We start from the raw sequence: 57,671 nt of genomic DNA on the forward strand, positions 1-57,671 counted from the left end.
ATGCCTTTTAAGCTGGAGGAGAACGTGGAGCGGGAGGTTTCGCTGTTTTATATCGGGATGACGAGGGCGATGGATTGGTTGTTTTTGAGTTATTGTAGGGTGGAGGGGTTTGCGGGGGGATTGAGTAAAAATATTGCTGAAAGAATATTTTACAAAAAAATAAAATGAGTTTTTATATAGAGTTCGGGAGGAAGGAAGGGCATGTTATTGAAAGATAGTGTTGATGTTTTTTATAAGTTAATACTAGTAGGTGCTCCAATAGCTCTGCTTATAGGAGTATTAAGACCATCGATTACAAAAGAAGAAATACTGTTTATGAGCTTTTCGGCTAAAGTTATACGTAATATTGTATTCTATTTACTTTATATCTCTGGGGTGTCTTTTTACTTTTTATTCTTTACATCCTTTAGCGCAAAACTACGTCCTTTAGAGCTAGAATCTAATGTGTTTCTTGGAGAAATTCTGAGTAATCCTGTATTCATATCACTAGTCGTTATTTTAGCCATTTATGTTTTTATGTTATCTACTAACTCTAAAGTGCATAAATTTATCATCAAAAAGAGAAATAATGATTATAAAAATCCGAAAGATATCATTATTATTATGTTGTTTTTATTTATTTTTCCGCTTATTTCATTTTTGATGATCGGTTTCACTTTTGGTTATCTATCAAATGCGGTTTTAGCTGAAGCAGCAATGAATCAAAAGATTAATGTGGAAAATTCATTATATGTATTAGCTTATTTTAAAAGAATTCCTCACATTTATTATGTGGTATTAGGGAGCAATCTTTTTTGGTTCTCTCTTTTATTATATATGTTTAAGAAGTATGTTTCTTTGTTTGAGCAAGCTAGTGTTTATGTATCGATCATATTAAAGGATGGCAACGTGTTGAAAAATATTGAGTTACTGAATCATAATATGAGCGGATTCTTATTTGTAGCTAATTCCGATAAAACTATAAAAAAAGCTATTCCTAAAGAAAATATCTATTCCATTGAATTTCATAAGCAATATGAATCCTTTGGTCATGCATTTTATCGTAGTAAAATAAAGATGCCTAGCGAGTTAAGCATTGAAGAACAAGTAGAAATGAAGAAAGAAATGAAAAAAATTCATTTTTAAATTTTGTTTTAGGGTGATTTTATATACTTATTTGGTGGCATAATATTATATAGAATGTTAAATATCATATGGATATAAAAATGTAAGATGAAAATGTAAACTGGGAGGCAAACTAGTGACTTCGTCCCAAGCTAATCACCTCATCAACATCCTAAAACGCTGCAAACAATCATCCAAAGAAGCCGTCGAAAACCTCGAAAGCTTCAGTGATTTCAAACAATATATGCACATTCAGCGCCCGGTAGAGGTAGAACTTGAGCAGCACATCAACGAAGCTCATTCTTCTGCCGAAGCTCGCTTGATCTTGGTCTGTGGCGGGGTAGGTGACGGTAAGTCGCACATCTTGTCATATCTCAAAAACAAGTATTCCTTCTTGAACGACGAGTCGCTCTTCTATCTACATAACGATGCGACAGAAAGTTTTTCTCCCAAAAAGACTTCGATCGAAACGCTGGCGAAGGTGCTACAACCGTTCTCAGATGAAGGTTTGCAATCCGGAGGCACGCAAAATATTGTACTGGCGATCAATCTCGGTGCCTTGAACAACTTTATCGATTCGGAAGAAGGCAAGGTTTTTTCGAGATTGAGGGCTTACGTATACCAAAAGAAAATCTTGGAGTCCGTTATCGCTGACGAGAGCAGTCCTGATGATCATATCTTCCAATACGTCAACTTCAGCGATTATCATATGTACCAACTGACGGCTGACGGACCGAAATCGAATTATATCAAAGGCATCTTCCGAAAAGTTACGCAACAAACCGAAGACAATCCTTTTTACCAAGCCTACTTAAGAGATCGGGAAGAAGACTCGGAGATTGCGGCGAAGAATCCGATTATGCAAAACTACGAGCTGCTTCAGAATGAAGACGTCCAGGACAAGATTATTACGCTGCTCATTCAAGTCATGGTCAAGGAGAAGCTGATTATCTCAACGCGGGCTTTGCTGGACTTTGTCTATAATCTGCTTGTTCCTTCCGTTATGGAAAATATGAGTCATAAGCGAATCGTGGACTACGTGCGCGAACAGGATTTTCAAGATTACATCGCTTGTCTGCTGCCGTTCCAAATCTTCGAAAAGGTTGATGCGTCGGCGATCCACCAAGCGATCGATCGGATCAATCCGACTCGCATGCGTACGGAGCAATTGGACAAGTTCTTGATCGAATTCAAATCTAATCGAGAAGGCGCAGGCCTTTTTGCGAATCATATCAGCATTACTCGGTTGCCGTGTTTTTCAAGGTCTTTATTCCAACAGTCGCCTTGGCGTAACGGAGGTAACAAAGAGCAGGCTTATAAGCAACGTTTGATCAAACTTTTCGTGTATCTGTATTACTTCATTCCCAAAGAGCCGCATCAATCGTTTGAAGACAAGACGTACGAACAATTTATGCGCTACCTGTTTTATTGGAACAAACACGAATTAAGAATGCTTGCGCGTCTCTATCAGGAAGATATTCGAGATGCGATATATAAATGGAATGGCGAAGCCAATAATGATTTGGTCTATGTGCAAGTCGGACAACCACAAACCCAATACTACGCGCTGCAAAAGTTGGAGATCGAGCCGCATATCGAACGTGCCAACGCGCTGCCGGAAACGGAACTTTTTAAGTTTCTTACGATGATGAAAATTCAGTTCAGAACCAAAGGAGCGAGCTATGCGGACGGTTCGGAAGTTCCGACGATCGACATCGATTATTCGTTGTATTCGTTGCTGAATCGGATCAAGCAAGGTTATCGTCCGAATAAGAAAGATAAGTTCCAATATATCAAGTTTGTCGAGTTTATCGATAAATTGAATAATGCCGGAACGCAAAAGAACGAAATGGTGTTTGAGAGCAAACAATTCGGAAAGTCGACTCGTTACCGTTTGCAGTACGATGAGACATTCGATCAATATTCGTTTATGGAGACGTGAATCTAATGAGTTATCACTTGAATCTTGAAGAAGTTCGCAAGCAATTCAAGTTCGATTCTTCGATCAAGCATAATCCGAAGATCGATCTTGAATTCTTGCCTTATACCACAAAGTTCAAAGAGACCCAGTATAATTTCCGAGAAGTGACGGGAGAGTTTATGCGGCTGATCGGACAGAAAAAGTTGCCGGAAGCCGTCGACGCCGAAAAGTTGCTGAATACAGCGTTAGATGCAATCAACTTCAACCAACCGAATCAGCGCGGCGAATTTAGACAAATGATGAAGACGCTTTTTCTGGACGAAAATGAACAGTTGTATTTGTTCCATCCGCAGACGCTGTACTACATCAACACCGTGGAAAACGACAATAAGAGATTGGCGCTCTTTTTGTACAATGTGCTCTGGAACCGGCAAGAAGCTTGGTCTGTCGACACTTCGGATCAAACAGACGCGGATTTAATGAGCAAGCTATTGTTCCGTTCTTTGCCTGCCTTGATGGACGCGAAAGTGGGCAGCAAAAATTACGCGGTGATGTTGCCTGAAATCTCCGAATTGTTTATTCAAGATTTCAAGTGGTTGGCTACCAAGAATGAACTTTTTACGCAGCAAGTTGAGAAAGTGATTTCTTATTATTATTTCTTCTACGTCACTCAATTCGCGATCCGCAATGAAGCCTTATTCCAATCGAACGATAACAAGATCCTTCCTGTCTACTTTACTTTTGAAGAAGAAGAACGCTTGTCAAAAACAAGAGTGAGTTACGAGTACGGTTGGAGAAGCTTGGAGAAATCGGTCGGTCGGATCTTCTCTCATGTCAACCTACTGAAGATGTTGAACTTCGCGAATGTTTCGCAAGAAGAGGAAGCTTTGCAAGTCCCGCTCTCTTATGAAGAAATCGCGAATCATATTCAGCAGATGAGTCAAGAAGAACAACAAGTGTTGGAGAAGCAGTTAGATCAACTGATCGAAGATTATGGGCAGAAGCTGTCCGGCGATAGCCGTTGGGCCTTGATGGGGACGGTGCCGAACCGTTACGAGTTGCCGGCTTTGAATAAGATTTATCATTTGTATCGTATGATCGATCATCAATTCAATCAAAGTGGTCGCTCAGGACCTTATAAAGAATATACGAAATGGTTTTTACATTTCTGCCAAAAGACGTTTCTAAAGTCACGCGGCCGCTCAGGTAAAATGTTGATCTTGGATACCGATTATTTGCTTTTCCTGACCAAACTGATTATCAAAGACGAAGACAAAATCCGCCTGAAGCGATTGGTCGACGAGTTTGAGATTCGAGGAATCAAGTTTGACCGGGACACGCTAGCTGCGATCGTTGATTACTTTGAAAAGCTGAATTTATTGGAGAAAAAAAGCGATAGTGGGGATGCTATATATGTCAAAGCATTTTTATAATTACCTGGCTGAACGCATTAAGCGTTTCTTTAACGACACTAATATTCAACCCGGCGAAAAATACCATATTCAATTCGAACGAACCGAGCAAGTCGAAAATCTGGTCGCGGAAGTCAAAGCATTAGATGAGGCCGAGCCTTTTTACATGCAGACCGAAGAAGACTTATATCAATCGGTTTGTTTGGTCGCTCCTGAAGCTAAAATTCTGGTGGCTGCTAACTCCGACGAAGTGACGCCGGACTTTTTGACGACACTGCGAAATAAAGTCGGCACGCAAGAAAATCCTTTTATGGACAAAGCGATGCTGCTTATTCATAACTCCAACTTGGATAGCCTTGTGCAAGGAATGACTTCTTTCGGCAAAGAAGGTATGCCTTTTCATATCAATTCGATCGAAGAGAACTTGCAAGAGATGATGAGCAGCTCCGAGTTGTCGCAAGCGGAAAAGCAGATTTTAAAATTCAGCATGGCTGCTAATAAAGCTCAACAAGGGATTCATGAGCAGATCACTTTGTTTGATTATGAGAAAATTCTGACCGTTCTTAACAATCAGAAACTCGAAGACAAAGATTACAAAGATTTCGCTCTCTTCCGGGATACGGATATCTTCAACACGCCTATGACGGATAAGCAGATTCAAGCGCGTCTGAGCGAAAATCAGGTGTTGTTCAGTCATGTCGAGATGGCTCACCAATACGGCCCGATCGATATTAGCTTAGAGCGTCACTTCGACGAGCAAGGGGTCAAAGAGCTCTCGGCGATGGATTGGCAGTCTACCGATTTCGGAAAAGTCATGCGTTCCAACCAAAAGAAGCTTGAAGGCAAAGGCTTGGAATACATCGAGCCGATCAAAAAGCTCACTCTCGAAGGATTAACCTATTGGGAACGGCCGGACGGAGAAACCAAAAGCAAACAACGTAAGCGCAACCTGATCATTTTCAATCCGGAGCAGCATAGAAGGATTACTCTGGAGTTGCCGTTCAGCGATTTTATCAAAAACCAATTTATCTCGAATACGACGATCAAATACAACATCAATTCCGAAGCGTCGGGCAAAAAGATCAAAGTCGAATTGACTCACTCGCCGGGACAAACCAACTTTTACGGCGTGAAGTATAAAACGGACGTTTCGCAAACGTACGATTTCAAAATTGCGATCATCGAGACAGAAGAGAAGCTGCTTCAAGCCATCCAGACTTCTTACACCGTGAATCTGGTTAAGTCGAGATCCAAACATTCCAGCATTCTCATCAATTCGGACGATGAACAATGGATCTTCAACAAAGACCAACCCGATGTCATAAAAGTCGAATTGATGGAAGAGTTTGAGCAGAATCAGTTCGAAATCGCGGAGACGGATGAGCTTGTTGTAACCAAAAATCCCGATATGGCAAGCGAAGAAGAACTGATCCATTTTACGATCAAACTGGTCAAAACGGAGATTCCGCTGTCTATTCAGGATGTAGTGGATCGGCCGGTTCCGATCGGCGGTTTCAACGTGTGGAAGATGAAGCGCGAGAAACAAGAACACTTCATCTATCGACTCGAAAACGACAAGATGAAGATCATTCAAGGGACAAGAGAGACTTACGCACAAGGCGAATTCAAAAAGAATCTGGAACGTGAGCTTAAATTAATTGAAGCCAATCATCTGCATTTCACTGAAGAAGTCGGCATTTTGAATCCTGAGCCGATTAACGTGCCCGAGCCTGTGAAAGAAGCTTATATCGATCTGCTTCGTTACTTCCGCGATAATCAGTTGTTACCGAGTTTGGCTTACTTCGACGAAGATTATGCAACGCTCGCCAAACGTTATGTACAGGCTTATTTGCAAGAACTGGAACAACTGCAAAACGGCCAGTCTTTGCTTCCGTCTCATCGAGAAATGGTACTGCTCGGCACGATTCGGAAAGGACTAAAAGATCCCGAATGGTTGTATACGCCGCTGCATCCGCTTAACCTTGCGTATCAGTTACAGTTGAACGACCTGATCGGCAAAGAAGCGATTAACGACGAATTACTACGTTCGCTTCGACCTACCCATCTATTGCCTTACGTTCATTACAATAATGCGCTATACAAAGCGATTGAACCGAGCGATTCTTACGAATGGACGACTTATATCGATCAGGGCTTGCCGCGATTCGAGTCGTCGAAGATGTTCGTAAACAAGCTCGTTCAAGAAAAAATCGAAGAGTTCACCGAACATTTCTCTTATCTGTTTGAGCTGGATTACCGGGCTCCTTTGAAGATCAACACGATCAATATGGGGGACTGCCAAGAAATTCTTCAAGGTCTGTTCGAGTATTACAAGCGCCAATTGAAGCGGGAGATCGAGAAAAGCGATCTGCTTCCGATCGAGCTGCACATTTATGCGGAAAAAGGTATCAACAATGTGTTTGAAGAGATGTCACAGTATAGCGATGCCGAAGAAATCGCAAAGAACTTTAACCTGAAGCTTGAGCTGGAAGGCTATCACTCGGAAGAACTGCTGAACATTTTCCGAGATCAAGTGAAGTTCTATTCTCGCGATGTAGAGGCCAACCAATACGAATACAGTCATGTCACCTTCTATCAAATGAGCAAGATCGAGCAAGAGGCGACGAGCAATGCTGCCGAAATGATTACCGGCGTATCGCTGTTCGGACTGGTTTCGGGCATTCCGTCCGTCTTCATCAACGAAGACTATAAGACCGGTTTCGGAACGAAATACTATAGAACATCGGATGCGCCTTTGCTTGCTTTGGTTCCGAAACTCAATTCGCTGCTGCGTGTAGCACGCACTTTGGATAACTATCAAGAAGATATGAATATCGTCACCGCGATTTCGGCCGAACATAAGCAGAAGCTGGATGCCGTGTACGATTCGGCGCACTGGGTAACTTTCATCGAACCGAAAGTAGATTTGAGCTTCTTCAAGAACAATGATGCGCAGAAAGATTTGCTGGTCATTCATTATAGCGATCAATATACATCTTCGAGCGGCTTCGATGCGATTACCGTAACCAGACGTTCGCAGCAATACCAGAAGCTCATCAAAGAGTTCTTGCACTCGCACGAGATCAAAGCTACAGATGAAGTCTTGCCACCGATCATCAATTTCTTTAACGCGATTAACGGTAATTGGCTGCTTCGTTTGTTGGCACAGAAAAATCAATTCCCTAGAGAAAAGATCAGCATCTTGTCTGCGGTGAAATTAGCGTTGGCTGCTTTCGCGCACAAAGATATCATATGGATTCCGATCTCCATGGAAGAAATTCTGCGGATCTCCGGCGGTACAGGACTTCGTCAATCCGAAGGACTGTTCTCGGCGCGTAATCTGGGAAGATTCGGCTCTTACAGCGATGACCTCTTGTTAATCGGAATCGAGCAGCAAGAACAAGACGTCAAAGTCCATTTCTATCCGATCGAAGTGAAGATTGGTCATAACTCGCCTGCGGTCTACGAGAAAGCGATGGCGCAAGTCAAAGAGACTCGGCAACTGCTGTTCGACTTCTTGACGGAAAGCGAAGAAGATCCTTTCAAAGCCAAGCTATATCGTAATTTCTTCATGCAACTCGCGATTGCCAGCGCGGAGAAAATGGACCTCTATTCGATCTGGCCGGAGCAGTATTGGCAGAACGTAACGGACAGCAGCTTGAGAGAAAAGCTATTGAACGATGATTATACAATCTCGAATAATTTGCAAGAATACATCGGCGATGGAGCCGTCATTTCGTTCAAGAAAGAGTTGGTCTTTACGGAGATCAAACGAACAGAAGATGTGCTTGTGTTCGATTATCCGGAGAAGAGTGGATACGATTTCATTATCAAAGACATCGAAGAAATCAAAAATCATATCCAGAGCGAATATGGTGATATTCCGGCGGATCAGTTGCTTTCGAAGCTTTATATTGGTGGAGAAGAGGAAGTCGTGGCTTTGCCAAACCCCGTAGAATCAAGCATACAGAGCTTTGATCGCATCGATGTCCCCCAACTTGTCGCAGAGAACTCTACAGGCTACGAACCTGATCAGAGGGAGCAGGTAAACATTGCGATATCCGGCAATTCTGAGGACTCGATGCATGAAGTACAACAAGAGAAACAGGAGCAGCCTGTAGCAGCAGAACCACGTAAGCCTTTGGAGATCCTGTTCGGGCATAATGCTCAAAATCAAGAAGAGATTAAATGGTATCCGACTTCGACAGATAAAGTCATGCATACCAATACAGGTATCATCGGCACGATGGGAACAGGGAAAACGCAGTTCACAAAGTCTTTGATTACGCAGCTTAGCCGCAGCAGCCAAGATAACGTGAACGGTACGAAGATCGGCATTCTGATTTTCGACTATAAAGGCGATTACATCAAGCCGGACTTTACAGAGAAGACTGGGGCGAAAGTATACGATCTCTACCACTTGCCTTATAACCCGTTGTCGCTCTATGTGACGAAACCGATCCGTCCGTTGCTGCCTGTGCATACAAGCGGCTCATTGACGGATACGATTGCGAAGTCCTTTAACTTGGGGCAAGTTCAAGTAAATACTCTTAAGGGCGTTATCATGGATGCTTATAACCAACAAGGCATTCTGAAAAACGATCCGACAACGTGGGAGCAGCCAGCACCGACGCTCAGCGATGTGTACGATATCTATGCAGGAAGAGAAGATGCGAAAGTCGACAGCTTGTATGCGGCCTTACAAGAACTCTATGAGATGGAAGTCTTCGAACCAGATGCGAATAAAACGATTCCTTTGTTTGATATGATTGATGGCATTACGGTCATTAATTTGTCGGGGTTTAACGCGAGCATTCAGAATCTGGTCGTATCGATTACGCTCGATGTTTTCTATAACCAGATGCAGATGCAGGGTCATAGTGCGATTAACGTAAACTACCGTGAAATCACGAAGATGATCTTAGTCGATGAGGCGGATAACTTCTTGAGTAAGGATTTTACTTCGATCAAGAAAATCCTCAAAGAAGGACGAGAGTATGGAGTCGGAACGATTCTGTCTACCCAGTTCCTCAGCCACTTCTCGACTTCGGATAATGATTATGCAAATTACATCCTTACGTGGATTGTGCATAATGTTTCGGAGATGTCCGCGAAAGAGATTCGGATGGTGTTCAGTACGCAGAGTAAAGCGGAAGAAGATAACGTCATGAATCGGATTAAGTCGTTAAAGAAGCATTACAGTATTGTGAAGGCTGGGGCAGGACAACCGGTTTGGATGCGAGATCGGGCTTTTTGGGAACTTAATATTTAAATAAGCCTTTTCTATAATATATAAAATAATGATTTGCGGAGGATCTTATGGGATTCAAAAACTTAAATATTTCTTATCAATATAGATCGGATCAAGAATCAGGAGATATTATTAAGGACTTTTATATCCCAGTTTTATCACAAACCAAAATATACAAGAGAGCTGTGGGTTATTTCTCTAGCGGTTCCTTGATGCTTGCTGCAAAAGGAATTTCTGAACTCATTGATAAGGGCGGCAAAATGCAATTGATAGCTTCACCTCGACTCAATGAAAAAGATATTGAAGCTATTGAGCTAGGCTATCGGTTAAGAGAAGATGTGATTGAAGATTCTATAATAAGATCTATTACCAAGCCTAGTACGCTTTTGATGAAGGAGAGGTTTAACTACTTGGCATGGCTTATTGCCAATGAACAATTGGATATAAAAATTGCTATGACTAGGAACGTTCTGAGCTATGGTCTTTACCACGAAAAAATTGGGATAATGGAGGACTGGGAAAATAACAAAATTGCTTTTTCTGGATCATCTAATGAAACAGAGGGTGGTCTATACAATAATTTTGAATCAATTGATGTATTTTGTAATTGGCAGGATGGTGACGATATTCGAGTCCAAAGAAAAGAATTAGACTTTGAAAAACTCTGGAGAAATTCTACAAGCCAATTAGAGATCATTGAATTTCCACAAGTAGCTAAAGAAAAGTTATTAAGTTATAGAACATCTCAATATGCTGAAAGAGATCCGGAAATAGAAGTCACCCCTATAGACATAAATAAATCAAACTTAAATACTCCTTGCATGCCAGAGAACTTAGAAATTAGAGATTATCAGAAGGAAGCTATCAAAAGTTGGTTTAGAAATGACTGTAAGGGCTTGCTTGAGATGGCAACTGGAACAGGGAAGACGATTACCGCTATCACAGCAGTAACTAAGCTATGGGAAGTAACACAGAGGCTTGCTGTAATTGTAGTTTGTCCATATACACATCTCGTTGATCAGTGGGTAAAAGATTTAAAAAAATATAATATGAGTCCGTTGGTTGCTTATAATTCTAGGAATCTGTGGGAAGAAGATGTGAATAATCATATTACGGCTTTTCAGTCAGGAGCAATAAATCACTTTTGTTTGATAACAACAAACGCTACTTTTTCACTGCCTCATATGCAAGTGATCCTTAGAAAGTTAAATAAAAATGTAGTCTTCATTGCTGACGAAGCTCACCACCTGGGTGCTGAAAGTAGTAGAAAGCTTCTTGTTGAAGAATTTCCTTATAGGTTAGCTTTGTCTGCTACGCCTAATCGTTGGTATGATGAAGATGGAACTGATTCCTTATTGTCTTACTTTGGCAATCAAGTTGTATTTCAGTTTGGTTTAGAAAAGGCTATTGGCAAGTACCTTACAGAATATTATTATCATCCGCATATTATTTACCTTGATGAAGATGAAAGTGAAAAGTATTATGAAGTTACTCGGAAAATTGTAAAGTTGTTCCCGAAAGATGGGAACTTTAAAAATGATGACTCAAAAGGACTCACAAGCCTTCTTATCGAAAGAGCTAGAATTTTGAGTAGAGCAAGGAATAAATTAATTAAACTAAAAGAACTTTTAAGTATTAGAAAGGATTCCTTGTACAATATCGTTTATTGTGGTGATAGTTCTGTTGATGGAGAAAGGCAGATAGATGTAGTTAGTAAGTTGTTGGGAAATGATTTAGACATGAAGATACATTCGTTTACTTCTCGAGAAGATGCAATTCAACGAAAAGAATTGCTAGAACGCTTTGAAATAGGTGACCTACAAGCACTGATTGCGATTAAATGTCTTGATGAGGGGGTGGATGTTCCAGCAACACAGAATGCATATATATTGGCAAGTAGTACAAATCCGCGAGAATTCATTCAGAGACGTGGTAGAGTTTTAAGAAAACATCCAAAAAAAAAATATTCTTATATTCACGATTTTATTGTCCTTCCTCGTGAATTAGATCAAATTGAATTAATCGAACCAACATTATTTAATATGGAGAGAAACATCGTAAAACGTGAATTAACACGACTCTCTGAATTTGCTGATTTGGCTCGTAACGGACCTTTAGCGCACGAAGAAATTTCTAAAGTAAAGCATGCCTATAATCTATTGAATTTTTAGGAGGATTTAAACATAGTGGAAGAGAAAGAAGAGATCCAAGCAATTTTAGCAGAACTTCCAGAGGCACATGCGTGGATATTTAAAGAAATTTTGCAGCAGGAAAAGGAATTATTAAATAGGAAGAATCTTCAAGGCAGTAATATTGTTAATCAGATTATGGATATTGTTAAAGAAAGGGTGGAAGATTAGTGTTATTAGAATCCATAAAACTTTTTAATTTTAGACAATATTATCAAGAACAATGTATCGAATTTTCTCAATCATCTACTCGAAATGTAACCGTTATTCACGGCGAGAATGGTGCCGGGAAAACGGCATTGTTAAATGCATTTATATGGTGTTTGTACGGGACACTCAATCTCCCAAATGGGAAGAATATTATAAATGAGCATGCCATTTCTACTACTTCAGAAAACAGTGAAGTAGAAGGTTCTGTTACGTTGAAGTTTACAAGTAATGGGAAAAAGTATACGCTTATTCGTAAAGTTACGGCAAAGAAAAGCCCAAAAGATATTTTTTACTACGATCCTGAAGTGGTTCTAGAATATCGAGAAGATGGTCAATCAGAGATCATTAAAAATCCTACAGTAGAAATTGGAAGGATTTTACCTGAGGATCTTAGAAGTTACTTCTTTTTTGATGGAGAGCGTATTGATAATTTGTCAAAAGAAAGTGGTTCTGAAGATATTAAAAGAGCTATCAAAAATATTATGGGTCTGGAAATTTTAGAAAGAGCTATTTCGCATACTGAAAGTGCTAGAAAAAAATTTCGCAGTGATCTAAAAAATGTAGGGGATTCTAAGACAGCAAATCTAATAGAAGAGATGGAAAAGTTAGATCAACAAATGATTGATTTTCAAGACCAAGAAGAATTACAAAAAGAGAATTTAAGAGCTACAAATAAACAAATTAAAGAAGTGGAAGATCGTTTGAAGCAGATCGAAGGAGCAAAACAATTACAAGAGCTGCGAGATCAGAAAATCAACCAGCTAGAAGAAATAAGAGGAGTTATAAAAGATGTTCGTAAAAAGTTAACCTTATTAATAAGTAAAAATGGTTATCTTGCATTTAGTCATTTGGTAGCACAAAAAGCAGAAAAATTTATTAGAAGCAATAAAAGTCAGAAGCCGATTACAGGAATTAAAAGGCACTTTATAGAATCTCTTGTGGAAAATAGAACCTGTATTTGTGGAGCAGAATTAACAGAGGGATCTTCACACTGGCATCATATTAATAATCTAATGAGTAAAATTAGTAATGATCAGGTCGAAAATAAAACATTTGATTTTATGGGTGATTTGAAAATAATTACTGAGAAGAAAAAAAACCTTTTTTCTGAAATGAAACAATTAAAGGCAGAAGAATTAAGCAACCTACAGGAAGAAAAAAAACTAAATGAAGAAATTGAGGAGATTAGCCTTCAGCTAGCAGGCAAAGATTCGGAGGAAATAGCAGAATTAGAAAATCGAAGAATTCAATTGATTGAAGGTAAGAGTGAAATAGATAGAAAGATTGGCGGTATAACATCTAAAATCGAGGAGATAACAAAGCAGAATAAAGAAAAAAAAGATGAACAATCAAAAGTAGATAAAATAGAAATTAAAGCCAAGTTGACGCAGAAAAGAATGGATACTTGCGAACAGTTAGAAAAAGCGATGCTAAAGATTTTAAGCATTCGTGAGAAGCAAGTAAGGATACAATTACAAGATAAAATTTCGAGTGTATATTCTCAATTTTTGCGTAAAGATTATACTTTAAAACTCTCAGCTTCATATGAGCTGAATGTATTGAATAGTATAGGAAACATTGTGGGAATGTCACAAGGAGAACGTCAAATCACCAGCTTATCTTTTATCGGAGCGATTGTAGATATTGCGCGCGAACAGTTTAAAAAGGAAAATAAGCAAGGTTTTGACGAAGGAGGAATTTATCCATTAGTCATGGATTCACCTTTTGGTGCTTTAGACTCTGATCATCGAGAACGCATAGCTAAAGGCATACACAAACTGGCAGATCAAGTCATCGTAATCGTTTCAACTTCACAATGGAAAGGTGAAGTTGAAAATCAGATGCATACATTAATTGGTAAAGAATATAAATTATCTTATAATGATCCACGTACAAGTGAGCAGCAATACGAATTCACAAAAGTCGAGGAAGTGAAATGGTCATGAAAAGGAGAATTAGGAGACCTAAGGAACAGGAATTACTTTATAAAAAGCTCGTAGACGAAGAGGAATTCGGTGTATTTTCGACTTATAAAGATGTATTCATGCTTGCGGGCGCTGTTGGGTTTATGGAAAAAAAGCGTATCGAGTTCACGTCACAGGCAGAGGGGATGCCTTGGAGTGTATTTAATTTAGAAACTGATGAATCTTTTATCGATGCTATTGCGCTTATCGAGACAGAAGATCTTAGTTTATTTAATGAAGATGATGAAGTGTTTGATAAAAAAATGAAAATATTTGAAGAATATGCTGCAGGTGGGATTGAAGTTGTTTATGAAAAGATTATGGAAAATCCCAAACAATCATTAAATAACTTTTTTGAATATATCATTAGTATGGAAGATGATTTAACTGATAAAGAAAGAAACCTTAAAGGAATAGCAGATATACTTTTTTGAAACTATTTTATATTTAAGAGGTAGAAGCCTCTCGGTTTGTGAAAGAAGTAAAATATATTTCTTATCTCAACAATTGTAATGAGTGATTTGAAGTGGAGGCACATCATGGATATCTTAGGGATAATAGATGATTTTTTGGACGGTGATAGATTAACAGATAGACAAGTTAAAGATGCCATCACTGAACTCAATGATGGGATGCTTTTAGAAGAAGTTGCTAAGAGATTAGGTGTTAGCGTTAAAAGCTTGAGAGAGAGACTTCTAAAAGAAGATTATGAGATTGATTCAGACAATATTGTTATTAACAATAGAGAAAACAGAAATTCTAATACAAAGGTGGGAAAAGAAAAGATCGATCCAGACTTACTCTTACGAATTGCTGTAGAAACACAATATAATTCAACTGATTCCGTAGCTAAGGCATTTAACATCAATTTGGATTATCTTGTATCTCAACTAAAAGAAAACGGCTATAAATTACGATGGCTTGTTCATTGTAAAGGTGGAGTTCTAAAAGATACTTCGCTTTTAAAAGTTCTTGCTGAACTCAATCTAAATAATAAAACTTTAAATGAGGTTTCTCTTGAACAAAATACTAGCTCAAGTCAGATGTTAAGGCAATTTAGAAAAGAAGACATTAAGGAAAATTGGGTGTATGAAACTAGTAAAGATGGTTCTACAAGTATTGCAGACATCGATGGGCTTAGTATTTTAACTGATATAGTAACTGGAAAATTGCTCTGTATAAATTATAACAATCAAAAGATTATAGATAATTATCAGATTGATAGTATAGTTGGTAGGGGGTTTATAACAAACGTACAAAAAAAATTAGTTGAAAATCAACATTATATTATCTTAGATAAGACTCTTATAAGAAAGATAAAAAATTACTTGCCTCAATTATCTTATCTCTCTGAATCTACTTTTTATACAATTGAAGGTGTTAAATTTTTATTCGGAAATAATGGATCGATGGGAGAATATACGACAACTTATCATAATAGTAAAGAACTTGAAGAAAAGCTGCCGTTATTTTTTGAACCAGCTTTTTTGAAGTTGGGTGAAAAAGTCTTACAAGAAGAAAAGATTGATCTCAAACAACAAAAGTCAGAAGAATATAAAAATATTTCTTTGAATGATTCGACTTTTGAAAACTTATTAAAAGAGTTGAACGAATTAGTTTCATTCGAAGCTTTTGAAAAGAAATTTGGAATTTCTTCAGTTGAAATGAGACATTACTTAAAAATTAAAGGTTATTATTATAATCGTAGTAAACAAAAATGGTTGATCACAGCAAAGCAAGCGTTGCGTAAGAAAGCAGAAAAGGAGAATCGGCCAGTAACTGAGCAGGCGTTTCTAAGGTTAGAGAATATTTTTACAGAAGAAGATATAAAAGTTCTTCATGAGATGATTTCAGAACGAAAACTTGAGTCTATAGAGCAATCTAAGTCTTCTGAGCCAGTTAAATCTCTAAGTCAAATGTACACCATACATTTAAATGATAAGATCAATGATGAATTAATAAATTTTAGCGAAAGAAACAAGTTGTCGATTTCTAGAGTAATTGAAATAGCTTTGCGTAACCTTTTTCAAAAATAAATACAAGTTCAAATTAGATAGTTTTATTAATTTAAGAGGTTGTGAATTTAAACGTGATGATTTGATCTAAAGAACCATGTAGCATTCTAATTTAACTATTATATAATTTTGTTCTGCCTAGATTTATTCTATGAGCCCTTATTTTTTTATTTAACTACGCCCGACATTGGAGAAAAGAATTTTAAAATAGTTTTTATGTTATTGAATTTTTTTGAATATAAATAAGTCTTTTTCGGAAACTTCTGTTCCCAGACTTATTCGTATAGTTTGGCGTACTTCCTCTAACGACTTATCAGCAGCACTCAATACATGACTAGGCTTACTAGAACTGCAGGCTGATCCTGAAGACAATGCAACATAATCGGCCAATTTCTTAAGCAGCAGCTCATTGTTCACTCCAATGAACTGCAAGCTAATCAACCCAGGAATCTTGTCTTGCTCATCGCTGTTGAACTTGATCTTCCCGGATAGATTGGTTTTGAAAATGTCAGTCAAGTATCGCTCAAGCTCAGTCAACCGCTGAATGTTTTGTTCAAGATTAGCAGCGGCCAATTCAGCAGCTTTGCCTAAACCTACAATATTATGAACAGCAAGTGTACCACTACGATAGTTGTTCTCTTGCCCGCCTCCGTGCATAAGAGGAGTTAATCGAGTATAAATCTCTTTCGACTGTTTCCGAATGATCGCAGCGCCGATTCCTTTCGGGCCGCCGATCTTATGCCCGGACATTGAGAGGAAGCGAATGCCTCTCAGTTTCTTCAGGTCAACAGGAACTTTTCCGATTACTTGTGTAGCATCCGTATGGAAGAAGACACCGTTCTCCTCAAACGACGCGGATAGCTCAGCAATTGGGTTAAGCGAACCAATCTCGTTATTTCCCCACATGATTGAGGTAAGAAGTGGCTGCTCTTGTGCAGCCGCTTCTTTTACTTGTTCTACCGTTACTCGTGCGTATTGATCCACATCTAAGAAAGAAACCTCATAGCCACGCTCTCCTAGGAAGTTGAACGTCTCGATCACGGAAGGGTGTTCTACTTTCGTTGTCATGAGCCGCTTATTTGCTTTGTCCTCGCGTCCGTAATAATCCGCAATTCCTTTGATGATCATATTATTGCTTTCCGTTGCGCCGCTGGTAAAAACGACTTCGTCCGCATCGCAGCCGAGCAGCGCGGCGACTTGCTCGCGTGCTTTGGCTACGGCTTTTTTGGCGTTTTCTGCTAAGGAATAAAACTTGCTGGACGGATTGCCGTACTCCTCTTGAAGATAGGGCATCATGGCTTCTAATACTTCGGGATGGATCTTGGTTGTTGCGCTATTGTCCAAGTAAAGCATGTAGATCCCTACTTTCCATTAGAGTATTAAGGCACGAATAAAGCGTTCGGAATTACCAGCGCTCTTATATTCGGCTGCAAGTGAGCGAATACCTCGCTCCAAGTGAGCATTGAAATAACCGGGAAAGTATTCTTCGTCCGTCAATTCTTTGCCTGCTACTTGAGTGATGAGAGCTTTGAATACATAGTCATATTCGCCTGTTACTGTATTACGATTCAGTACTAAGCCATCTGTGAAGTCTTTCGTTACCGGCTCAACCTGTCCGTCAAGAACGCTATTTCTCAAAGAGAGGCTAACTGCATAACGGATTAAGATGTTTGGCGTGATGCTTGTAGCTGAGCTTAACTGAGTCAGATTGTCTTTGGCATATTTCGATGTTCGTAAAGTGAAGTTCATAGCTGGCTGCTCTCCTCACTGATGGTAAAGTAGCGACCCTTCACGATTTTGGCGCTATCCATAACTTGATCGAATTCAAGTGTGTAGCATCTGGCCGTAATATCCTTAAGTAATTCGTACTGCTCTGTTGAAACTTCGGAGTCTGTCGTAAACATCAAGACTTGATCGCCGCATCGTGGAATAAAGTGCTGAATCAGCGCTCTCTTATGATCTTGATCCAGACGCCCCATCAAGGTATCAAAGACAAACGGAAGCTTCCAACCTGAGACTTTGAACATCGCCCAAATCACGGTCAGCATCAGCATTTCTTTCTCGCCCGCGGAAAGCCGTTCTTTGGTGATTAAGTGCTGCTGACGATTATAAAGATGCAGTTCGAAAGTTGAGTGATCGATATGAATTCGGTCAATGTATTCTTTTTTGCGGAAAAGGATATTAACCATCTTAGTCGCTTCATTCGCTACGTCATCCAACTTTTTGCGCCACTGTCGATCTCTAAATCGTTGACTGACCAGAAGTAATTTCTCGGTCATCGAAAACGAGTTTTCGGCTTTATGGTATTCACGAATTTTATCCGTAATCTTATTGGATGCAGCAGTATGCAAGCGAATTGTTTCCGTAGCTTCATGGATATCTTTGTTGTATTGCTCAATCAATAGACGTAGCTGTTCAACGCGTTTAGTCTTCGTTTCGATTTGTGCAAGAATTTCTTTGAACTCGCTAGACTGATCATTGACTTCGATCGCCTTCCGTAACTTTTGAGCTTCTGTAAGCAATTCGGCGTTTCGGTCATAGAGTTGAATATACTGCTTAGGGTCGATTTGCTCGATCTGTTTGAATAAGTTATGAATCTCGCTTCGTTGCGCAAACGAAGCTCTATGAATGAGTTGAATGTTCTCTGGCTGCATAATCTCTAAGATGCCCTTATGTAACTGATCAATGTTCAATCGTACATCTGATTGGGCGGTTGATTGTTGAAGCTTTCGTACTAGTTCATTTAGTTTGTTCTTTTCCAGAGCAGAAGAGACATACTCGAACGACTCGTTTTCTTTCTCCAAGTCCAGTTGCTTCACAACTTTGATTAGCAAGTCTTTAGCAATATAGAAGGGAAGAAGAGAGGAAGTGAACGTACGGATCTGTTCAGTATTTGCTTTTCTCTCGTTCTCGATTGCGTTAACTTGGCTTGCCAGTTTCTGGCGTTCTTCGCGTTGCAAACCGCCATGTTCGTCGAAGTCCTTTTTGTGCTGCTTGATCTCATCATTTAAGTTAGTGATTTCATCTTCGCTGAAAACAATTAGAGAAGCTTTTTCTTCGACGATGGTTTGTAACTCCACAATTTTATTCATTAATTCTTGTTGGTCATTAATCTCTTTGGCAGCACTGGCATTTTTCTGAGCATACTGCATACGGTAAGTTTGTAGATCTTTTTCTAAGTTCATGAATAAGTCTAAGTTAAATAGAATTTTTCCCGACTCGCTTAAGTACTCCGGAATTTTCTCGTCCGAAACAATCCTTGAAATATCCTCCCCGTCAAAAAGACAAAGCTCAAAAAGACGAGGAGGCATTTCTTCGCGTAAGCGATTTTGGAAGTCGGATTTCTTTTGGGTATCTAGAGGTTGCCCATCTTTATGCACATCGAAGCTTTCTTTTATTTTCTCTTTTTTCAAATGCCAACGACGTGTAAGGACATATTTGATCGGTTCGAATTCTTCAGTTGCCGTATATTCAAGTGTAATCTGAAATTCATTTTCATGATTTTGAATAGCGGCACGATTTAGAAGGGAGTGGATCTTTTTGAAATAGGGCTCATTATCGTTCATAAAACCATAGGCTAGTGAGCCGAATAGTACGATACGTAAAGATTCTAGAATCGTTGTTTTACCTGCACCATTTTTACCGCCCAGAAGAATAACATTCTTATCTGAGCTTGTTCTAAAATCGAAGCTATGATGCGGTCCATGATAAGCACCTATATTGCGAAGCAACAACTTAGTAATCTGCATGAACAGCTAATCCACCTTTACAAATGCAAGAAGTCTTGCTTAAGAGTTTTATCAAATGCCTGGAACAACCCACGTCTGACTTTTACGCCAGAGAAGTCTTTTTCTACCGAGATCAATTGTTTGAGCACGCTCAAGTTTACGCCTTCTTCTTGGCAAAGAGTCTCCAGGTCGGTCAACTGATCGTCTTTAAACACAGGCCGATCGTTATGATCCCAATCGTAAACTTCGCCCGTTTCTTCTTCGACGATGAGTGGCAAGCGATCTTCCCATTGTAGGTCATCGTGCCAGTATTTACGGATCGCTTTGAGCTCTTCGATGCTAATCAATTCCATAGTAGGATCATGCAACTCACGAATTTGTTTTTGGGTACGCAGCAATTCTCTCAGAATTTCTTCGCGAGCTTTCAATGTGAACGGACCTACGCCTAAGCGCTTGAATTCTTCTCCGTCTTGAATGACAATATCCAATTCTTCTACTGTTGCAAGGTTGATATTGTTTTCATCCAAGTATTGCTTCAAGTTTTCTTTAAGAATGATTTCCCGATCTTCAAGTTCGTCGCTAAAAGGAAGCAGATAGACTTCGCCATTCATCCGTTGTTTCTGTCTCTTGGATTGATCTTCTCTAATTTGTACAAGGAAGTTTCTAAATTCATACAGTGGGCGAAGCCAATCAACGCCGTTATTAATGAAGCCGCTGAGCGCCTTATCTTCATTTACAACTGTACAAGTCCAGCAACCGAAACGGCTATTTCCGCAAGAGCCTGCGCTCTCCTTAACTTCTTTATCTACAATTAACGGGCACTCGCTATTGGAGCTTTGATAGAGTTCCAACAGCTCGTTATTGTCGTCTCCCCACGGTGATTCATATTGAAGCAAGAACTCCCATACATCATCTACATCAAAAGTACGAATTGGCGCAAAAACAAAAGCGTTTCTCAAAGTGGAGTGACGCATAAGCTTTTTGCCTTCAATCGTATGGGACTGCATAACGGCTGCGCGTGTCGCACTCTCAGAGTCACGAACGCCTAGTAGCATTAGGACTTCGCCAAATTGATCGACTTTTTCCAAAATGAAACGGTTTGCCGGCTCGATTTTTAAACGGTCTGTGCACCATCTAAACTTTTGACGCGGTGTCGGATAACCTTTACCGATAATCGAAGCCCAGAACGTTTGCTCGACTTTCGGCCATACCTTTTGCGTTTCAAAGGGAAGGCCGAGCTCTAAAGCTTTTGTCTGAATGCGTCCAAGCGTACGCGTAATCTTATCAATAATAAGTGGTGTCTCGACTTGGGTATCCGATGAGATCACGTAAACCTTTTTATGCAGTTTAGAAGGCTCCATTTCCTGAAGAGCCTGGAAGACAAGCTGAACAACAGCTGTAGAGTCTTTGCCGCCACTGAAACCGACGACCCACGGCCGTTCGTCCATCAAATAAACTTCTTTTACGAGTTCTTTGGCTTCTGTAAATTTAGTGCCTGTATTGAATATGTTAAGTCCGAAATCAACCATTTTGAGAAGCCTCCTTAAACTTGTTCTCCACTTTTTGTTCTTGTTCGGTGAGTGGGAGACCAACTTTCATTTTAATGAGATTAGCGGTTAGCTGGATCGTTTCGCCGTTTTTATTGATTCGACCTGTATGGCTATAAGCACGGCCTTGCCAATCGGTTTTGTTTTCACGAGTCCAGTCAATGTTCTTCAATTGCTTAATGTAAGATTGCCATTCGTCCGGATGATTGAGGTACAGATAGTAGCCTACAATTCCGAGAGCTTCCAAAAAGATCCCGTGTGCAACGACTGAATGAACTCTTAATTCGCGCGGAGAAATTTTTTTCTTCAATACTTCTTGCCACTCGGGAATCGAATTACAGAGTAGCTGCCAGAACTCCGATACAAACTCTTTTTCCTGCTCTGAAATCATATCGCCTTTTCGCTTATTGATAAGCTTAGAAGTGGCATTGAAGATATGGTTAAGAGCAAAGAGCTTAGGAGAGTTCTTGGACAGCGATACTTTTTCCCGATCTGTGTAACGTTCCAATAAAGGGATATCAGCGATCAAACTTTTGGTAATAAGCGAAAGCTGATCCCGATGATCGTATAAGATTCCGATCGAAGACGTAGTGTTTACTGCGTGTCGATTCAAATCCGAGAACATTTGCTGAGAGCGGGTCAAACCTAAGTCATGAAAAAAGACCACCGAGATCGTTTCGTCGCCAAGTTCGGGAGAAATTTTCAGGGCTTCTTCGATTGCGGCTCTACGGTGTTGACCGTCGTTGATTAAGAATTTAGAATCTAAAGAGATTGTTAGATATCCCACGTCTTTGAGTTCTTTCGAACCCTCTTTAAACTTCATATCCCCATCTACAGATGCGGTTAGGGAAGAGAAGATGTAGTCTTTTGGATTCTCTAAAATATAGTTGGTGATGTCGGGAATTCGTGCTTTGTTCATCAAACGTTGCGCTCGATGTTCAGCCGGAATTTCTTCTTCATCAAATAAAAATATTTTAGGAATCAGACGTAAAGGACACATCACTGTATAAAATTCTCTACCAGCTTGTATCCCTCGCAGAGCAGGAAAAGTGTAACTGAAGTTCATCAGCATTCTCCTTTATTACGTGCGTAATATCGTGTTTTGTTCTTATATTTTAACGTAATACGAACGGATGTTCAATAAGAAAAGTGAGATATTATATTTTGTGAAAATGCTCAGCTATTAAAGTCGAATCGAATTAGGAATCAATAAATATATTGAATATAAATCGCTTATATAGTATTCTCATCTCTAAGATAGCACAATATATAGGGAAGAGGTGGGTTGTTTGCAGATCTATGAAGCGATTTATAGAAACGAAGAATTTGAAGAAGTAGTATCTATTTTATCAATCGAAGCACACCCTGAGTTTCATGAAGTGAGAAAAAACCTTTACTGTACGTATGAAAATTGTAAGGCTAAGTTAGAATATGTTCCTAAAGGTAAGAGAAAGGCACATTTTAAAACTTGGCCTAAGCAAAATCACGTTAAAGAGTGTATAGATTACTTTGAAAGGGAAAAGAAAGCTAGAAGTGAACGCGGGTCTGCAACTGCAACTATGCTGATCTCGGATAAGCACATTTCGGATATTTTAAATGACATTAAAAGAAATCGTAATAAGAAAGAACAGATAACAACCACAGGCCCTAGAACGAAAAAAGAAAAAAAGAATGTAGTAATTGATCCTTCTCAGTCTCCAGAAGGTGGAGTTAGAGTTGTCCCTACCACAGGAAGTGATGCAGATGACATCGTCCTTGAAGGAAAGGGGAAAGAACCTTCTGTTAAAAGGAAAACTTTGTCTTTACTAAGTGAAGAGGATATTGGAATGACTCGAGCTTTATATAATGTTTCTGTCGATTCTGTTGACGTTTCCAATGACAGGGTAGTTGTAACAGTTAGCGATAACAAAAAAACTTGTAGTGTTTATTTTGAAGAATTCTTCTTCTCTTCAGCGCCCGTAGGGTTTTTGAATCGTTTTAAAAGACTGAAAGAAATTGCCGAACTAGATAAGAGTCTTGAGTTTACTTGTGTAGGTAGTGTTATAGGAAGAAATGATAGCGTTAACATTTTGGTGAATAAGCATAATGCCTTTAGGATAGAAGATAAATATTTAACAGTATTTTTGGATGTTTATAAAACAAAATAGATTTAAAAAAGTCTAGCATGAAAAAACACCGCGAACTCTTCGCCCCGGACGACTTCGACCTGATCGTCGTAGACGAGTTTCACCATGCGGCGGCGCGGTCGTACCGGGCGGTGCTGGACTATTTTACGCCAAAGTTTCTGCTGGGGATCACGGCGACGCCGGATCGGATGGACGGGCAGGACGTGTATGCGCTGTGCGGCGGGAATGTGGCGTACCGGATGCATTTTATCGAGGCGATCCGGCGGGAGTGGCTGACGCCTTTTCAATATTACGGAGTGTTCGACGAGACGGACTATTCCGCGATTCGCTGGCTCGGCACGCGCTACGACGAGGAGCAGCTGCTGGCGGCGCAGCTTCAAGAGTCGCAGGGCGAGCGGATTTACGAAGCTTGGATCAAGCACCGGCAGTCGCGCACGATCGTGTTCTGCTCGTCGATCCGGCAGGCGGATTTTCTGGACGAAGTATTTCGGGCACACGGGCACCGCACGCTCAGCCTGCACTCGCGCACCGGCGGCATTTCGCGCGAAGAAGCGATCGCTCGTTTGGACGGCGGGGAGCTGGAAGTCATTTTTACCGTCGATCTGTTCAACGAAGGCACGGATATTCCGAGCGTGGATACGCTGCTGTTCGTACGGCCGACAGAGTCGCTGACGGTGTTCACGCAGCAGGTGGGGCGCGGGCTGCGGCTGGCGGAAGGGAAATCCCACTGCGTCATCATTGACCTGATCGGCAACTACCGGAACGCGGATGTGAAGCTGGCGCTGTTTCGGGAACGTGAAGACGTAGAGAGCGGCGGCAAAAAGATCAAAGACCGTGGGATCGCCGAGCCGGCGCTGCCGGACAGCTGCGCGCTGACGCTCGATACTCGGGTGGTCAATCTGCTGGACGAGCTGAGCCGCAAACGGCTGCCGCGCCGCGAGAAGCTGCACCGGGACTTCCTGGAGCTGAAAGCCGAGCTGGGCCGCGTGCCGACGTATCCGGAGCTGCATTTGCAGGGACGCTCGGAGAGCCGGGCTTACCGGGATGAGTTCGGGTCTTACGCGGGTTTTCTGGACTGGGCGGGGATGCTCGGCGAGCGGGAGCAGGAAGTATTCCGGCGGTACGAAGATTGGCTGCGGGACGCGGAGAAGACGGCAATGGCAAAAAGTTACAAGATGATCGTGCTGCTGTATATGCTGGAACGCGGCGCGGATCGCTGGAGCGAGCCGGTGACGGCGGAGGAGCTGGCGGGCTTTTTCCACGGGTATCTGACGGAGAAAGAGTACCGCAAGCGCATCGACTTCTCGGATAAGGAATCGCGCGGGCTGTGGGAGTGGAACGAGCGCACGCGGGGCAAAGTCGTGAAGCTGATCGAGGAGATGCCGATGAGCAAATGGGCCGGAGCAAAGGGAAGCCGGGTGACGTTTGCGGATGGGGCGTTTGGGTTGGACTTTGAGGTGGCGGAAGCGGATCGGGAGATACTGTATCGGTGGACGCGGGAAGTTTGCGAGGTGCGGCTGCAGGGGCATTTTGAGCGGAGAGGAAGCCTTTTCTAAAACCTTATTTAATGCAAAGGGGCCCCTTTAAAAAGGTCTTCTTTGCATTAACGATCAATTACATCGACCATGCCGGTTTAGGAAAGCGATATTTGAAATAAGTTCCATCCTTTTTGTTTACGAACACATAAGGAGGATTTTCGGGAGTGTTTACGAGCTTGTATACGATAATATCCGGCTGATTTTCTGTCTTTTTATAAAATACAAGATCGCTTTTTGGGATAGAATCGGTTTCGACATAGGCTAATGTTTGACCATGCAATTGAATCTTTGGAGCATCTGCTATCGTTCGTCGAATCCTATTAAATGTACCGACATGGCCGCTTACAAAAATCGTCAGCTCGACAGCCGTATAAATAAAAAGGATCAAAAAAAGCAAAACCACTGTTTTTTTCGATTTTGTCATAGTTCCCCCTGAGATTTAGGAATATAGGTGGCTACTATCAATACTATTATATCCTGTTTCCTATATTGCAGGACCGACATTTGTAAAATCGATGGCGGAGGACGCGATTTAATGAAGTATCTTATTTAATCATACACATTTCGTTTATCATGATTAGATCCATAGTGAAAACCATAAATAAAAAAGCGCCCGCCTCCCAAATCCCCGGAGCGAACGCTGTATCGTCTTTTTTCAAACTAACCCGCTTGAATCCGCGAATCCGTCCTCTACTCGATCTCTTCCTCGTCGTCCGCGTAATCCGCAAACAATTCCATCGCTTCGAGCAAAGTGGTTACGTCGCCCGATACTTTCAGCAGTACGGTCGCTTCGTCTTGAACGCCGGCGCGTTCGTACTGGATATCGGTCAGCAGGTCGCTGTCCACAAGCTTCAACGAGAGCAGGTCGGTCAGTTCGTCGGGCGAGAGGTTCGAGACTTCGTCCAATCCGATCGGAAGAACGGCCGTGATGCGATTGTCCTGCTGAAGTTCCTGGATCTGTTCGAGGGTGAGCGGTTGAGTGAGGATGTCCTGCGTAGAACGGGATCTTGTTGGCATGTGAGAGCTCTCCTTTAGATAGAGGGTAAAAGACCTGCTGCTGTATAGCGCTTAAGACCGAAGCCGTACTGCGCCCCTGTCCCGGCAAATATGTAAAGAGAACAAATTGAATAAATTTATCTTAGGGCTAGATACCTAATTTTTGTATTTCGAAATATGATATCTTTGAAAAAAGCACTGAATCATGTACAAATACCTAATTTTGTTGGTTGCTTGTTGCGAGTGGAACACTGCGAATTGTTTGCATTTGAATCTTATGTACCGACGGAATATCCGCAGGCGCCCAGTCCAGCGTGGATAATTCGCCGGCCGGCAGCCATCGGATCGCCGCGTGCTCGGTCAGCGTAGGCGTTCCTTCAATCCGTGTACAGTAGAAAGTCGACAGATGCACAAAGCCGAAGTCGTATTCGTATACGGTCGTTTCGATCCATTCCCCGACCTCCACGGTGCAGTTCATTTCTTCCCGGATCTCGCGCTTAAGCGCCTCTTGCGGCGTTTCGCCTTCTTCGATCTTGCCGCCGGGGAACTCCCATTGATAAGCTTGCGCTTTGGCACCGCCGCGCTGCGCGCAAAGAATCCTGCCATTTTCGACGATGACTGCTCCGACGACGTGGATGTGTTTTTTCATAATGGAAGACCTCCGGTGTGGGGAAGTAGTGGGAAAGTATCGCTGCACGAATAAGGATATACTACGGCGCGCTTAAAGGATAGTCGGCCGGGGTGCTTACGGTCCTCCAAACCATACAGCCAACGGACTGGCGACAGCTGCATACAGAATCAGCGGCAGAAAGCCGATCCATTTATAAATCGAGCTGTAAACACCGCCGCGATTTCTCTTGCGTTTCTCGTTATCCGTAAATTGGAAACTTTCGCATAGGGCGGCCGTTCGCTCTCTTAAGATCGTCATATCGCTTGGCGAAAGCTGCGGCAGTCCGGAGTTTGGGGCGTTTCCCGATGCGATTTTCAGTACCGGTTCCTCGTAATTGAATTCCCGGTAGAATTGTACTTCACTGCCGTTTACGATTCGTGTCAGCCAATTGTTCGGACCGCCCCAGTTCATCACGGGATTGTTGCCGCCGCTGTAAATCTGCCAATCGTCGCGGTATTTCGAATGTGTTCGCAGTTCGCGGTTCAAAAGGAGTTCCCGCGCCGAGCGAGGATTAGTTTTATAGTCTATTTCATATAACGTTTGAGCTGCTCGTAAAAGTTCTCTCTTGATCCCGCCAAAATAACCACGATCAATTCGCCTTCTTCGTTCTCTTCTACACGATAAGCAATCTCGTAATTTGTCCCCTGATAGAAAATGTCGTATCCCCGAATCCCGCTTAGATCGCCGGTCTTGGCTTCACCAAGCTCAGGATTGTTACGAATAGCTATGATCGCTTCTAAATAAGCTTTTTTCAAAGGAGCTTCGACTAATTTTTTGAAGTATTTTGCAGCAGGACGTAAATACGTGACAGGCAGCATAGAATTATTGCTCATCTACATCGCCGAACAATTCAGCTGTTTCGTCCGTCCCCGCTTTATAGTGTTGAGCCGCTTCCCGAGATTCGGCAATGAGATAACCTACAGCACCGCGCAGCATAGTCTGGCGTTCCCTGAACTTGCGCAGTAGATCTTCTTTATCCGTATAACCTTCGTCCAAAAGATCCGCAAGAATCAGATCGGCATAGTCGTCTCCGTCTCTTCTTTCACGCATAGGCCGAAGCACCAGCATTTGATCTTTGACGCCAATTTCGACCTCGTCCTGGATCTTTAACTGTTCGTAGAATTTTTGCGGAATCGTAATCTGGCGTTTTGACGATACGCGGGCGCGCTTCCACTCGATTGGTTCTAACTTCGACAATTTAATCTTCTCCTTTTGCTTGGTTTCTTTGAAAATTTGATTTTATACTTATTATGACGAATTATGCGTTGAAGTACAATTTTTTTGTCTGCTTCACGAACGCCGCCGAATCTGGGATAATTCAGAGCATCTTGTTAAACACAGAAAGGAACCCTCATTCCTATGAAAAAAATCATCGTGGTCGGCGCGGGGATTCTCGGAGCTTCGGCGGCTTATCATCTGGCGAAGCTCGGGGCGGAAGTGACCGTGGTCGACCGCAAACATCAAGGACAGGCGACCGATGCGGCGGCGGGCATTATTTGTCCCTGGCTGTCGCAGCGGCGCAATCAGGCGTGGTATCGGCTGGCCCGGGCGGGCGCGCGGTATTACGGCGACCTGACGCAAGAACTGCACACCCTGGGCGAGCGCGATACCGGTTACGCCCGCGTGGGCGCTCTCAGCCTGCATCCCGATCCGGTCAAGATTGCCGGGATGCGCGAGCGGGCCGGGAAACGAAGAGAGGACGCGCCGGAGATCGGGGACATCGAGGTTCTGGACGAAAGCCGGGTACGCGAGCTGTTTCCTCTATTGAGCGGAGGCTATCAGGCGGTGCGGGTCAGCGGAGCGGCTCGTGTGGACGGGCGCGCGCTGCGCGACGCTTTGCTGAGCGGCGCACGGAAGCATGGAGCGGTGTTGGCGGAAGGCGAGGCGGCGCTGAATACGGATAAAAGCCGCACAACCGGCGTAACCGTGGACGGGAAAACGCTGGAAGCGGACGAAGTGGTCGTCTGCGCGGGAGCGTGGGCGAACAGTTTATTACGGCCGCTCGGGCTGGACTTTCGCGTGACGTACCAGAAAGGCCAGATCCTGCATCTGCAAATGCCCGATCGTCCCGGCAGCGGCGCATGGCCGGTCGTGATTCCGCCGACGGATCAATATCTGCTGGCGTTCGACGATGGCCGAATCGTCGCCGGCGCCACGCACGAGAACGAAGCGGAACTTGGCGATATTCGCGTCACGGCGGGCGGCATGCAGGAGGTGCTGAACAAAGGCGTCGAGCTGGCCCCGGGTCTGGCGGACGCCGAGGTAGAGGAAGTACGGGTGGGCTTTCGCCCGTTCACGCCCGGCTTTCTGCCGGTAATCGGGCGCGTTCCCGGCTGGGAAGGACTGATTACGGCCAACGGACTGGGCGCGTCCGGATTGACCGTCGGCCCGTTTCTCGGCAGCCAGCTGGCGAAGCTTGCACTCGGCCTCGAACCGGATATCGGGCTGGAGGATTACGGAGTGGAGAAAGCGCTGGGTACGCTGCGGCAGGGGGAATAAGGCGCAGTAGTGCGATGGATAAGCGAATTAGGATAAGCCGGAGCAGTGTGAGGCAGATCGAAACGAAATAACGTCCTCAGTACCTCTATTTTCTTTGAAAATACGCTTTTCGAACAAATAACGGCACAGGTACACTTATTTTGTCTTCAAAGCGCGCCAATGAGCCGTTTGTGGACAAATAGTTGTACCTGTGCCGTTATTTCGAATCGGGGCCGTATATTTCTCGAAATAGTGGTATATAAGACGTTATTTCATATTTCGATACTTATTTCTGTCCAAACAAGCCATGCTCTCGGCGCGGCGGCCCGGAAGCCGGCCGTCGTTCGCTCTCTACGACTTATTATTTTACGACTCCGTCTGCTCCTCGTCCGAGTCCTGTCCCAAAGGCATCTGTTCGACGGATTCGTAGCGATACAGGGGATGACGCAGCGGTTCGCCCGGCGGGGCTTCGCTTTCTTGGACGCCGGAGACGTCGATCTGGATGCCGTTCTGCCCGTCCGGCAGCCGCTCGTCGCGGGGCTCGTCTGCCTTGGGCCGCAGCACGGCGCCGCCGGCTTGCGGCTGCGGCGAAACCGCCTCGGTTTCGGCCGAGGTAACGCCGGCGCCGGCGGCTCCGCCAGCCGGATTAACCGGCGCAGCCTGGCGCGGCTCGCCTGCGCGCGGAGCGCCGCCGTGCAGAGCGGCGATCGAACCGGCCGCCGCCGATACGGCCAACAAGCCGAGCGCGGCCGGCCATATGCCGAACTTCTTTCCTTTTGTCATCGCGATAAACTCCTCTCGTCGTGCGATATCCCGTTCGGCCGATCCGGCCTCGCGGCTTCTTCCCGCTTGGTAGACGACTTCTTTACCGCTTCTTCACTTCTTCGCTACTTCAACTCCGCGTCCACATTGGCCGCGGCTTTCGATGCCAGACGGATCAGTTCGCTGCGTTCTGCGTCTGTCAGACCCCGCGTTGTAATCTCTTCCATCCGCTGCCACACCCCGGTAATGCGTTCGTTGATGGCCCGGCCTTCGTCGGTCAGCGAGACGAGCGTCACCCGGCCGTCTTCCTGCGAGCGGGAGCGGTTGACCAGCCCGGATTCTTCCAGCCGTTTGACGGACTTGGCGATAGTCGAATGATCCAGCCTCAGCGCCTGGCCCAGGCTGTTCTGCGATTGGCCGTCGCGGTCCCAGAGCTGGAATAGGATAATCTCCTGCCCCGCGAACAGCCCGATCTCGCGCAGCATCTGGGCGGCCAGAGCGCGGTGGGAGCGCCCCAGCGCGAAGACGGCGAAGCTGACCGGGGAACGGTCGCCCGCGCTGAATTCGGAAATGGCCGATGGAGAGGGTAAACCGGAGTCCGGCGGATGTTCGGGAATTTTACGGTTCATTGGACACATTTCCTTTCTGATCGGCGGATAGGCGAATACGGGAAGCTTTCAGCGGCTTGTCTCGAGCGACCGGAGGCTTCCCATATTTCTGCGTATCCGTTATTGATTTTATTTTAACGGTTATCCATGTCGTGCGCCAGAACATTCAACGCTTATCCCCGGGGAGACAGCAGAATCCGGCCGCGTCCGCTGCGGGTTTCGCTGCGGCGATGCGCTTCTTGGACTTCGCCGATCGGGTAAATGCTGTCGATCTGAGTCTTGAGCGTGCCGTTTGCGATCAGGTCCACGATTTGCAGCAGATCGTCCCGCGTCGAGAATTTGGTATTGAATTTGCCGGTCGCGCCGTGCGCCGCCGCCTGCTCCGCGTCCGGTTCTTCGAACAGGGAGACGAGCATACCGCCTTGTTTCAGCACTTTCCACGAACGTTCCTGCGTTTCGCCGCCTACCGTATCGACAACCAGATCGACGTCCTGCACCAGCTGGTCGAACTTTTCGCTGCGATAATCGATCACCCGATCCGCTCCGAGCGACTTCACAAACTCCAGGTTGGAGGCCGAAGCGGTCCCGATCACGGTCGCGCCTTTCCACTTGGCGAGCTGAACCGCAAATTGTCCGACTCCGCCCGCGGCGGCGTGGATCAGCACCGTCTGGCCGCTTTGCAGTTCGCCTTCCGTAAACAGCGCTTTCCAGGCCGAATCCGCTCCGCCGCGAACCGCCGCGGCTTCGTCGAGCGATAATGAGTCCGGCACTTTGACCAGTTCCTGCTTTTTGGCAACCGCGAATTCCGCATAAGCGCCTGTGAACTGGCCGAGCACCCGGTCTCCGGCTTGGAATTCCGTTACGCCTTCGCCGGCCGCTTCGACCGTGCCCGACGCATAGAAGCCGGGAATATAAGGGAAAGTGATCGGGAACACTTGTTTAAGCCAGCCGCGGCGAATCTTCCAGTCGAGCGGGATCACGGCGGTGTATTCGAGCCGGACCAGGACTTCGCCGGCCTGCGGCTGCGGGCGCTCCGTTTGACGCAGTTCCAGTACGTCGGCTTCTCCGTAACGATCGACAAGAACGGCTTGCATGGTTGGGGTTTGCATAAGTAATCTCTCCTTTTGGGTTGGGGTTTCAAGCGGGAAAGCAGGATGAATACGATTTACGTTGCCGGCCACACAAATATACATCCGAATTATGTGGTTGGCAACATATAATTTTAAGTTTTTTGAAATTAAATGAAAACTGCGTAAAAATCCGTCGGCAATAAAATCGAATACCTGACATGGGATTTAGAGTCTTTTTTGCGAATGTCCGCTTGGAGGAGACAACGTACTGGATGAAAAGGATACGATGCCCGGCGGCCGGAAGATAAAAAGTGTGATTAAAAGATAATTTACCGAGGTTATATTAGATTTTTATTCCTTATAATGGTCCTGTGTTAAGGGGTATAAAAGGCTTTTGAAAAGGAAAGATTTAACGAACGCAGCGGTAAAAACCGAGAAACGGAGCCGACCGGCGGTAAAATATTTGAAAAAAGAATAGAAACGTTTCGATTCATCTCTCTTTTAATGAAGGAAAAAAATTTTACGGAATAACCATTGGAGTCATAATACATTACATAAAGAAGGCGAATTGCAAAAAACGATTGCCAAGTGGAGGCTCTTTGTGTAAGTTATATTCACCCGGTTCGAAGCCATCCGTTAACCGATACTCCAATATACATAATATTTATAAAATGTTGGGCGGATTGAATGGAGCAGAGCGGGCAGAATGCGATCTTGAGGGGAGCGGACTGTTCATGAGAAAAAGATTGTCCCTGTTGTTCACTCTGGTATTATCGCTTGTTCTGATACTGGCGGGCTGCGGAGGCGGCGGAAAAGAAGCGGCCGAAACGGGCTCGACGGATACCGGAAGCGAAGCGGCAACGACGACTCCCGAAGCGGGAGGCAGCGGCGGAACGCTGGTTGTCGGACGCGGCGGGGATTCCGCGGCGCTCGATCCGGCAATCGTCACCGACGGCGAATCGATCAAGATCGCGCAGCAGGTATTCGATCCGCTGCTGGCGTATAAATCCGGCACGACGGAAGTCGAAGGCGCGCTTGCGGAAAGCTGGGAAATCTCCGACGATGCGCTGACGTATACGTTCAAACTGCGCCAGGGCGTCAAGTTCCACGACGGAACCGATTTTAACGCCGATGCGGTCGTATTCAACTTCAACCGCTGGAGCGATCCGAACAGCAAATTCAAATTCGAAGGCGATTCGTTCGATTACTACGATTCGATGTTCGGCCCGGACGGCAGCCGCGTCATCAAGAGCGTCGAAGCGAAAGACGAATCGACCGTGGTTATTACGCTGAATCAGCCGCAGGCTCCGTTCCTGCAGAACCTGGCGATGCCGGCGTTCTCGATCGCAAGTCCGGCCGCCGTCGAGAAATCGGGCGCCGACTTCAAGTCGAATCCGGTCGGAACCGGACCGTTCGTATTCAAGGAATGGAAACGCAGCGATTCGATTACCCTGGATAAGAACCCGGACTACTGGCAGGAAGGCCTGCCCAAGCTCGATAAAGTCATCGTCCGCTCGATCCCGGACAACACCGCGCGCTTCAACGCGCTGCAAAACGGCGAGATCGACCTGATGGAAGATCTCAGCCCGGACGATCTGGCGACGCTGGAAAGCAATCCGGATCTGCAAAAGTTCAACCGTCCTCCGTTCAACGTCGGCTATCTCGGCTTCAATGTCGAGAAGAAACCGTTCGACGATCCGAAGGTGCGCATCGCGCTGAGCCACGCGGTGGACAAGCAGGGCATTATCGACGCATTCTTCGCGGGACAGGCCGAACCGGCCAAGAACCCGATGCCGCCGTCGCTGTGGGGCTACAACGACAGCATCGAAGACTACGATTACAACCTGGACGAAGCCAAGAAGCTGCTGGCCGACGCCGGTTATCCGAACGGAATCGACCAGGCGCTGACGTTCTACGCGATGCCGGTGCCTCGTCCGTATATGCCGGACGGCCGCAAAGTCGCCGAAGTGATCCAGGCCAGCTTCGAGCAGATCGGCGTCAAGGTCAATATCGAATCGCCGGAGTGGGCGACTTACCTGGACGATCTGAAGAACGGCAAGAAAGCCGATCTGTTCATGCTCGGCTGGACGGGCGACAACGGCGACCCGGACAACTTCCTGTACACGCTGCTCGACAAAGATTCGATCGGCAGCAACAACTACAGCCGCTACGTCAGCGAGCCGCTGCACGAGCTGCTGGTCAAAGCGCAGCAGGAAACGGACCAGGACGCGCGCGCCAAGCTGTATGAAGAAGCGCAGGTCATTATTCACGACGACGCGCCGTGGGTGCCGCTGGTGCATTCCACGCCGCTGCTGGCCGGAAGCGCGAAAGTGCAGGGTTACGTGCCTTCGCCGACAGGCTCCGAGCCTTACGCGGACATCTCGATTGGGCAGTAAACGCAAGCAAACGGTAAGCGAATAGTTTCAATTCGGGTCCGGAAGGAGCCTCGCGAACGGCGAAGCTCCCTTCGGACTTTCCTGAATGGATGGTGGACTAGTGGGTTCTTACATTGCCAAACGACTTCTGATTCTTATTCCGGTCCTGCTGGGCATGACCATGATCGTTTTCTCGATCATCCATGCGATTCCCGGCGATCCGGCCGATACCATCCTCGGCGAGAAAGCGACCGAGGCGTCCAAGCAGGCGCTGCGCGACCAGCTCGGGCTGGACCGGCCGTGGCTGGAGCAGTACGGCAAATACCTGGGCGACCTGCTGACCGGCGATCTGGGCAATTCGATCCGCACGCGCGCGCCGATCTCGCAGGAGATCGGGCCTTATCTCGCGGCGACGTTCGAATTGACGGCGGCGAGCATGCTGTTCGCGGTATTTTTCGGCGTCAACGCCGGGATTGTCAGCGCCTGGAAGCATAATTCGTGGTTCGACTACATCTGCATGCTGATCGCGCTGATCGGCGTCTCGCTGCCGATCTTCTGGCTGGGGCTGATGGAGCAGTGGATCTTCGCCAACGAACTGCACTGGCTGCCTTCGAGCGGACGCCTCAACGTCCGGGACCCGCTCGAAGCCGTGACCGGCTTCTACGTGATCGACGCGATTATCCAGGGGCAGTTCGGGCAGCTGTGGACCGTCATTAAGCACCTGGTGCTGCCGGCCGTCGCGCTGGGCACGATTCCGATGGCGGTGATCGCGCGTATGACGCGCTCCAGCATGCTGGAAGTCATGCAGCTCGATTATGTGCGCACGGCGCGGGCGAAAGGGCTGTCGCAGTTCACGGTCGTGTACCGGCACGCGCTCAAGAATTCGTTTATTCCCGTGCTGACGGTTATCGGCATCCAGACCGGCGCGCTGCTCGGCGGCGCCGTGCTGACCGAGACCATTTTCGCCTGGCCGGGCATCGGGCGCTATATCTTCGAAGCGATCAGCAACCGGGATTATCCGGTGATCCAGTCCGGCATCCTGATCGTCGCGATCATCTTCGTACTGATAAATCTGCTGGTGGATCTGCTGTACGTCGTGTTCGATCCGCGCATCCAGTACAAATAGGAGGGACACCATGAGCGACGCATTTCTGAAGGCCGGACCGCGGCCCGTCGATAAATCGGCGAACAAAGCTCAGCCGGGCCCCTGGAAAGATGCGGCCAGATCGTTCGCACGCAACAAGCTCGCCGTAATCGGTCTCGGACTCGTGATCTTTTTCGTTCTTCTGGCGCTGGTCGCCCCGCTGATTATGCCTTACGACTACAAAGCCCAGGTGCTGGCGGACCGGCTGAAAGCGCCGTCCGGCGACCACTGGTTCGGCACCGACGATCTCGGGCGCGACATTTTCAGCCGGGCCATCTACGGGGCGAGGCTTTCGCTCTGGGTCGGCTTTATGTCCGTGATCGGCTCGATCGTGATCGGGACGCTGCTGGGCATTATAGCCGGCTTCTACGGCAAATGGGTGGATATGATCATTTCGCGTCTGTTCGATATCCTGCTTGCGTTTCCGGGCATCCTGCTGGCGATCGCCATCGTCGCCATTCTCGGCCCGTCGCTGCAAAACGCGCTGTATGCGATCGCGATCGTCAATATCCCGACTTACGGACGTCTCGTCCGTTCGCGGGTGCTGTCGCTGCGGCAGGAAGAGTTTATCACGGCGGCCCGGGCGCTCGGCGCGAACAACGGTCGCATCCTGTTCAGGCATATCCTGCCGAACAGCCTGACGCCGATTATCGTGCAGGGCACGCTCGGCGTCGCCACGGCGATTATCGAAGCGGCCGGCCTGGGCTTTCTCGGCCTCGGCGCGCAGCCGCCGGAACCGGAATGGGGCAAGATGCTGTCCGACTCGCGCCAGTTTATCCAGACCGCGCCGTGGACCGTTATTTTCCCGGGATTGTGTATTCTGCTGACCTCGCTCGGCTTCAACCTGATGGGCGACGGACTGCGTGATACATTCGATCCGAAGATGAAAGGGCGTTAAGGCTTAGGGAAGACCTGCCGACAAAAAAAGCGCTGCAAGCAAAAAGAAGAGAGGCCGCGGATCGATCGCGGCCTCTCTTTATTGTGCGGACTATCCGCGATTCGGTGCTACTGTCCTTCTTCGGCGGACAAATTGAGCACCGGCACGTTGAGAAAATTCGAGATGGCAAGCGCGCAGGCGCCCATCACGGAAGAATTGTCGATCGTGGACAGCGCCAGTTTGCGGTAATGGCTGATCTGGGAATGCAGGTTGGCATGGATTTGCTCCAGGGAACCCGGGTACATTCGCAGCAGCTCGCTGTTGATCACCACCACTTCGGGATTGTAGAGATTGATGACGTTGTTCAGTCCGATCGAGAGATAATAAATAAACTGCTTCATGATCTCGTGCACGTCGGCGTCGTCTTGTTCGAGCCATTGTCCGATCCGCTCGTAGGTAATCGGTCCCGTATTTTTTTTGTCGGATAAATATTCGAATACGCTTGTTTCCGACGCGTATTTCTCCCAGCAGCCGCGGTTGCCGCAGGCGCAGGGTTTGCCCTCTGGCACGATAATCATATGGCCGATTTCGCCGGCGAATCCGTCGTGTCCGCGGAAGAATTTGTTGTTCAGGATCATGCCCAGGCCGATGCCGGAATGCAGCGTGACGCACAGCAGGTTTTCGGTTTCGTGATGGATAAACACACTCTCCGCGAAAGAGCTGAGGTTGGCGTTGTTTTCCAGGTGGACTTTCATGCCGACCGCGGCTTCCAGATCGCTTTTGAGATGCACGCCGGTCCAATTGAAGCGGGGCACGTATTGAATGATTTCGTTGTTCGACACCAGGCCGTGTACGGACACGACGATGCCGACGATGCCGTAGCGGCTGCCTGAGAACCGTTCCCGGTACTTGAGGATATATTGAGTGAGCAGCCGGAGAATATCCGGATAGCCGTGCGATTCCAGCGCCGCGGTTTCCGCGGATACCCGGCGTCCGAGCAGATCGGTGACGGTAAAGGAGATTCGCCCGTAATCCAGATCGATGCCCAGCGCGTACCCGGCTTGTCCGTTCAGGGACAGCTGGATCGGTTTTCTGCCCACCGCGTTGTGCTCCAGATGCGTTTCGACAACAAGTTCTTCGTTCAGGAGGTCGGCGACCTGGGCGGATATCGTCGCTCGGGTCAAAGCGGTGATTTTGGACAAGTCGGCCCTGGATGCCATTCTTTCTTTGAGGATTTCCTGGATAATTAACGAACGATTGATTTGCTTGATATATGAGGCGTCACCGGTTATCATTCCTGTCCTCCAGTTCGAACGTATTCACAATTCCGATTATAACATTAATCATCTTGAATAAGGCCGGCGCCCAGAAAAAGTAAATTGCAAGAAGAGGAAATTGACTTTCCGGAAAAATATATAAATTTTAAAACGCTTACAAAAGGTGTTGACGCTCGGATTTGGAGATGGTAACCTGTATCTGCCTTAATTGATAAGTTTACTAAACTAATTAATAAGGCGTTATTATTATCCATGGGAGGGCTATGAATGGGTCAACACGCAGGGCTGGAAACGATGCCGGATTACGAATCGAACTCGACGAATCCGACAAGAAAATTTGGGATGCGGGACAAGCTCGGTTATATGTTCGGGGATTTCGGGAACGACTTTTTCTTTATTCTTGCCAGTTCGTTTTTGATGGTGTATTACACGGACGTGTTCGGAATGAGCGCTGCGCTGGTGGGCAGTTTGTTCCTGATCGCAAGGCTGTGGGACGCGGTGGCGGACGTGACCTGGGGACGGTTTATCGATTCGAGAAAAGCCGGCCCGCACGGTAAGTTCAAACCCTGGATCTTCAGAATGTCGTTTCCGCTCGTCGTCTCCGGCGTCCTGATGTTTATCCATATCCCGGGCATGACCAACGGCTTCTACGAGGTGTACGCGTATGTGACGTATATATTATGGGGTACGCTGTACAGCACGGTCAATATTCCGTACGGTTCGATGGCTTCCGTGATTACGAAAGACCCGGTGGAACGCACCACCCTGTCGACGTTCCGGACCATGGGCGGCTCGCTGGCCGGACTGATTATCAACGTGGTCGGTCCGCTGATCGTATTCGTCGACAATAAAGCGAACGCCAACGGCTTCCTGATGGCGGCTCTGATCTTCGGCGTGCTGTCGCTGGCGTGTTACATGGCGTGCTACAGACTGTCGACCGAACGGATCGTACAGCCGGAAGCGCAGCGGGAAAAAGTCAAATTCAGCGCCACGTTAAAAGGACTGACCCGGAACAAACCGCTGATGTGGATTCTGGTCGCTTCGCTTACGTTTATGGTCTGCTTTATGCTGGTGGGCACCGTCAATGTGTATTTGTTCAAAAATTATTTCGGAAGCACGACGGCTTTGAGCCTGGTCGGATTTATTCAGGCCGCTACGATCTTTGCGGCGACGCCGCTGATCAAGCCGCTGGTCGCCAGATTCGGCAAGAAAGAAACCGCTTCGATGGGCGTGCTGCTGGCCGCCTGTATGTACGGCCTGCTGTATGCCATGCCCGGTCTGCACGTTAACGCTTTTATCGCGATCTTGACCGTTGCTATGTTTGGATACGCTTTCTTCAACCTCGTGATCTGGGCGTTCGTTACCGACGTAATCGATTATCATGAATATCTGACCGGCCTGCGCGAAGACGGAACCGTATATTCGATCTATTCCTTTGCGCGCAAAGTCGGTCAGGCCATAGCCGGCGGACTCGGCGGTTACGCGCTGGCCTATGTCGGTTACAACGCCGCTCTCGACACCCAAACCGAGGACACGCTGCAGGGCATTCACACCCTCGCCACCCTGGTGCCGGCGGTTATCCTGCTGCTGATCTTCGTGATCGTGATGTTCCTTTATCCCCTCAACAAGAAACGCACGCTTCAATTGGCGGCCGATCTGGCTGCAAAAAGAAACAAGCTCGAATAGCGGACCGTCGGCCCAAAAGCCTGCAGGCTTGAAGCGGCGGTATGCAGGCTTTCCAACTGTTCCGGCGATACGATTCCTATTCCGGTTTGCGGAACCGGCTCGGCGTACAGCCTTTCAACTGCTTGAATACCTTTGTGAAATAATTGACATCGCCAAACCCGACCATCTGGGCAATATCGGTAATCGTCATACTTTCGTTTTGCAGCAGCTGCGCCGCTTCTTGAATCCGCTGCGCATTGATATAAGAGGTGAGCGGCTGCCCGGTTTCTTTCTTGAACCGCCTGGACAGCTCGTACGGATTGGCACGGATCGCCCGGGCAATTTCCTCCAGCCGCAGCTCCCGGTCGATATGCAGCCGGATATGCTCGATCGCGCTTTTGACAAGGGGGCTCCAGTCGATCAGGCTGAGGCTGCGGACCGCTTCGCAGTATTCGATATACATCTGCTTCTGGATATCGAGCAGCTGCCGCACCGAAGACGATTTCTCGATCTGGATCGCGAGCTTTTCGGAAATGCCGTCGATGTAAAGCGGATGCACGCCTCCTTTTTCCGCGGACTTTCGCAGCAGCGTATTGGTTACAAACGCCAGATTCTTGCGCGAGCGCAGCGGATTGTTGGGGATGCGGTCGGGAATTTCACCCACGACCTGACTGAGGTCTTCGACCATCTTCACGGTTTTTTCCAGGTTCCCGGTTTCCACGGCGGCCATCATCCGGTTCTCCAGGCGGTAGCGTTCTTCGATCGAAGCAACCGCTTCTTCCGTCGCTTTTTGTTTGATGGCTTCGGGCAGCACGACATGGGGATTCGAGATGCTGCGCAGGGCGGTCCGCTCGAAAGAATCCGAACGTCCGTCGTCGAAGCGCGCGGCGAGATACGCAAGAAAGTCGGCGATCCGGTCGGCTTTGTCCCTGGCGATCAGGGGAAGAGACAAATAATACTGCTGAAGGGTCGGAAGCAGCCCGATCGGCAGCCGATTAGCAAACACGATCTCGTTCATCACGGCCGCAGAAGGTTCTTCGAGCAGAAAAGGACCGATCACGATACTGCCGATAAAAGCGCCGGTATCGAACAGATTGACGGAAATAAAGTGGATGTGAAAAGAAGTCGAGTGCAGCGCAATCCTGCGGTCGGCGTCCGCGGGATCGAGCCGCAGACTTTGCCGCAGATTTTCCAGATACGGCTGAAGCGGCTGCGGAATCCGGCTGCCGATCGATTTCCACTCCGTTTCTTTGCCGGGGCCGGTAAATACTGTGTCCATATGCGAGAACTCGCCGGCGAACGCAAACAGCTTTTTTAATTCGTGATTTTTTTCACTTTTGGGCATTCTTGTTCCTCCAGACACATCGAAGTTTGGGCGTCAGCATAACTTTATACATGATTTTAATATAATACGCAAGATATTACGAGTTTAAAAAAGCGCTATCAATTAGGATGGACTCAGGCGCCTTGTTACACGGAACGTATATACTCTCGAAAAAGAGGTGGAAAAACGATGGAGCGGCATATCCGAATTTCCGGATTCTCCGATGAAATTTCGTCCGATTTCGATACCCAGCTTGAGGTGGTTACCCGGCTCGGAATGCGTTACCTCTCGCTGCGCGGAATCGACGGCAGAAATGTAGGCGATTTCACGGTGGAAGAGATTCAAGAAAACGTGCTTCCCCGGCTGCAAAAAGCGGGCGTCGGCGTGTCTTCGATCGGATCGCCGATCGGCAAAGTGTTTGTCGGGGACGAAGAAGGATTTGCGAATCAGCAGGAGATGCTGCACCGGCTGTGCCGCATCGGCATGCTGCTCGGCTGCCGGTATATCCGCATTTTCAGCTTTTACATTCCCGCAGGCCGCGATCCGGACGCCTACAGGGACGAAGTGATCGCCAAGATCGGGATACTGGTCCGGATCGCCGAGCGGTACGATATCGTGCTGCTGCACGAGAACGAAAAAGACATCTACGGCGATATCGCCGAACGCTGCGCCGATATGTTTACGGCCGTAGACTCGGAACACTTCAAAGCCATTTTCGACTTCGCCAATTTCGTACAGTGCGGCGAAGACACCCAGAACTGCTACGAACTGCTGAAACCGCATATCGCCTATATCCATATCAAAGACGCCGTCAGCACGGATCGCGAAAATGTGCTGTGCGGAGCCGGCGAAGGGCAAATCCCGTCCATACTGGCCCAGGCGATCGCCGGCGGGTACACCGGTTTCTTGACGCTCGAACCGCATCTGGTGCTGTTCGATTCGCTCAAAGACCTGGAGTTGGAACCGGCGGAACATGTGATCAAAGACAACAAAGGGCTCGACGGAGCCGGAGGCTACAGACTGCAATACGAAGCGTTAAAAGCGATTCTCAAACAAATCGAAAGCGGGGCAACCGTATCATGAAGACTGTGAAAATGGGCATTATCGGCGTCGGCGCGCAGGGCGGAACATATGCCGAATTTTTGGCCGAGGGCAAAGTCAAACACATGGAGCTGGGCGCGATCTGCGATATCGATCCGGCCAAAAAAGAGTGGGCGCGGGAGAAATATCCGGACGTTCCTTTTTACGAGAATTACATCGACATGCTGGAAAGCGGAGACGTGGACGCCGTCGTGACCTGCGTGCCGCACTATCTTCACCCGGAGATGGGCATCGAAGCGCTGCGAAGAAATATTCACGCCCTGGTGGAGAAACCCGCCGGCGTCTACACGAAGCAGGTGCGGGAACTGAACGAGTTTGCGGCTTCGAAGCCCGAACTGACTTTCGGCATCATGTTCAATCAGCGGGCCAATCCGCTGTACCGGCAGTTGAAAGAATGGATCGACGGCGGGGAGATCGGGGAGATCCGCCGGACCAACTGGATCATCACGACCTGGTGGAGACCGCAGGGCTATTACGACCAGAGCGCCTGGAGAGCCACCTGGAACGGCGAAGGCGGCGGCGTGCTCGTCAACCAGGCTCCGCACCAGATCGATCTGATGCAGTGGATCTGCGGAATGCCGCAAAAAGTGTATTCCAATGTGAAATACGGTTTCCAGAGAAAAATTACCGTCGAAGACGAAGTGACCGCGCTGTTCGATTACGGCAACGGGGCGACGGGCGTATTCGTTACCTGTACGCACGACGTGATGGGCACGGACCGCCTCGAAATTCTCGGGGACAAAGGCAAGATCGTGGTCGACGACAGCAAGAAAGTCACGATCAAGCGTCTCAAACAGCCGGAGGACGAAATGAGCCGCACCATGGGCTGGGCCGATGTGCTGAAGATCTTCATGGGCGCGGATATGTCCGATGTGTACGACGAAGAAACGATCGAATTCGGAAGCGTATGGGGCGGCCAGCATATCGCGGTGATGGAGAACTTCGCCGCCAATATCGTGGACGGAACGCCGCTGCTCGCCCCGGGGAGCGACGGCATCAAAGGCGTATCGCTGGCGAACGCCATCCATTTGTCGAGCTGGCTGGGCCGCGAAGTGGAACTGCCGCTGGACGAAGAGCAGTTCCTCGCGGAACTGAACGGCAAGATCGAAGCGGAGAAACAAGAAACCGCGACTTTATAAATTCCAAATTCCAAATTCGAGGAGGAACAGACATGGCACAGGGGAAAATCGGCGTACAAATGTTCAGTTTGAAAAGCAAAATCGCGGAAAACGGCATCACCGAAACGTTCCGGAAAATCAAAGAACTCGGCTTCGGCTGCGTGGAGATCTCCCAGGTTGAAATGAGCAAAGAAAATGTGGACGAGATTCAGCGGGCCGCCGAGGAATTCGGCATTGCCGTCGCTTCGATGACCGCGCCGCTCGACAGCATGCCCGAGTATCCCGGCGAGTCGCTGACCCGAGATTTCGACAAGATCGTGGGCGACTGCAAGCAGTTGAACTGCCGGATTATCCGGATCGGGATGATGCCGATCCGGCTGATGGGCGACAAAGAAAAAGCGATGGACTATATCCGGGACGCCGAAGCAATGGCGGAGCGGCTGGCCGAACACGGCATCGAGCTGTATTACCACAACCATCACAACGAGTTCGAGAAATACGACGGGAAGTTCCTGCTGGATATCATGCGGGAGAACACGTCCAAGCTGGGCTTCGAGCTGGATGTGCACTGGGTGCACCGGGGCGGCGAGAATCCGATCAAGCTGATCGAACGATTCGCGGGCCGCATTTCGCTGCTGCATTTGAAAGATTACCGGATCGGGCGCATGGAAGCGGCTGAAGAAGACTTCAAAGACATGAGCAAGTTCATGCAGAAGTTCCTGAACATGGTCCAATTCGCCGAGCTGGGCCAGGGCAGCCTGGATATCAAAGGCATTATCGAAGCGGGCGCGGCGAGCGGCGTGAACTATTTCCTGATCGAGCAGGACGATACGTACGGCCGCGATCCGTTTGTTTGTCTGGAGGAATCGGCGGAATATTTGAGACAAATCGGCTACGCGGACTGGTTCTGAACCGAAGGGACCGACCTTTTCCGGCATGAGCCGGATACGAAAAAAATGTAAAGAGGAGTGACTGCTGTGAATATGACCTGGCGCTGGTACGGGGAAGGCAACGACAATATTACGCTCGATCATGTGCGGCAGATTCCCGGCGTGACCGGCATCGTCTGGTCGCTGCACGACAAAGTGGCCGGCGAAGTCTGGGAGATGGAACGGATTCGGGAAGCGGCCGACCAAATTACGGGCAAAGGGTTCAACACGGCCGTGGTCGAAAGCGTCAACGTGCACGACGATATCAAGATCGGCCTGCCGACGCGCGACAAGTATATCGACATCTATATCGATACGATCCGCAAACTGTCCAAAGTCGGCGTCAAAGTGATCTGCTACAATTTCATGCCGGTATTCGACTGGACGCGGACGGAGCTGTACAAGGAGCTGCCGGACGGCTCGAACGCTCTTTTTTACGAAAAAGCGGCCATTACCGACAATCCGCGCGCGATGGTGGACCGGATTCTCGAAGGCGCGGGAGCGTTCACGATGCCGGGCTGGGAACCGGAACGGCTGGCGAAGCTCGACGAGCTGTTCGAATCGTACCGGGACGTTACGGAAGAGAAGCTGTTCGAGAATCTGCAATACTTCCTGGAGCGCATTATGCCGGTTTGCGAAGAAACGGATATCAAAATGGCGATCCATCCCGACGATCCCGCCTGGCCGATCTTCGGACTGCCGCGCATTATCCGCAGCCGCGACACGATCCGCCGTATGCTGGACGCCGTGCCGAGCCCGTATAACGGCCTGACTTTCTGCACGGGCTCGCTGGGAACGAATCCGGAGAACGATCTGCCGGCTATGATCCGCGAGTTCCACGACCGGATTTACTTTGCCCATATCCGGAATGTGAAAGTGTTCGAGAACGGGGACTTTATCGAGGTATCCCACCGCGGCCGCGACGGCAGCGTGGATATTCCCGAAGTGGTCAAAGCGTATCACGAGAGCGGATATACCGGCTATGTGCGCCCGGACCACGGCCGCCATCTGTGGGGAGAAGAGCAGAACTGCCGTCCGGGCTACGGCCTGTACGACCGCGCGCTGGGCATTATGTATCTGCTGGGAGTCTGGGACAGTCTGGAGAACGCGAAGGAGGCGGAGTAATGCTGGCTTTATCGGTAAAAAGCATCACGGAGGAAGCGGAAGCCTGGAAAGCGGCGGGAGTGGAGCTGCCGAAATTCGACGCCGCGCGAATCGCCGCGAATACGGCGGAGAAGCCGCAGTGGGTGCACTTCGGCGCAGGCAACATCTTCCGCGGATTTGTGGCGAACGCCCACCAGAAGCTGCTGGACGGCGGCCGCGCGGACACGGGCATCATTGCGGCGGAATCGTTCGACTTCGAGATGATCGACCGGGTCTACCGGCCGTTCGACAATCTGACGCTGCTGGTGCTGATGAACGCCGCGGGAGAATTCCGCAAGAGTATCGTCGCCAGCGTCGCGGAAGCGATCGCGGCAGACCGGGGACGGGAAGCGGATTACCGGCGGCTGACCGAAATCTTCGAAAATCCGAGTCTCCAGATGGCAAGCTTTACGATTACCGAAAAAGGGTATTCGCTGACGGCTCCGGGCGGAGCGTATCTGGGGATTGTGGAGCAGGACATCGCACAAGGCCCGGCTTCCCCGGTCCATGTCATGAGCCTGGTGGCTTCGCTTGCGCACCGCCGTTATCTCAAAGGCGCGCATCCGATGACCTTCGTCAGCATGGACAACTGCTCGCACAACGGCGACAAGTTGAAGCGCGGCGTGCTTACGATCGCCGGGGAGTGGGCGAAGAAAGGCTTTGTGGATCGCGAATTCGTCGCTTATCTGGAAGACGAAAGCAGGATTGCGTTCCCGCTGTCCATGATCGACAAGATTACGCCGCGTCCGTCGCCGGACGTGCAGGCGGAGCTGCTTACGCAGGGAATCGGCGGCATGGATGTGATCGTCACGTCGAAAAATACGTATACCGCGCCGTTCGTCAATGCGGAGATCAGCGAGTACCTGGTGATCGAAGACAAATTTACGAACGGCCGGCCGCCGCTTGAAGAAGCGGGCATCATCTTTACCGACAAAGACACGGTCAACAAAGTCGAAACGATGAAAGTCACCACCTGCTTGAACCCGCTGCATACCGCGCTCGCCGTAACGGGCTGCCTGCTGGGCTACACCCTGATCGCCGACGAGATGCGGGACGAGACATTGCGCCGGTTTGCGGAAACGATCGGCTATAAGGAAGGGCTGCCCGTTGCGGTCGATCCCGGCATTATCCGTCCGGAGCGGTTTCTGGACGAAGTGCTGCGGGAACGGTTCGCCAATCCGTTTATTCCCGATACGCCGCAGCGAATCGCGACCGATACTTCGCAGAAAGTCGGCATCCGCTTCGTCGAGACGATCAAAGCCTATGTAAGCAGGGAAGATCTCGATCCGGCGCAGCTTACGGCGATCCCGCTGGCGATTGCCGCCTGGTGCCGCTATCTGCTCGGCGTGGACGATAACGGCCGGCCGTTTACGCCAAGCCCGGACCCGCTGCTGGACACGCTCCAGAGCCGGCTAAGCGGTACCGCGCTGGGATCGAAGACATCGGGGGTGCGCGGAATCCTCGAAGACGAAAGTATTTTCGGCATCCGTTTGTACGATATCGGTCTGGGCGAGAAGATCGAAAGTCTGTTCCACGAAATGCTGGCCGGACCGGGCGCGGTGCGCGCGACGCTGGAGAAGTACGTGAACGCTCAGTCCGCAGCGGGCATATAATAGAAGAAATCGAGCCTTTCTGAAGCGGGAGCCGGGGAAACCCGCGCCGTCGCGGGAAAGGCTTTTTCCGCGAGGAAGATCAAGCAGGCCGGCGGGGCGTAGAAAAATAAACGGGTTTAGGCTATGCTTGTAACAGTTCCCGGAACGGAGAAAAGCAAAGAGCGGAGTCTGATCATGAAAAAGCTGACGATTGAAGATGTCGCTCGTAAAGCGGGCGTTTCCAAAAGTACCGTATCCCAATACCTGAATCAAAGGTACAAATATATGAGCGAGTCGACCCGGCAGCGCATAGCGGAAGTGATCCGGGAGCTGGAGTACCAGCCGAACGGACTGGCCCGCAGCCTCAAGCAGAACCGGACCTACCTGGTCGGGGTGATCGTGGCGGACATCAATTACAATCTGTCGATCAGATGCGTCAGAGCGATCGAAAGCGAACTGCAAAGCCGGGGCATCCAGGTGCTGATCTGCAACACCGACGAAGATCCCGCCAAAGAGCGCCGGCATATCGAGACGCTTCTGGCGCGGCAGGTGGACGGGCTGATCGTGTTTCCGACGGAGCACCGGGCTTCCGTGTACGACAAGCTGAGCGAGCGCCAGACGCCTTTCGTATTTATCGACCGGCTGGTGGAAGGCGTAGGCACGCAAAGCCTGCTGCTCGACAATGAGAAGGCGGTCAAGATGGGCGTTGCGGAGCTGGCCGGCCGGGGGCATTCGCGCATCGGGATGATTACGCTGCCGCTCGGACGGCAGCCGATCACGCCGCGCCAGGAGCGGCTGGGCGCTTTCCGCAAAGCGATGGACGAAGCCGGTCTGCCGCTGCGCGCAGAATATATCCTCAGCGCGGCGGCGGAAGACATCGCGGGCGAACTGGCCGAGCTGATGGCGCTGCCGGAACCGCCGACCGCGGTCATCGCCGCCAACGATATCGTGCTGGCCGAGCTGCTCAAAGCATCCAATCGTCAGGGGATTGCGATCCCGAGGCAGCTTTCCGTGATCGGCATCGACGACGCCGAGTTCGCGCAGATTTATAATCCCGCGATCACGACGCTGTCCCAGCCCGCGCATGAAATGGGCGCCCAGGCGGCCAAGATCATCGTATCCGGCATCGAAGACAAAGAAAAGCTCGTGCCGATTACGTACCGGTTCGCGCCGGCTTTGCGCAGCGGCGCTTCGGTCGAGACCCTTGGGCGCTAAAACGGGCCGGAGGCAGGGACGGCGCGGCATAAAAAAGGACTTCGCGCAACCGGGCCCGGTGCGCGAAGTCCTTTTTGACATCCTATTGAAGAAGATCCATTAAAGAAGATCCATGCGAGACTGAAAATGAATATCGGCTTCGCCCCGAACCGCCGGCGCGCCGCTTCTAGCGTGCGGGAGCGGCGGTCGCCAGGAAAGCGTCCAGTTCTTCGCGCGACGGCAGGCCGTCCATATCGCCCGGCGACATCACGGCGAGCGCGCCGAGCGCGTTGCCGCGCGTAACGGCGGACCGGATATCCAGCTTCTCCAGCAGCGCGCTGACGACTCCCGCCGCAAATCCGTCGCCCGCGCCCACGGTATCGACGACTTCCTTGACCTCGAAGCCCGGCGCGAAGCCGGAGCCTTCTGTCGTTTTGTAGAAGGCTCCGCCCGGTCCCATCTTGATGACCACCAGCGAGACGCCTTTATTCAAATAATAGTCGGCGATTTCTTCCGGTTCTTGAAGTCCGGTCAGCAGGCGGGCTTCGCCGATGCCGGGGAAGAACCAGTCGCTGCGGGCGGCCAGATCGTTGAGCGTGTCGATCATGACCTGCTGGTCCGCCCACAAGACCGGACGCAAATTGGGGTCGAACGAGATGGTGCGGCCGAGTTCCTTCATATAAGTCATGGCGTGTTTGGAGAATTCCAGCATCGATGCCGAAAGCGCTGCCGAAATACCGGTTACGTGCAGGTGCCCGGCCGAAGCGAAGTACGCCTCGTCAAAATCGGCGACGGAAAGCGTGGAAGCGGCCGACTGTTTGCGGAAGTATTCCACTTTCGGATCGCCGCTTGCCACTCTCGATTTCAGCAGCATGCCGGTCGGCCGCTCCTGGGTAAACGTCACGGAAGACGTATCGATTCCTTCCTGCTGCTGGGCCTGTGTAATAAATCGTCCGAAGCTGTCTTCTCCGAGTTTGGTTACATAGCCTGTCTTGTGACCCAATCGGCACAACCCGGTCGCTACGTTGCTTTCGGCTCCGGCGAGCGACTTGGAGAACGAAACAACCTCGTGCAGCTCTCCTTCTTCGTCGGCGCGAAACATAGCCATCGGTTCGCCGAAAGTGACGGCAGCCAGTCTATTGGACATGCGTTATTCCTCCTAAGAGATCGTTTTCTTTAAAGTATCACATAAACCGGTTTTGTACAATTGCGCTCTTCCTTTTAAAAGCAGAATAGTTTGACGAAATTGGCAGCGATGAATAAATAAAATAAAAATAAACCCCGATTTATCAAGGTTTATTCGAAAATTCCCGATTATAAAGCGGCCAATCCCAAAAAGATATTGACTCGCCAACCGTTAGAATCTAGTATTCTAATTAGAGTGTTTTTTGATAGTTTTGATAAAAAAGTTTAGTAAAAATCGTGCGTGTTCACCTATCTTAAAATTGGAGAAGCAAAGGAGCAATTACAATGAAGAAATTGAAAGTACTGGGCAGTCTGCAAACCTGCGGCGTGGTGGCGGTTATTCGGGCCGACAACGCGGAGGATGCTTATAAAATGTCCGCCGCCTGCATCGAAGGCGGCCTGACGAATATCGAAGTCACATTTACGACACCGGGCGCGGAACACGCGATCCGCGATCTGGCCGCCGAATACGGAGACCGAGCGGTCATCGGCGCGGGCACCGTGCTGGACCCGATCACGGCGAGAATCGCGATTCTGGCCGGAGCGGAATTTGTGGTCAGCCCTTCTTTTGAAAAAGAAACGGCCGAGCTGTGCAATCTGTACTCGATCCCTTACATGCCGGGCGTGCTGACGCTGGGAGAAATCAAGGAAGCGCTGAAAATGGGCGTCGATGTGCTGAAGCTGTTCCCGGGCAGCGCGTTCGGAGCGGACTTTGTCAAAGCGGTCAAAGGTCCGATGCCGCATATCAATATCATGCCGACCGGCGGCGTCGATCTGGACAATATGGAGCAGTGGCTCAATGCCGGCTGTATCGCGGTCGGCATCGGCGGCAACCTGACGGCGCCCGCGAAGCAGGGACATTACGACCAGGTTACGGAGCTGGCGGCGAAGTATGTCGCGAAGTACCGTTCGCTGCGGCAGGGGTAAGCGGCTGAATCCGGCAAACGGTCACCGATTTTCGGCACGGTGCGAAACTCGTCTTCCATACGGAAGGCGAGTTTCTTTTGCTTCCGCCGCAAAGCGGTTAAAATGAAGGTACTGCTGCTGACAGCGAGAGATTCAGGACCGGAGGGCATTCATGATTAAACAACACGGAAGCTGGTGGAAGGACGAACGGATCGCCGGCCTTATCGCGCGTATCGAGGTGGAAGCGGGGATGTTCGAATACGGCTTCGAGATTCCGGCGGAGTTCCACGCGGATTTTGCGGAAGCGGGCGGCGGAGTCTTTCCCGCGGCCGGCGAGAGCCGTCCGGTGCATCTGATGCACCAGACCGGCGATGTATACGCCGCTTACGAAGTGCGGATGGAGCGCCGGCGCATCGGCTTTCGCGGCGGAGAAGCTCTTGAGATCCACTACGATTCGAATAAGGAGCTGAAGCGGTTCCTGGCTTCGGCGTTTCACGCGACCCGCGGCGGGCTGCCGCCGGGGGAAGACGGAGGGACGGCCGAAGAGGACGGGACTTCGGGCGAGTCTTCACGGGCGATTCGGCCGGGCGGGGCCGAAGAAGCGGAGGCGGCGCTGCTTGAAGCCGCGCCGCGCACCGGGCAAAGCGGGCCGGCCGAGACGGGGGCCGGGCTGCGCATTCCCGCCCGCCGCGATCCGGGCGGCGGAACCGATTCGGACAAGCTCCGGGAGGAGCGCGCCGAATATGTGTATTTCTACCGGACGGATACGCCGTATACGTACCGGATGGAGCTGGAGACCCTGGCGGACCGGCAGGCGCCGCGGGTCTGGTGGGCCGAGCACGGCGCGGCGCTGGAGCGCGAGAGCGCGCTCGGGCTGCTCTGGACGGCCGAGGACGGCCGCGCCGCAGGGGCCGGACAGGGCCGCCGCGCGCCGCAGGCGCGGGCGGAAGCAGCGGCCGCGCTTGCGCGGCTGCGCCCGGGCGACGTCGTGCTGCACAGCGAGCGCGGCGAGCTGCGCTTTGCCGGCCGCGTGGCGGAAGCGGCCGCGCGGGCGGACGACCCGCTGGCTCCGGCGGGCCTGCCGGGCCGGGGAAGCGGGCTGCGCGTCCGCGTGGACTACCGCCGGCTGAATCCGGCGGTGCGGCTCGAAGGGCTGGACGCGGAGCCGGCGTTTCTGCGCGCGGCGCGGGAATTGTCCGCGCCGTCCGCGGCGGACAATGCTTCGCTTCCTTTGCGGCTGCATGAATTTGCGCCGGAGGAGCTGGAGGCGCTCCTGCGCGCTTGTCCGCGCACGGACTGGCCGGATTTCGTCCGCGGCGCGGCGGAGACCGGCCGCGAAGACGGCGGGCCGCCGCCGTTCGATCCGGACAACTCGATCGAACGCCTGAGCGCCGGGCCTCCCGCTCCGGAGCCGGCCGAGCCGCCGCTGCCGCATATTCCCGACCGCGAAGTGAGCGCCGCGGTGCGGCAGGTCGCCGGGTATATCCGGCAGAAAGGATTCTCGTTCCCGGACGGGCTGGTCGAGCATTATTACTTGTCGCTCAAGACCCGGCCGTTCGTGATTCTGGCCGGCATCTCCGGCACGGGCAAAACGCAGCTGTCGCGGCTGTTCGCGGAAGCGGTCGGCGCTTCCGCGGACAACGGGCGGTTCACGCTCATTCCCGTGCGGCCGGACTGGAGCGATCCCGCAGACTTGATCGGCTACAAAGACCTGTCCGGCGCGTTCAAGCCCGGACCGCTGACGCTGGCGCTGCGCCGTGCGTCGCTTCCCGGCGAAGCGGACCGTCCGCACTTTATCGTGCTGGACGAGATGAACCTGGCTCGGGTCGAGCATTATTTCAGCGACCTGCTCAGCCTGATGGAGACGCGCCGCCGGCCCGCCGGCCGCCGGGAAGCGGAAGAGCGGGAAAGATCGGGCCGCCCCGGAAACGAGATTTCGTCGCAGCCGCTGCTGCCCGAAGAGCTGTTCGAGCGGGAAGCGGACCGCGCGGCTTACGGCGGACTGACCATCCCCGGCAACGTTTATCTGATCGGGACGGTGAATATGGACGAGACGACGTATCCGTTCAGCAAAAAGGTGCTGGACCGCGCCGGCACGATCGAATTCAATCATATCGACCTGATGCAGCTTCCGCTGCTTCGCGAAGAAGCGCAGGAAGAACTGTTCCCGCTGCGGGCGGACCGCCATCTGCTGCAAAGCGATTATTTGCAGCTGATCGACGCGATGGACGAGCATGGGGACCTCATTCGCGTTACCGCCGCGGAGCTTGCGCAAATCAATACCGTTCTCGAAGACATCCAGGCGCATGTGGGTTTCCGGGTGCGCGACGCCGTCTGCTTCTATCTGATCTATAATGAACGCTTCCGCCTGATGGCCCGCGACGCCGCGTTCGACGGCCAGCTGATGCAGAAGATCCTGCCGCGCATCCAGGGGAGCCGGTTTGCGGTGAAAAGGGTGCTGCTGGATCTGCTGCGCCACTGCCTGGGAAGCGAAGCGGCCGGAGCGTTCGACTGGCGCGAACTTGAAGATTCGGCCGAAGACGTATACGCCGGGCGGCGCGGACGCGAAGCGCTGGCCGCCGCCCGTTATCCGCAGAGCGCGAAGAAGCTGGCTTATATGCTGCGGAGGCTGGACGAAGACGGATTTACGTCGTACTGGTTGAGCTGAACATTGAATGGCGGGACTGCGCGGCCTCCGGCGGATTTCCCGCTTCGAACCGCCAGCTCCGGCACGGCGGTCAAGCTCCGAAAAAAGCCGTTCCCGGCCGCCGCGATATGCGGCGGCAGGAACGTCTTTTCTACTATGGCATTCTAAATTTCTTCAATACAGCTCGCCCAGCGCCGCCGGATCGAACGCTTTGAGCTCGTCTTTGCGGCCTTCGCGGATCTTGCGCGGCCATTCGGGATCGGCCAGCAGGGCGCGGCCTACGGCGACAAGGTCGAATTCTCCGTTTTCCAGCCGCTGCAGCAGCTCGTCAAGGCCGACGCTGCCGGCTCCCCGGCCCTGATAAGCGTTCAGAAACTCATTGTCCAGTCCGACCGAACCGACCGTGACGACCGGCTTTCCGGTTAGCTTTTTGGCCCATCCGGCCAGATTCAGCGTCGAGCCTTCGAATTCGGGTTCGTGGAAACGGCGGGTCGAGCAGTGGAACAGATCCACGCCGGCTTCAGCGAGAAGATTCAGAAATTCTCCCAGTTCTTCCGGCGTTTGCCACGGTCTGGCCGTGTAATCGCTCTGCTTCCACTGCGATAAACGGATCGCAATCGGGAAATCCGGACCCGTTTCGGCGCGAATCGCCTGGATGACGTCCACGGCAAACCGCGCGCGTGCGGTGAGATCGCCGCCGTAGCGGTCCGTGCGCTTGTTCGTCCGCTCCCACAAAAACTGGTCGATCAGGTAGCCGTGCGCGCCTTGAAGTTCCACGCCGTCGAAGCCGATCCGTTTGGCTTCCGCCGCGGCGCGGGCATACGAACGGACGACGTCTTCGATCTGCGCTTCGGTCATCGGTTCGCCGGCAGGACTACCGCTTAGATCGAGCCCGGACGGGCCGATCGAAGGCGCTTCCGGGTGCGGCTGCGAACCGGCGGGACGGGCCATGCCCATATGCCAGAGCTGCGGGAAGATCCGGCCGCCGGCTTCGTGCACCTGCCGCACGACTTCGGCCCATCCGTCGAGCGCCGCTTCGCCGTACATCGCGGGAACGCTCGTTTCGCTGACCGCCGACGGATGATCGATCACGGCGCCTTCGGTAATAATCAGGCCGACCCCGCTTTCCGCGCGGCGGCGGTAATAAGCGGCGACGTCCGGACCGGGCACGCCGCCCGGCGAGAAGCCGCGCGCCATGGCGGGCATGACGAGCCGGGATTGCAGGGTCAGCGTGCCGGTCAGGGCGTAAGGCCGGAACAGCAGCTCTGCGGACAACGCCGGATTATGGGACTCCGTTTGAAATTCGGATTGGGTTTCGGATTGGGATTGCGATAAGGAACGGGAATTCGACATGAATAAGCACCTCCGGGAATAGTATCGATCGCAGCCCGACAGCAGGGCCGCGATTGAGCAGCTTGGCGGCTGCGGGTATAAGCGTACCCCCGCCCGCGCGGCCTCTCAACCGGCAATATCCGGGGTCTGTTGCTTAACCGCGTTTTGCGAAAAATTGTCGGGTAGCGCTTTTCCGGGCGCCGCTTCTGTCCGGTTGCCGCGTCCGGACGTTTTGCCTATAATTTGAAGCATCGGCGCGCTGCGCCGGATGAACGGAATAGAGCGAAAAAGAAAGGAGGGCCAGCATGGCGGGAATATTTGCGCCGAACCCGAACGACCCGCGTGTAATCCGGACACGGCGGCTGATTCTGGACGCGTTCGGCCGGCTGATGCACGAGAAAGACTTCAACGAGATTACCATCCTCGACGTCGCCCGCGCGGCAACGATCAACCGGGCGACTTTCTATGCGCATTTTCAGGACAAATACGCGCTGATGGAAGCCTTTTTGCAGATTGCGTTCGAATTTTACGTGCCGGAACGCATCGATGCGGAAGCCGGTCTGAACGAAGAATCCGTGCGGCGGCTGATTCTGTCCTTGTGCGAATATCATGAAGCCAGCAGCGTTTGTATCAAGCGCTACGATTCGGTCGCGCTGCTGATGGAAGAAGATATCCGCGTACAGCTGGAGCGTTTTCTGCTGCGTATGCTGACGGCGCGGGCCGAAGACGAAGCCGAGACCGAAGAGAACCGCTCAGCGGCCACCATGATTGCCTGGTCGGTCTACGGACTCGCTTACCGCTGGCACCGCGGCGGCGGAAGCGAAAGCCGGGAAGGACTGGCGGATCGCGGAGCGGCGTTTGTGATAAGCGGCTTTGCGCCGCCGCGGAGCGGCGCAGAAAGGGAATCCTCAAAAAAGGAAAAGTAATCCTCCCAAAAAAAGTTGACCGGCCCCGCTTGACTTCGTGTTACACGAAGGGGCTAGACTTGTCTCGATACGGCGCTCTGCCGCTTCAGTCATCTATTCGACCAACAGGAGGAATTCATATGCAAACCGTAACGTTGAACAACGGCGTCCACATGCCGATCCTCGGTTTCGGGGTTTACCAGATTCCCGACGCGGAAGAATGCGAACGCTCCGTTTACGAAGCGCTGCAGGCCGGATACCGGCTGATCGACACCGCAGCCGGCTATCGGAACGAGGAAGCGGTCGGCCGGGCGATCAAACGCAGCGGCGTGCCGAGAGAAGACATTTTCGTAACGACCAAGCTGTGGGTGCAGGATGCCGGCTACGAGAAAGCCAAACTCGCATTCGAAACATCGCTGGAGAAGCTGGGGCTGGATTACCTCGAGCTGTACCTGATCCATCAGCCGTTCGGCGATGTGCACGGCGCGTGGCGGGCGATGGAAGAACTGTACGAAGAAGGCCGGGTCAAAGCGATCGGCGTCAGCAATTTCCTTCCGGACCGGCTGATGGACCTGATCGTGCACAACAAGATCGTGCCGGCCGTCAACCAGGTCGAAACGCATCCGTTCTTCCAGCAGGCCGACAACGAAGCGTTTATGAAAGAGCACGGCGTGCAGATCGAATCGTGGGGGCCGTTCGCCGAAGGACGCAACGATTTGTTTACCAACGAAACGCTCGCGGCGATCGGGCAGCAGTACGGCAAGTCCGTCGCCCAGGTGGTACTTCGCTGGCTGGTGCAGCGCGGCGTCGTGGTGATTCCGAAGTCCGTCCGCGCCGAGCGGATCGCGGAGAACTTCGATATTTTCGACTTCGAACTGAGCGCCGGAGATTTGGAGCGGATTGCGGCTCTCGACACCGGCGAGACGCTGTTCTTCTCCCACCGCGATCCCCGGTTTGTCAAAATGCTGGGCGAGCTGCGGATCTGAAACGGAACGGACAAAAGGCTGACGGGAATTTCCCCGTCAGCCTTATTTGCGCGGCAGGACCGCTTTCGTGAACGCTGCCTATTCGCCTTGGCCCAGCCGTCCGTAAGCTTCGTCTTCCACCGGCTCCAGCCACTGCGTTTCGCCCGGCGTGAGCGCGATATGCACAAACCAGCTGTTTTGAGCCGCGCCGTGCCAGTGTTTGACATTCGCCGGAATATTCACGACGTCGCCCTGCTTGAGCGGCTGTGCCGGCTTGCCTTCTTCCCGGTACCAGCCTTCGCCGCCGGTGACGAGCAGCACCTGCCCGACTTTATGCGTATGCCAGTTGGTCCGCGAACCCGGCGCGAATGTAACGCTGCCGATCGCCGCGTTCAGCGGCTCGGGATCGGTAAAGATCATATTGCGGTATGTTTCGCCGGTAAAATACTCGCTTTCCGCTTTGCCGCCGAGCGGGAAGATCCCGCCGCCGTTCAGTTCTTCGTGAGCCATAAGAAATTCCTCCGATCAGTCGTCCACATTCACCGTCGAGATGCCCGGCATGCCGGATTTGGACGGGGTAAACCAGATATGGCCGTCGTCGATCGACGCGCCGTCCTGGTTCACGAACAGCTCCGCGAACGAGGTTTCCGCAAGGCTTTCGCGCACGTCCTCGGTAAAGATTTGATTGTATTTGTTCAGGAACTGCGCTTTGGTTTTGATGACCGTCTTCGCGGCCGGCTTGTCGTCGTCGGTATCCAGATAGACGGACAGCGGGTAATGCACGCGCGCGGCTACGGCCGCTTTGTCGCCTTTGGCGACGGCGCGCTGGAGATTGGCGTAGAACGCTTTGACGTTGGAAGCGTCTTTGAAGCCGGCAACGTTAACCAGCTTTTTCTCCACGCTCGAAGACGCGGAAGTCGAAGCGCCGTACGAGGCGGAAGTATGGACGGGAGCCGCGGCGGCGGGCAGGGCCAGCGCGGCCGTCAGCATCGCGGCGCCCAGAATCGCGGTCGGTTTTCTCCATTTTCGGGTCGATGTTCTGTTCATGATCGGTACCTCCAAATTCGGAATAATAGTACGTTGACAACGTAATAGGGCTTGTCGCGAGCAGCCTTATCTTTGGTACTTGGACGATTACAAGGACGGCGAATCACTTCCTTTTTCTTCCTTGTCCGTTCTCCGGCGCCTCGCCGTTCCCTCTCGCCCGCGGATTGGTTAATATAAGAGAAACCTCGACGATCCGATCGCGGAAAGGAGCCCTACCCTTGAAACTGTTTATTCACCGCAAAGACCTGCGCACCGTCGACCTGGCCGCTTTCGACTACTTGAAGGAAGCGAGGCAGCCGACGCTGCATCTGCTGATTCTCGATCCTTTTCTGCTGCAAAAAGGCCGGGAAAAAGAGCACAGCGGCGTCAATTTCCTGCGGCACGTCTCGCGTCTGCGCCGCTTGTACGACGCGGAAGGACGCACGCTGCATCTGGTTTACGGCGAACCGTCCGAAGTGCTGGACTGGCTGCTCGCAAAGCTCAAAGGCGGCGAGCACGAGATCGACGAAGTGGTCGCGCACCGCGATTTTACCCCGTATGCGCGCGAGCGCGACCGCAAGTTGAAACAAACGGCCGAAGCGAACGGAGCCGCATTCACGCTGCTCGTCGATTCGCTGATGATCGATCCCGAACGGTTCGCGGAGTTCACGGGCAAAGACGGCTACTACAAGATCTTCGCTCCTTTTCACCGCAAATGGCTGGAGTACCTGGCGCATGCGCCGAACGAGCCGTCTTCCGTCGCGTTGAGCGATCTGGAAGAGAGCGGCGCGCAGCCGAAATGGCTCAAAAAGTTCGCTCTGCCGTTCGACCCGGACGATTACGAGCCGGCGGACGAATGGAAAGAGAAGCTGGACCCATTTTTAAAAGAAGACCTTGCGGAATACGGCGACAAGCGCGACTATTACCCGGAACTGCCGGCGAGCGGCGTCAATCCGCATGTCAACGCCGGCGCCGTATCGATCCGCGAATTGTACGCCCGGGCGATCCGGCAGGACGGACACGACGAATGGGTGCGCCAGCTGGCTTTTCGCGACTTCTATCTGTACCTGGCCGTTTACGATCCGGATTATTTTTCCTATGAGAAAAAGTACGACCTGTCCGCACTGACGGACGAGCATTTCGAGCGCTGGGCCAAAGGACAAACCGGCATTCCGGCGATCGACGCGGCGATGACGGAGCTGAACGAAACGGGACTGATGCCCAACCGGCTGCGGATTCTGTGCGCGATGTTCCTGACCAAAAACCTGCGGTGTCCCTTTACGCTCGGCGAGCAGTATTTCCGGCGCAAGCTGCTGGACTACGACAATATCCAGAACCGCGGCAACTGGCTGTGGTGCGCGTCGCTGGGAGCCAATT

Annotated in this window: 47 protein-coding genes and 1 pseudogene (2 of these 48 only partly in view); 28 read left to right on the forward strand and 20 right to left on the reverse strand. The window is 50.1% G+C overall.

Features of this window, described 5'->3' with window-relative positions; genetic code table 11:
- The 10 genes from QWJ34_RS01200 to QWJ34_RS01245 form a co-directional block, all read left to right on the forward strand.
- Positions 1 to 168, forward strand: partial view of a 3'-5' exonuclease gene (locus QWJ34_RS01200; RefSeq protein WP_302725223.1) — the final stretch only. It extends 1,752 nt beyond the left edge of the window; 168 of the gene's 1,920 nt are visible here — the last part of the coding sequence; its start codon lies beyond the left edge, outside the window; it ends in the stop codon at positions 166 to 168.
- A 33-nt stretch (positions 169 to 201) separates the two neighbouring features.
- Entirely contained in the window at positions 202 to 1,125 is a 924-nt protein-coding gene (locus tag QWJ34_RS01205; RefSeq protein ID WP_302725224.1) for a hypothetical protein, read from the forward strand.
- A gap of 115 nt (positions 1,126 to 1,240) precedes the next feature.
- Positions 1,241 to 3,046 (forward strand): DNA phosphorothioation-dependent restriction protein DptF, encoded by a 1,806-nt coding sequence (gene dptF, locus QWJ34_RS01210; RefSeq protein WP_302725225.1) that lies wholly within the window; start codon positions 1,241 to 1,243, stop codon positions 3,044 to 3,046.
- A 5-nt stretch (positions 3,047 to 3,051) separates the two neighbouring features.
- Positions 3,052 to 4,458, forward strand: a complete 1,407-nt coding sequence (gene dptG, locus QWJ34_RS01215; protein ID WP_302725226.1) for a DNA phosphorothioation-dependent restriction protein DptG — start codon at positions 3,052 to 3,054, stop codon at positions 4,456 to 4,458.
- A complete protein-coding gene (gene dptH, locus QWJ34_RS01220; RefSeq protein WP_302725227.1) occupies positions 4,439 to 9,709 on the forward strand; it encodes a DNA phosphorothioation-dependent restriction protein DptH in 5,271 nt (1,756 codons plus the stop codon). Before dptG ends, dptH begins: the two co-directional genes overlap by 20 nt.
- A 47-nt stretch (positions 9,710 to 9,756) precedes the next feature.
- Positions 9,757 to 11,859 (forward strand): DEAD/DEAH box helicase family protein, encoded by a 2,103-nt coding sequence (locus QWJ34_RS01225; RefSeq protein ID WP_302725228.1) that lies wholly within the window; start codon positions 9,757 to 9,759, stop codon positions 11,857 to 11,859.
- A 15-nt stretch (positions 11,860 to 11,874) separates the two neighbouring features.
- The gene (locus tag QWJ34_RS01230) at positions 11,875 to 12,048 is read left to right on the forward strand and encodes a hypothetical protein (RefSeq protein ID WP_302725229.1); all 174 of its coding nucleotides are present in this window, start codon (positions 11,875 to 11,877) and stop codon (positions 12,046 to 12,048) included.
- On the forward strand, positions 12,048 to 14,033 hold the full coding sequence (locus QWJ34_RS01235; RefSeq protein WP_302725230.1) for an AAA family ATPase: 1,986 nt from the start codon (positions 12,048 to 12,050) through the stop codon (positions 14,031 to 14,033). Before QWJ34_RS01230 ends, QWJ34_RS01235 begins: the two co-directional genes overlap by 1 nt.
- Positions 14,030 to 14,485 (forward strand): DNA phosphorothioation-associated protein 4, encoded by a 456-nt coding sequence (locus QWJ34_RS01240; protein ID WP_302725231.1) that lies wholly within the window; start codon positions 14,030 to 14,032, stop codon positions 14,483 to 14,485. The genes QWJ34_RS01235 and QWJ34_RS01240 overlap by 4 nt, the downstream gene beginning before the upstream one ends.
- 105 nt (positions 14,486 to 14,590) lie before the next feature.
- The gene (locus tag QWJ34_RS01245; RefSeq protein ID WP_302725232.1) at positions 14,591 to 16,087 is read left to right on the forward strand and encodes a hypothetical protein; all 1,497 of its coding nucleotides are present in this window, start codon (positions 14,591 to 14,593) and stop codon (positions 16,085 to 16,087) included.
- 198 nt (positions 16,088 to 16,285) lie between these two features.
- On the opposite strand, the gene QWJ34_RS01250 is transcribed toward QWJ34_RS01245, so the two are convergent.
- Genes QWJ34_RS01250 through dndB form a run of 5 tightly spaced genes read right to left on the reverse strand, consistent with a single transcriptional unit; the run spans position 16,286 to position 22,413 of the window.
- Positions 16,286 to 17,419, reverse strand: a complete 1,134-nt coding sequence (locus QWJ34_RS01250) for a cysteine desulfurase family protein (RefSeq protein WP_302725233.1) — start codon at positions 17,417 to 17,419, stop codon at positions 16,286 to 16,288.
- An 18-nt stretch (positions 17,420 to 17,437) separates the two neighbouring features.
- Positions 17,438 to 17,815, reverse strand: a complete 378-nt coding sequence (dndE, locus tag QWJ34_RS01255) for a DNA sulfur modification protein DndE (RefSeq protein WP_302725234.1) — start codon at positions 17,813 to 17,815, stop codon at positions 17,438 to 17,440.
- Positions 17,812 to 19,815, reverse strand: coding sequence for a DNA sulfur modification protein DndD (dndD, locus tag QWJ34_RS01260; RefSeq protein ID WP_302725235.1), 2,004 nt, complete (start codon positions 19,813 to 19,815; stop codon positions 17,812 to 17,814). Before dndD ends, dndE begins: the two co-directional genes overlap by 4 nt.
- Positions 19,816 to 19,832: 17 nt before the next feature.
- A complete protein-coding gene (gene dndC / locus QWJ34_RS01265; RefSeq protein ID WP_302725236.1) occupies positions 19,833 to 21,323 on the reverse strand; it encodes a DNA phosphorothioation system sulfurtransferase DndC in 1,491 nt (496 codons plus the stop codon).
- Positions 21,316 to 22,413, reverse strand: coding sequence for a DNA sulfur modification protein DndB (gene dndB / locus QWJ34_RS01270; RefSeq protein ID WP_302725237.1), 1,098 nt, complete (start codon positions 22,411 to 22,413; stop codon positions 21,316 to 21,318). Before dndB ends, dndC begins: the two co-directional genes overlap by 8 nt.
- Before the next feature lie 217 nt (positions 22,414 to 22,630).
- On the opposite strand from dndB, the gene QWJ34_RS01275 reads away from it, so the two are divergent.
- The gene (locus QWJ34_RS01275; protein WP_302725238.1) at positions 22,631 to 23,488 is read left to right on the forward strand and encodes a hypothetical protein; all 858 of its coding nucleotides are present in this window, start codon (positions 22,631 to 22,633) and stop codon (positions 23,486 to 23,488) included.
- Between the two features lie 14 nt (positions 23,489 to 23,502).
- Positions 23,503 to 25,023: pseudogene (locus QWJ34_RS01280) on the forward strand (DEAD/DEAH box helicase); the annotation flags it as partial.
- A 58-nt stretch (positions 25,024 to 25,081) separates the two neighbouring features.
- On the opposite strand, the gene QWJ34_RS01285 reads toward QWJ34_RS01280, so the two are convergent.
- From QWJ34_RS01285 to QWJ34_RS01310, 6 genes are all read right to left on the reverse strand, one after another.
- Complete coding sequence (locus tag QWJ34_RS01285) at positions 25,082 to 25,429, reverse strand: hypothetical protein (protein WP_302725239.1); 348 nt, start codon at positions 25,427 to 25,429, stop codon at positions 25,082 to 25,084.
- A gap of 266 nt (positions 25,430 to 25,695) precedes the next feature.
- Positions 25,696 to 26,022 (reverse strand): hypothetical protein, encoded by a 327-nt coding sequence (locus tag QWJ34_RS01290; protein WP_302725240.1) that lies wholly within the window; start codon positions 26,020 to 26,022, stop codon positions 25,696 to 25,698.
- A gap of 196 nt (positions 26,023 to 26,218) precedes the next feature.
- Complete coding sequence (locus QWJ34_RS01295; RefSeq protein WP_302725241.1) at positions 26,219 to 26,650, reverse strand: (deoxy)nucleoside triphosphate pyrophosphohydrolase; 432 nt, start codon at positions 26,648 to 26,650, stop codon at positions 26,219 to 26,221.
- A 96-nt stretch (positions 26,651 to 26,746) separates the two neighbouring features.
- Complete coding sequence (locus QWJ34_RS01300) at positions 26,747 to 27,157, reverse strand: hypothetical protein (RefSeq protein WP_302725242.1); 411 nt, start codon at positions 27,155 to 27,157, stop codon at positions 26,747 to 26,749.
- A 38-nt stretch (positions 27,158 to 27,195) separates the two neighbouring features.
- Positions 27,196 to 27,504, reverse strand: coding sequence for a type II toxin-antitoxin system RelE/ParE family toxin (locus QWJ34_RS01305; protein WP_302725243.1), 309 nt, complete (start codon positions 27,502 to 27,504; stop codon positions 27,196 to 27,198).
- Positions 27,494 to 27,868 carry an AbrB/MazE/SpoVT family DNA-binding domain-containing protein gene (locus tag QWJ34_RS01310; RefSeq protein ID WP_302725244.1) on the reverse strand — a complete coding sequence of 125 codons (375 nt, stop codon included), beginning with the start codon at positions 27,866 to 27,868 and terminating at the stop codon, positions 27,494 to 27,496. Before QWJ34_RS01310 ends, QWJ34_RS01305 begins: the two co-directional genes overlap by 11 nt.
- Positions 27,869 to 28,030: 162 nt before the next feature.
- On the opposite strand from QWJ34_RS01310, the gene QWJ34_RS01315 reads away from it, so the two are divergent.
- On the forward strand, positions 28,031 to 29,170 hold the full coding sequence (locus tag QWJ34_RS01315) for an NAD(P)/FAD-dependent oxidoreductase (RefSeq protein WP_302725245.1): 1,140 nt from the start codon (positions 28,031 to 28,033) through the stop codon (positions 29,168 to 29,170).
- 345 nt (positions 29,171 to 29,515) lie between these two features.
- Here QWJ34_RS01315 and QWJ34_RS01320 read toward each other — a convergent pair whose 3' ends face one another.
- From QWJ34_RS01320 to QWJ34_RS01330, 3 genes are all read right to left on the reverse strand, one after another.
- Positions 29,516 to 29,932 carry a hypothetical protein gene (locus QWJ34_RS01320; RefSeq protein WP_302725246.1) on the reverse strand — a complete coding sequence of 139 codons (417 nt, stop codon included), beginning with the start codon at positions 29,930 to 29,932 and terminating at the stop codon, positions 29,516 to 29,518.
- 104 nt (positions 29,933 to 30,036) lie between these two features.
- The gene (locus tag QWJ34_RS01325) at positions 30,037 to 30,540 is read right to left on the reverse strand and encodes a MarR family winged helix-turn-helix transcriptional regulator (protein WP_302725247.1); all 504 of its coding nucleotides are present in this window, start codon (positions 30,538 to 30,540) and stop codon (positions 30,037 to 30,039) included.
- Between the two features lie 152 nt (positions 30,541 to 30,692).
- Positions 30,693 to 31,628 (reverse strand): NADP-dependent oxidoreductase, encoded by a 936-nt coding sequence (locus QWJ34_RS01330; protein WP_302725248.1) that lies wholly within the window; start codon positions 31,626 to 31,628, stop codon positions 30,693 to 30,695.
- A 695-nt stretch (positions 31,629 to 32,323) separates the two neighbouring features.
- Here QWJ34_RS01330 and QWJ34_RS01335 point away from each other — a divergent pair.
- The 3 genes from QWJ34_RS01335 (at position 32,324) to nikC (ending at position 36,006) form a co-directional block, all read left to right on the forward strand.
- Positions 32,324 to 33,985, forward strand: coding sequence for an ABC transporter substrate-binding protein (locus QWJ34_RS01335; RefSeq protein WP_302725249.1), 1,662 nt, complete (start codon positions 32,324 to 32,326; stop codon positions 33,983 to 33,985).
- Positions 33,986 to 34,085: 100 nt separating this feature from the next.
- The gene (locus QWJ34_RS01340; protein WP_302725250.1) at positions 34,086 to 35,090 is read left to right on the forward strand and encodes an ABC transporter permease; all 1,005 of its coding nucleotides are present in this window, start codon (positions 34,086 to 34,088) and stop codon (positions 35,088 to 35,090) included.
- A 10-nt stretch (positions 35,091 to 35,100) separates the two neighbouring features.
- Entirely contained in the window at positions 35,101 to 36,006 is a 906-nt protein-coding gene (gene nikC, locus QWJ34_RS01345; protein ID WP_302725251.1) for a nickel transporter permease, read from the forward strand.
- A 107-nt stretch (positions 36,007 to 36,113) separates the two neighbouring features.
- On the opposite strand, the gene QWJ34_RS01350 is transcribed toward nikC, so the two are convergent.
- Positions 36,114 to 37,280, reverse strand: coding sequence for an ROK family protein (locus tag QWJ34_RS01350; protein ID WP_302725252.1), 1,167 nt, complete (start codon positions 37,278 to 37,280; stop codon positions 36,114 to 36,116).
- Positions 37,281 to 37,556: 276 nt separating this feature from the next.
- On the opposite strand from QWJ34_RS01350, the gene QWJ34_RS01355 reads away from it, so the two are divergent.
- Entirely contained in the window at positions 37,557 to 38,948 is a 1,392-nt protein-coding gene (locus QWJ34_RS01355; RefSeq protein ID WP_302725817.1) for an MFS transporter, read from the forward strand.
- Positions 38,949 to 39,024: 76 nt separating this feature from the next.
- On the opposite strand, the gene QWJ34_RS01360 is transcribed toward QWJ34_RS01355, so the two are convergent.
- Complete coding sequence (locus tag QWJ34_RS01360; RefSeq protein ID WP_302725253.1) at positions 39,025 to 40,272, reverse strand: helix-turn-helix domain-containing protein; 1,248 nt, start codon at positions 40,270 to 40,272, stop codon at positions 39,025 to 39,027.
- 168 nt (positions 40,273 to 40,440) lie between these two features.
- Between QWJ34_RS01360 and QWJ34_RS01365 the strand changes: the two genes are divergently transcribed.
- From QWJ34_RS01365 to QWJ34_RS01390, 6 genes are all read left to right on the forward strand, one after another.
- Entirely contained in the window at positions 40,441 to 41,334 is an 894-nt protein-coding gene (locus tag QWJ34_RS01365) for a sugar phosphate isomerase/epimerase family protein (protein ID WP_302725254.1), read from the forward strand.
- Positions 41,331 to 42,491 carry a Gfo/Idh/MocA family protein gene (locus QWJ34_RS01370; protein WP_302725255.1) on the forward strand — a complete coding sequence of 387 codons (1,161 nt, stop codon included), beginning with the start codon at positions 41,331 to 41,333 and terminating at the stop codon, positions 42,489 to 42,491. Before QWJ34_RS01365 ends, QWJ34_RS01370 begins: the two co-directional genes overlap by 4 nt.
- A 32-nt stretch (positions 42,492 to 42,523) precedes the next feature.
- Positions 42,524 to 43,381: a sugar phosphate isomerase/epimerase family protein gene (locus QWJ34_RS01375; protein ID WP_302725256.1), complete on the forward strand. Its 858-nt coding sequence runs from the start codon at positions 42,524 to 42,526 to the stop codon at positions 43,379 to 43,381.
- 66 nt (positions 43,382 to 43,447) lie between these two features.
- A complete protein-coding gene (gene uxuA / locus QWJ34_RS01380; RefSeq protein ID WP_302725257.1) occupies positions 43,448 to 44,524 on the forward strand; it encodes a mannonate dehydratase in 1,077 nt (358 codons plus the stop codon).
- Positions 44,524 to 46,155 carry a mannitol dehydrogenase family protein gene (locus QWJ34_RS01385; protein WP_302725258.1) on the forward strand — a complete coding sequence of 544 codons (1,632 nt, stop codon included), beginning with the start codon at positions 44,524 to 44,526 and terminating at the stop codon, positions 46,153 to 46,155. Before uxuA ends, QWJ34_RS01385 begins: the two co-directional genes overlap by 1 nt.
- Positions 46,156 to 46,329: 174 nt before the next feature.
- Entirely contained in the window at positions 46,330 to 47,349 is a 1,020-nt protein-coding gene (locus QWJ34_RS01390; RefSeq protein ID WP_302725259.1) for a LacI family DNA-binding transcriptional regulator, read from the forward strand.
- A gap of 166 nt (positions 47,350 to 47,515) precedes the next feature.
- Here QWJ34_RS01390 and QWJ34_RS01395 read toward each other — a convergent pair whose 3' ends face one another.
- Entirely contained in the window at positions 47,516 to 48,475 is a 960-nt protein-coding gene (locus QWJ34_RS01395; protein WP_302725260.1) for a sugar kinase, read from the reverse strand.
- Between the two features lie 323 nt (positions 48,476 to 48,798).
- Here QWJ34_RS01395 and QWJ34_RS01400 point away from each other — a divergent pair, with 323 nt between their 5' ends.
- Positions 48,799 to 49,440: a bifunctional 2-keto-4-hydroxyglutarate aldolase/2-keto-3-deoxy-6-phosphogluconate aldolase gene (locus QWJ34_RS01400; RefSeq protein WP_302725261.1), complete on the forward strand. Its 642-nt coding sequence runs from the start codon at positions 48,799 to 48,801 to the stop codon at positions 49,438 to 49,440.
- A gap of 151 nt (positions 49,441 to 49,591) precedes the next feature.
- The gene (locus tag QWJ34_RS01405) at positions 49,592 to 52,087 is read left to right on the forward strand and encodes an McrB family protein (protein WP_302725262.1); all 2,496 of its coding nucleotides are present in this window, start codon (positions 49,592 to 49,594) and stop codon (positions 52,085 to 52,087) included.
- Between the two features lie 153 nt (positions 52,088 to 52,240).
- On the opposite strand, the gene QWJ34_RS01410 is transcribed toward QWJ34_RS01405, so the two are convergent.
- Positions 52,241 to 53,419, reverse strand: coding sequence for an NADH:flavin oxidoreductase (locus QWJ34_RS01410; protein WP_302725263.1), 1,179 nt, complete (start codon positions 53,417 to 53,419; stop codon positions 52,241 to 52,243).
- A 284-nt stretch (positions 53,420 to 53,703) separates the two neighbouring features.
- Here QWJ34_RS01410 and QWJ34_RS01415 point away from each other — a divergent pair, with 284 nt between their 5' ends.
- Both QWJ34_RS01415 and QWJ34_RS01420 read left to right on the forward strand, forming a co-directional pair.
- Positions 53,704 to 54,324, forward strand: coding sequence for a TetR/AcrR family transcriptional regulator (locus QWJ34_RS01415; protein ID WP_302725264.1), 621 nt, complete (start codon positions 53,704 to 53,706; stop codon positions 54,322 to 54,324).
- Positions 54,325 to 54,443: 119 nt separating this feature from the next.
- Complete coding sequence (locus QWJ34_RS01420) at positions 54,444 to 55,289, forward strand: aldo/keto reductase (protein WP_302725265.1); 846 nt, start codon at positions 54,444 to 54,446, stop codon at positions 55,287 to 55,289.
- A 78-nt stretch (positions 55,290 to 55,367) separates the two neighbouring features.
- Here QWJ34_RS01420 and QWJ34_RS01425 read toward each other — a convergent pair whose 3' ends face one another.
- Together QWJ34_RS01425 and QWJ34_RS01430 are read right to left on the reverse strand one after the other, a co-directional pair.
- Entirely contained in the window at positions 55,368 to 55,778 is a 411-nt protein-coding gene (locus QWJ34_RS01425) for a cupin domain-containing protein (RefSeq protein ID WP_302725266.1), read from the reverse strand.
- 15 nt (positions 55,779 to 55,793) lie between these two features.
- Positions 55,794 to 56,315, reverse strand: coding sequence for a hypothetical protein (locus QWJ34_RS01430; protein ID WP_302725267.1), 522 nt, complete (start codon positions 56,313 to 56,315; stop codon positions 55,794 to 55,796).
- Between the two features lie 218 nt (positions 56,316 to 56,533).
- On the opposite strand from QWJ34_RS01430, the gene QWJ34_RS01435 reads away from it, so the two are divergent.
- Positions 56,534 to 57,671 carry the 5' portion of a cryptochrome/photolyase family protein gene (locus QWJ34_RS01435; RefSeq protein ID WP_302725268.1) on the forward strand. The gene runs 221 nt beyond the window's last position, so the window shows 1,138 of its 1,359 coding nt (coding positions 1-1,138); the start codon lies at positions 56,534 to 56,536; the stop codon falls past the right edge of the window.

Origin of the sequence: Saccharibacillus sp. CPCC 101409, assembly GCF_030518235.1 — a bacterium.
Taxonomy (GTDB): Bacteria; Bacillota; Bacilli; order Paenibacillales; family Paenibacillaceae; genus Saccharibacillus.

Coding starts and splice junctions, on each gene's coding strand:
- nikC (WP_302725251.1), top strand. CDS start 35,101: ATGAGCGACGCATTTCTGAAGGCCGGACCGCGGCCCGTCGATAAATCG.
- QWJ34_RS01385 (WP_302725258.1), top strand. CDS start 44,524: ATGCTGGCTTTATCGGTAAAAAGCATCACGGAGGAAGCGGAAGCCTGG.
- QWJ34_RS01360 (WP_302725253.1), bottom strand. CDS start 40,272: ATGCCCAAAAGTGAAAAAAATCACGAATTAAAAAAGCTGTTTGCGTTC.
- QWJ34_RS01370 (WP_302725255.1), top strand. CDS start 41,331: ATGAAGACTGTGAAAATGGGCATTATCGGCGTCGGCGCGCAGGGCGGA.
- dptH (WP_302725227.1), top strand. CDS start 4,439: ATGTCAAAGCATTTTTATAATTACCTGGCTGAACGCATTAAGCGTTTC.
- QWJ34_RS01425 (WP_302725266.1), bottom strand. CDS start 55,778: ATGGCTCACGAAGAACTGAACGGCGGCGGGATCTTCCCGCTCGGCGGC.
- QWJ34_RS01205 (WP_302725224.1), top strand. CDS start 202: ATGTTATTGAAAGATAGTGTTGATGTTTTTTATAAGTTAATACTAGTA.
- QWJ34_RS01430 (WP_302725267.1), bottom strand. CDS start 56,315: ATGAACAGAACATCGACCCGAAAATGGAGAAAACCGACCGCGATTCTG.
- QWJ34_RS01405 (WP_302725262.1), top strand. CDS start 49,592: ATGATTAAACAACACGGAAGCTGGTGGAAGGACGAACGGATCGCCGGC.
- QWJ34_RS01245 (WP_302725232.1), top strand. CDS start 14,591: ATGGATATCTTAGGGATAATAGATGATTTTTTGGACGGTGATAGATTA.
- QWJ34_RS01285 (WP_302725239.1), bottom strand. CDS start 25,429: ATGACAAAATCGAAAAAAACAGTGGTTTTGCTTTTTTTGATCCTTTTT.
- QWJ34_RS01305 (WP_302725243.1), bottom strand. CDS start 27,504: ATGAGCAATAATTCTATGCTGCCTGTCACGTATTTACGTCCTGCTGCA.
- QWJ34_RS01250 (WP_302725233.1), bottom strand. CDS start 17,419: ATGCTTTACTTGGACAATAGCGCAACAACCAAGATCCATCCCGAAGTA.
- QWJ34_RS01315 (WP_302725245.1), top strand. CDS start 28,031: ATGAAAAAAATCATCGTGGTCGGCGCGGGGATTCTCGGAGCTTCGGCG.
- QWJ34_RS01335 (WP_302725249.1), top strand. CDS start 32,324: ATGAGAAAAAGATTGTCCCTGTTGTTCACTCTGGTATTATCGCTTGTT.
- QWJ34_RS01420 (WP_302725265.1), top strand. CDS start 54,444: ATGCAAACCGTAACGTTGAACAACGGCGTCCACATGCCGATCCTCGGT.
- dptG (WP_302725226.1), top strand. CDS start 3,052: ATGAGTTATCACTTGAATCTTGAAGAAGTTCGCAAGCAATTCAAGTTC.
- QWJ34_RS01290 (WP_302725240.1), bottom strand. CDS start 26,022: ATGCCAACAAGATCCCGTTCTACGCAGGACATCCTCACTCAACCGCTC.
- QWJ34_RS01390 (WP_302725259.1), top strand. CDS start 46,330: ATGAAAAAGCTGACGATTGAAGATGTCGCTCGTAAAGCGGGCGTTTCC.
- QWJ34_RS01410 (WP_302725263.1), bottom strand. CDS start 53,419: ATGTCGAATTCCCGTTCCTTATCGCAATCCCAATCCGAAACCCAATCC.
- QWJ34_RS01355 (WP_302725817.1), top strand. CDS start 37,557: ATGCCGGATTACGAATCGAACTCGACGAATCCGACAAGAAAATTTGGG.
- QWJ34_RS01295 (WP_302725241.1), bottom strand. CDS start 26,650: ATGAAAAAACACATCCACGTCGTCGGAGCAGTCATCGTCGAAAATGGC.
- dndE (WP_302725234.1), bottom strand. CDS start 17,815: ATGAACTTCACTTTACGAACATCGAAATATGCCAAAGACAATCTGACT.
- QWJ34_RS01375 (WP_302725256.1), top strand. CDS start 42,524: ATGGCACAGGGGAAAATCGGCGTACAAATGTTCAGTTTGAAAAGCAAA.
- QWJ34_RS01225 (WP_302725228.1), top strand. CDS start 9,757: ATGGGATTCAAAAACTTAAATATTTCTTATCAATATAGATCGGATCAA.
- QWJ34_RS01325 (WP_302725247.1), bottom strand. CDS start 30,540: ATGAACCGTAAAATTCCCGAACATCCGCCGGACTCCGGTTTACCCTCT.
- dndB (WP_302725237.1), bottom strand. CDS start 22,413: ATGCTGATGAACTTCAGTTACACTTTTCCTGCTCTGCGAGGGATACAA.
- dndD (WP_302725235.1), bottom strand. CDS start 19,815: ATGCAGATTACTAAGTTGTTGCTTCGCAATATAGGTGCTTATCATGGA.
- QWJ34_RS01395 (WP_302725260.1), bottom strand. CDS start 48,475: ATGTCCAATAGACTGGCTGCCGTCACTTTCGGCGAACCGATGGCTATG.
- QWJ34_RS01240 (WP_302725231.1), top strand. CDS start 14,030: ATGAAAAGGAGAATTAGGAGACCTAAGGAACAGGAATTACTTTATAAA.
- QWJ34_RS01415 (WP_302725264.1), top strand. CDS start 53,704: ATGGCGGGAATATTTGCGCCGAACCCGAACGACCCGCGTGTAATCCGG.
- dndC (WP_302725236.1), bottom strand. CDS start 21,323: ATGGTTGATTTCGGACTTAACATATTCAATACAGGCACTAAATTTACA.
- QWJ34_RS01330 (WP_302725248.1), bottom strand. CDS start 31,628: ATGCAAACCCCAACCATGCAAGCCGTTCTTGTCGATCGTTACGGAGAA.
- QWJ34_RS01400 (WP_302725261.1), top strand. CDS start 48,799: ATGAAGAAATTGAAAGTACTGGGCAGTCTGCAAACCTGCGGCGTGGTG.
- QWJ34_RS01320 (WP_302725246.1), bottom strand. CDS start 29,932: ATGACAAAAGGAAAGAAGTTCGGCATATGGCCGGCCGCGCTCGGCTTG.
- QWJ34_RS01365 (WP_302725254.1), top strand. CDS start 40,441: ATGGAGCGGCATATCCGAATTTCCGGATTCTCCGATGAAATTTCGTCC.
- QWJ34_RS01350 (WP_302725252.1), bottom strand. CDS start 37,280: ATGATAACCGGTGACGCCTCATATATCAAGCAAATCAATCGTTCGTTA.